This window comes from Streptomyces monashensis (genome assembly GCF_001866665.1).
Classification (GTDB): Bacteria; Actinomycetota; Actinomycetes; order Streptomycetales; family Streptomycetaceae; genus Streptomyces; species Streptomyces monashensis.
In genome coordinates this window covers 1-57360 of the sequence record NZ_MLYO01000020.1, presented here as the reverse complement: position 1 = coordinate 57360, position 57360 = coordinate 1, and the positions used below count along the sequence as shown (strand labels likewise).

Annotated in this window: 51 protein-coding genes (1 of these 51 only partly in view); 24 read left to right on the top strand and 27 right to left on the bottom strand. The window is 70.9% G+C overall.

Going from position 1 to position 57360, the window contains the following annotated elements:
* The 3 genes from BIV23_RS12415 to mce all read right to left on the bottom strand — a co-directional run.
* Positions 1 to 355 carry the start of a coiled-coil domain-containing protein gene (locus BIV23_RS12415; protein ID WP_071376412.1) on the bottom strand. 581 nt of this gene lie to the left of the window's left edge, so the window shows 355 of its 936 coding nt (coding positions 1–355); the start codon lies at positions 353 to 355; the stop codon falls past the left edge of the window.
* A gap of 183 nt (positions 356 to 538) precedes the next feature.
* Positions 539 to 4453 carry a polarized growth protein Scy gene (gene scy / locus BIV23_RS12410; protein ID WP_071380859.1) on the bottom strand — a complete coding sequence of 1305 codons (3915 nt, stop codon included), beginning with the start codon at positions 4451 to 4453 and terminating at the stop codon, positions 539 to 541.
* Positions 4454 to 4661: 208 nt separating this feature from the next.
* On the bottom strand, positions 4662 to 5102 hold the full coding sequence (gene mce, locus BIV23_RS12405) for a methylmalonyl-CoA epimerase (RefSeq protein WP_071376410.1): 441 nt from the start codon (positions 5100 to 5102) through the stop codon (positions 4662 to 4664).
* Positions 5103 to 5250: 148 nt separating this feature from the next.
* Between mce and BIV23_RS12400 the strand changes: the two genes are divergently transcribed.
* The 3 genes from BIV23_RS12400 (at position 5251) to BIV23_RS12390 (ending at position 8807) form a co-directional block, all read left to right on the top strand.
* On the top strand, positions 5251 to 6450 hold the full coding sequence (locus tag BIV23_RS12400) for an acetyl-CoA C-acetyltransferase (protein WP_071380858.1): 1200 nt from the start codon (positions 5251 to 5253) through the stop codon (positions 6448 to 6450).
* Between the two features lie 34 nt (positions 6451 to 6484).
* Positions 6485 to 7441 carry a methylmalonyl Co-A mutase-associated GTPase MeaB gene (gene meaB, locus BIV23_RS12395; protein WP_071380857.1) on the top strand — a complete coding sequence of 319 codons (957 nt, stop codon included), beginning with the start codon at positions 6485 to 6487 and terminating at the stop codon, positions 7439 to 7441.
* Positions 7442 to 7592: 151 nt separating this feature from the next.
* Entirely contained in the window at positions 7593 to 8807 is a 1215-nt protein-coding gene (locus tag BIV23_RS12390) for an MFS transporter (RefSeq protein WP_071380856.1), read from the top strand.
* Here BIV23_RS12390 and BIV23_RS12385 read toward each other — a convergent pair.
* From BIV23_RS12385 to BIV23_RS12370, 4 genes are all read right to left on the bottom strand, one after another.
* Positions 8782 to 9258, bottom strand: coding sequence for a MarR family winged helix-turn-helix transcriptional regulator (locus BIV23_RS12385; protein ID WP_071376406.1), 477 nt, complete (start codon positions 9256 to 9258; stop codon positions 8782 to 8784). The genes BIV23_RS12390 and BIV23_RS12385 overlap by 26 nt on opposite strands.
* Before the next feature lie 92 nt (positions 9259 to 9350).
* Positions 9351 to 10169, bottom strand: coding sequence for an AIM24 family protein (locus BIV23_RS12380; RefSeq protein ID WP_071380855.1), 819 nt, complete (start codon positions 10167 to 10169; stop codon positions 9351 to 9353).
* Positions 10166 to 10816 (bottom strand): AIM24 family protein, encoded by a 651-nt coding sequence (locus BIV23_RS12375; RefSeq protein ID WP_071380854.1) that lies wholly within the window; start codon positions 10814 to 10816, stop codon positions 10166 to 10168. The genes BIV23_RS12380 and BIV23_RS12375 overlap by 4 nt, the downstream gene beginning before the upstream one ends.
* Before the next feature lie 2 nt (positions 10817 to 10818).
* A complete protein-coding gene (locus BIV23_RS12370) occupies positions 10819 to 11451 on the bottom strand; it encodes an AIM24 family protein (protein WP_071380887.1) in 633 nt (210 codons plus the stop codon).
* A 159-nt stretch (positions 11452 to 11610) separates the two neighbouring features.
* On the opposite strand from BIV23_RS12370, the gene BIV23_RS12365 reads away from it, so the two are divergent.
* The 3 genes from BIV23_RS12365 to BIV23_RS12355 all read left to right on the top strand — a co-directional run bounded on the left by BIV23_RS12365 (position 11611) and on the right by BIV23_RS12355 (position 13099).
* The gene (locus BIV23_RS12365) at positions 11611 to 11955 is read left to right on the top strand and encodes a DUF3817 domain-containing protein (RefSeq protein WP_071380853.1); all 345 of its coding nucleotides are present in this window, start codon (positions 11611 to 11613) and stop codon (positions 11953 to 11955) included.
* Positions 11952 to 12245: an MTH1187 family thiamine-binding protein gene (locus BIV23_RS12360; protein WP_071380852.1), complete on the top strand. Its 294-nt coding sequence runs from the start codon at positions 11952 to 11954 to the stop codon at positions 12243 to 12245. Before BIV23_RS12365 ends, BIV23_RS12360 begins: the two co-directional genes overlap by 4 nt.
* Before the next feature lie 101 nt (positions 12246 to 12346).
* Complete coding sequence (locus BIV23_RS12355; RefSeq protein ID WP_071380851.1) at positions 12347 to 13099, top strand: SRPBCC family protein; 753 nt, start codon at positions 12347 to 12349, stop codon at positions 13097 to 13099.
* Between the two features lie 12 nt (positions 13100 to 13111).
* Here the strand turns inward: BIV23_RS12355 and BIV23_RS12350 are convergent, their stop codons facing one another.
* Positions 13112 to 14092 carry an ArsR/SmtB family transcription factor gene (locus tag BIV23_RS12350; protein WP_071380850.1) on the bottom strand — a complete coding sequence of 327 codons (981 nt, stop codon included), beginning with the start codon at positions 14090 to 14092 and terminating at the stop codon, positions 13112 to 13114.
* An 82-nt stretch (positions 14093 to 14174) separates the two neighbouring features.
* Between BIV23_RS12350 and BIV23_RS12345 the strand changes: the two genes are divergently transcribed.
* The 4 genes from BIV23_RS12345 to icmA all read left to right on the top strand — a co-directional run bounded on the left by BIV23_RS12345 (position 14175) and on the right by icmA (position 18132).
* Entirely contained in the window at positions 14175 to 15413 is a 1239-nt protein-coding gene (locus BIV23_RS12345; protein ID WP_071380849.1) for an MFS transporter, read from the top strand.
* A gap of 11 nt (positions 15414 to 15424) precedes the next feature.
* Positions 15425 to 15946, top strand: coding sequence for a MarR family winged helix-turn-helix transcriptional regulator (locus BIV23_RS12340; RefSeq protein ID WP_071380848.1), 522 nt, complete (start codon positions 15425 to 15427; stop codon positions 15944 to 15946).
* 55 nt (positions 15947 to 16001) lie between these two features.
* Positions 16002 to 16340, top strand: a complete 339-nt coding sequence (locus BIV23_RS12335; RefSeq protein WP_071380847.1) for a DUF3817 domain-containing protein — start codon at positions 16002 to 16004, stop codon at positions 16338 to 16340.
* 91 nt (positions 16341 to 16431) lie between these two features.
* Positions 16432 to 18132 (top strand): coenzyme B12-dependent isobutyryl-CoA mutase large subunit, encoded by a 1701-nt coding sequence (gene icmA / locus BIV23_RS12330; protein WP_071380846.1) that lies wholly within the window; start codon positions 16432 to 16434, stop codon positions 18130 to 18132.
* 22 nt (positions 18133 to 18154) lie between these two features.
* Here the strand turns inward: icmA and BIV23_RS12325 are convergent, their stop codons facing one another.
* Complete coding sequence (locus BIV23_RS12325) at positions 18155 to 18772, bottom strand: TetR/AcrR family transcriptional regulator (protein WP_071380845.1); 618 nt, start codon at positions 18770 to 18772, stop codon at positions 18155 to 18157.
* A gap of 223 nt (positions 18773 to 18995) precedes the next feature.
* Here BIV23_RS12325 and BIV23_RS12320 point away from each other — a divergent pair, with 223 nt between their 5' ends.
* The 4 genes from BIV23_RS12320 (at position 18996) to BIV23_RS12305 (ending at position 23270) form a co-directional block, all read left to right on the top strand.
* Positions 18996 to 19964 (top strand): tetratricopeptide repeat protein, encoded by a 969-nt coding sequence (locus BIV23_RS12320; protein WP_071380844.1) that lies wholly within the window; start codon positions 18996 to 18998, stop codon positions 19962 to 19964.
* A 619-nt stretch (positions 19965 to 20583) separates the two neighbouring features.
* On the top strand, positions 20584 to 21216 hold the full coding sequence (locus BIV23_RS12315; protein WP_071380843.1) for a DUF6230 family protein: 633 nt from the start codon (positions 20584 to 20586) through the stop codon (positions 21214 to 21216).
* 115 nt (positions 21217 to 21331) lie between these two features.
* Positions 21332 to 21895 carry a DUF6114 domain-containing protein gene (locus tag BIV23_RS12310; RefSeq protein WP_071380842.1) on the top strand — a complete coding sequence of 188 codons (564 nt, stop codon included), beginning with the start codon at positions 21332 to 21334 and terminating at the stop codon, positions 21893 to 21895.
* Positions 21885 to 23270: a hypothetical protein gene (locus tag BIV23_RS12305; RefSeq protein ID WP_177239870.1), complete on the top strand. Its 1386-nt coding sequence runs from the start codon at positions 21885 to 21887 to the stop codon at positions 23268 to 23270. Before BIV23_RS12310 ends, BIV23_RS12305 begins: the two co-directional genes overlap by 11 nt.
* A gap of 112 nt (positions 23271 to 23382) precedes the next feature.
* On the opposite strand, the gene pyk is transcribed toward BIV23_RS12305, so the two are convergent.
* The 3 genes from pyk to pta form a co-directional block, all read right to left on the bottom strand.
* Positions 23383 to 24810 (bottom strand): pyruvate kinase, encoded by a 1428-nt coding sequence (gene pyk / locus BIV23_RS12300; protein WP_071380841.1) that lies wholly within the window; start codon positions 24808 to 24810, stop codon positions 23383 to 23385.
* An 84-nt stretch (positions 24811 to 24894) separates the two neighbouring features.
* A complete protein-coding gene (locus BIV23_RS12295; protein ID WP_071380840.1) occupies positions 24895 to 26103 on the bottom strand; it encodes an acetate kinase in 1209 nt (402 codons plus the stop codon).
* A gap of 29 nt (positions 26104 to 26132) precedes the next feature.
* A complete protein-coding gene (gene pta / locus BIV23_RS12290) occupies positions 26133 to 28208 on the bottom strand; it encodes a phosphate acetyltransferase (protein ID WP_071380839.1) in 2076 nt (691 codons plus the stop codon).
* Positions 28209 to 28417: 209 nt separating this feature from the next.
* On the opposite strand from pta, the gene BIV23_RS12285 reads away from it, so the two are divergent.
* Positions 28418 to 29443, top strand: a complete 1026-nt coding sequence (locus BIV23_RS12285; protein ID WP_071380838.1) for an ATP-dependent 6-phosphofructokinase — start codon at positions 28418 to 28420, stop codon at positions 29441 to 29443.
* Positions 29444 to 29490: 47 nt separating this feature from the next.
* Here the strand turns inward: BIV23_RS12285 and BIV23_RS12280 are convergent, their stop codons facing one another.
* From BIV23_RS12280 to BIV23_RS12255, 6 genes are all read right to left on the bottom strand, one after another.
* Positions 29491 to 30177, bottom strand: a complete 687-nt coding sequence (locus BIV23_RS12280; protein ID WP_071380837.1) for a helix-turn-helix domain-containing protein — start codon at positions 30175 to 30177, stop codon at positions 29491 to 29493.
* Between the two features lie 129 nt (positions 30178 to 30306).
* Entirely contained in the window at positions 30307 to 31134 is an 828-nt protein-coding gene (locus BIV23_RS12275) for a carbohydrate ABC transporter permease (protein ID WP_071380836.1), read from the bottom strand.
* A gap of 6 nt (positions 31135 to 31140) precedes the next feature.
* Positions 31141 to 32034, bottom strand: coding sequence for a carbohydrate ABC transporter permease (locus tag BIV23_RS12270; RefSeq protein ID WP_071380835.1), 894 nt, complete (start codon positions 32032 to 32034; stop codon positions 31141 to 31143).
* Complete coding sequence (locus BIV23_RS12265; protein WP_107471143.1) at positions 32031 to 33404, bottom strand: extracellular solute-binding protein; 1374 nt, start codon at positions 33402 to 33404, stop codon at positions 32031 to 32033. Before BIV23_RS12265 ends, BIV23_RS12270 begins: the two co-directional genes overlap by 4 nt.
* Positions 33405 to 33499: 95 nt before the next feature.
* Positions 33500 to 33691: a hypothetical protein gene (locus BIV23_RS12260; protein WP_071380834.1), complete on the bottom strand. Its 192-nt coding sequence runs from the start codon at positions 33689 to 33691 to the stop codon at positions 33500 to 33502.
* Between the two features lie 10 nt (positions 33692 to 33701).
* Positions 33702 to 34475 (bottom strand): helix-turn-helix domain-containing protein, encoded by a 774-nt coding sequence (locus BIV23_RS12255; protein ID WP_342746362.1) that lies wholly within the window; start codon positions 34473 to 34475, stop codon positions 33702 to 33704.
* 358 nt (positions 34476 to 34833) lie between these two features.
* Between BIV23_RS12255 and BIV23_RS12250 the strand changes: the two genes are divergently transcribed.
* Entirely contained in the window at positions 34834 to 35319 is a 486-nt protein-coding gene (locus tag BIV23_RS12250) for a sensor histidine kinase (protein ID WP_079173108.1), read from the top strand.
* On the opposite strand, the gene BIV23_RS12245 is transcribed toward BIV23_RS12250, so the two are convergent.
* Positions 35316 to 37118, bottom strand: a complete 1803-nt coding sequence (locus BIV23_RS12245) for a tetratricopeptide repeat protein (RefSeq protein WP_071380883.1) — start codon at positions 37116 to 37118, stop codon at positions 35316 to 35318. The two genes, BIV23_RS12250 and BIV23_RS12245, sit on opposite strands and share 4 nt — an antisense overlap.
* Before the next feature lie 163 nt (positions 37119 to 37281).
* Complete coding sequence (locus BIV23_RS12240) at positions 37282 to 38124, bottom strand: 5'-methylthioadenosine/S-adenosylhomocysteine nucleosidase family protein (protein WP_079173107.1); 843 nt, start codon at positions 38122 to 38124, stop codon at positions 37282 to 37284.
* 33 nt (positions 38125 to 38157) lie between these two features.
* Here BIV23_RS12240 and BIV23_RS12235 point away from each other — a divergent pair, with 33 nt between their 5' ends.
* Both BIV23_RS12235 and BIV23_RS12230 read left to right on the top strand, forming a co-directional pair.
* Entirely contained in the window at positions 38158 to 38706 is a 549-nt protein-coding gene (locus BIV23_RS12235) for a hypothetical protein (protein ID WP_071380832.1), read from the top strand.
* Positions 38707 to 38753: 47 nt separating this feature from the next.
* Positions 38754 to 40910 carry a tetratricopeptide repeat protein gene (locus tag BIV23_RS12230; protein ID WP_071380881.1) on the top strand — a complete coding sequence of 719 codons (2157 nt, stop codon included), beginning with the start codon at positions 38754 to 38756 and terminating at the stop codon, positions 40908 to 40910.
* Between the two features lie 13 nt (positions 40911 to 40923).
* Here the strand turns inward: BIV23_RS12230 and BIV23_RS12225 are convergent, their stop codons facing one another.
* Both BIV23_RS12225 and BIV23_RS12220 read right to left on the bottom strand, forming a co-directional pair.
* Complete coding sequence (locus BIV23_RS12225) at positions 40924 to 41613, bottom strand: response regulator (protein ID WP_071380831.1); 690 nt, start codon at positions 41611 to 41613, stop codon at positions 40924 to 40926.
* Positions 41610 to 43259: a sensor histidine kinase gene (locus tag BIV23_RS12220; protein ID WP_071380830.1), complete on the bottom strand. Its 1650-nt coding sequence runs from the start codon at positions 43257 to 43259 to the stop codon at positions 41610 to 41612. The genes BIV23_RS12225 and BIV23_RS12220 overlap by 4 nt, the downstream gene beginning before the upstream one ends.
* A gap of 123 nt (positions 43260 to 43382) precedes the next feature.
* On the opposite strand from BIV23_RS12220, the gene BIV23_RS12215 reads away from it, so the two are divergent.
* Positions 43383 to 44792: a cation:dicarboxylate symporter family transporter gene (locus tag BIV23_RS12215; protein ID WP_071380880.1), complete on the top strand. Its 1410-nt coding sequence runs from the start codon at positions 43383 to 43385 to the stop codon at positions 44790 to 44792.
* An 82-nt stretch (positions 44793 to 44874) separates the two neighbouring features.
* On the opposite strand, the gene BIV23_RS12210 is transcribed toward BIV23_RS12215, so the two are convergent.
* On the bottom strand, positions 44875 to 45495 hold the full coding sequence (locus BIV23_RS12210) for a TetR/AcrR family transcriptional regulator (RefSeq protein ID WP_071380829.1): 621 nt from the start codon (positions 45493 to 45495) through the stop codon (positions 44875 to 44877).
* A gap of 134 nt (positions 45496 to 45629) precedes the next feature.
* On the opposite strand from BIV23_RS12210, the gene BIV23_RS12205 reads away from it, so the two are divergent.
* The 5 genes from BIV23_RS12205 (at position 45630) to BIV23_RS12185 (ending at position 51399) form a co-directional block, all read left to right on the top strand.
* Entirely contained in the window at positions 45630 to 47303 is a 1674-nt protein-coding gene (locus tag BIV23_RS12205) for an MFS transporter (RefSeq protein WP_071380828.1), read from the top strand.
* A 116-nt stretch (positions 47304 to 47419) separates the two neighbouring features.
* Positions 47420 to 48190 (top strand): DUF2127 domain-containing protein, encoded by a 771-nt coding sequence (locus BIV23_RS12200; protein WP_071380827.1) that lies wholly within the window; start codon positions 47420 to 47422, stop codon positions 48188 to 48190.
* Positions 48191 to 48219: 29 nt separating this feature from the next.
* Positions 48220 to 48648, top strand: a complete 429-nt coding sequence (locus tag BIV23_RS12195; RefSeq protein WP_071380826.1) for a MerR family transcriptional regulator — start codon at positions 48220 to 48222, stop codon at positions 48646 to 48648.
* Entirely contained in the window at positions 48645 to 48989 is a 345-nt protein-coding gene (locus tag BIV23_RS12190) for a thioredoxin family protein (protein ID WP_071380825.1), read from the top strand. Before BIV23_RS12195 ends, BIV23_RS12190 begins: the two co-directional genes overlap by 4 nt.
* Before the next feature lie 169 nt (positions 48990 to 49158).
* Entirely contained in the window at positions 49159 to 51399 is a 2241-nt protein-coding gene (locus tag BIV23_RS12185; protein ID WP_177239868.1) for a HelD family protein, read from the top strand.
* Here the strand turns inward: BIV23_RS12185 and glgB are convergent.
* The 4 genes from glgB to BIV23_RS12165 form a co-directional block, all read right to left on the bottom strand.
* Positions 51374 to 53563, bottom strand: a complete 2190-nt coding sequence (gene glgB / locus BIV23_RS12180; RefSeq protein WP_071380824.1) for a 1,4-alpha-glucan branching enzyme — start codon at positions 53561 to 53563, stop codon at positions 51374 to 51376. The genes BIV23_RS12185 and glgB overlap by 26 nt on opposite strands.
* The gene (locus BIV23_RS12175; RefSeq protein ID WP_071380823.1) at positions 53560 to 54933 is read right to left on the bottom strand and encodes a maltokinase N-terminal cap-like domain-containing protein; all 1374 of its coding nucleotides are present in this window, start codon (positions 54931 to 54933) and stop codon (positions 53560 to 53562) included. The genes glgB and BIV23_RS12175 overlap by 4 nt, the downstream gene beginning before the upstream one ends.
* A 111-nt stretch (positions 54934 to 55044) precedes the next feature.
* Positions 55045 to 56763: a maltose alpha-D-glucosyltransferase gene (gene treS, locus BIV23_RS12170; RefSeq protein ID WP_071380822.1), complete on the bottom strand. Its 1719-nt coding sequence runs from the start codon at positions 56761 to 56763 to the stop codon at positions 55045 to 55047.
* Positions 56760 to 57360, bottom strand: a 601-nt coding sequence (locus BIV23_RS12165; RefSeq protein WP_143079072.1) for an alpha-glucosidase C-terminal domain-containing protein, incomplete at its 5' end; no start/stop codon positions are given. The genes treS and BIV23_RS12165, both read right to left, overlap by 4 nt.

Sequence of the window (57360 nt, the reverse complement as noted above, 5' to 3'; positions counted from 1 at the left end):
CGGCGTAGGACTCGGCGTCGTTGCGGACCTGCTGGGCCGCCGACTCGGCGAGGTCACGGTGCTGTTCGGCCGCCCGCCGGGCCTCCTCACGCAGCTCCTTGGCCTCTTCCTCGGCCAGGCGCAGGATCTTCTCGACCCGCGCGCCGAGACCCGCGTACGACGGCTCGGCGTCGGTGACCTGGGCCTGGGCGTTCTGCGTTTCGAGGTGGAGCTCCTCGATGCGCTTCTCCAGGGCGGTGATCCGGGCGAGAGCGCTGTCACGGTCGGAGACGAGCTTGGAGATACGTTCGTCCACCTGAGCGCGGTCGTACCCACGCCGCACAAGCTCGAAGCCGTAGGGGGAAGTGTCGCTCATGGGGTTCCTGTCGAATGAGACCGGTGAGGTGATAGGTGGAATCCTAGGGGCCGAAGCGGTGTGTCATCACGCGGATACGTGTTTGATCTGGAGAATGAGACCCCTTTTGGGTGGCTGACGGCCGGAAAGCTTGCCAACGACCCGGGCAAAGCCCCCAGAAGACACCGGAACGTCCCCGACACGCTACCCGTCTGACGATTTGCCACCCGATCGTGGGGCACCGACCGAGGCGCCCGCCTTGACCCCGCCGTCCTTGCCGGCCGTCGGCGCCTCGAAGGACTCCAGCGCCTCCAGGACGTCCTGGACCCGGGAGATCTCGGCGTTGATGTCCTCGCGCCGGCGCACCAGGATCTCCAGCTCGCGCTTGCCCTCCTCGACCGTGCGCCGGGCCTCCCGGATCGCCTCGGCCTTCAGCTCCTCGGCCTCCTTGACGAGCCTGGCCTTCTTCTGCTCGGCCTCCTTGAGCAGCCCCTCCGCCTTCTTGACGGCGGCGATACGCACCTTGCCCGCCTCGGAGTTGGCATCGGACACCATCTCCTTGGCCTTCGCCTCCGCCTTGGCCAGCTGCTCCTCGGCGGCCTTGATGAGCGCGTCGCAGCGGTCGCCGGTGGACTTCATCGTCTCGGCGGCCTCGCGGCGGGCCCGCTCGTGCAGCTCCTCGATCTCGGTCGTGACGCGGTCGCGCAGCTCCTCCGCCCGCTCCCTTATGGCGGTCGCGTCGCGGCGGGCACCGACCAGCAGCTCGTCCGCGTCCGTACGGGCCTTCTCCACCAGGGAGTTGCCCTCGACGGTCGACTCGGCGACGATCCGCTCGGCCTCGCTGCGGGCCGCGCCCACCATCGTGTCGGCCTGCGACTCGGCGTCCGCGGTCGTCTTCAGCGCCTGCTGCTGCGCCTCCGTGAGCAGCTTGTCGGCCTCGGCCGTGGTCTCCGTGATGAGCGTGTCGACCTGCTCGGCGGCCTCCGAGCGCCGCTTGTTGGCCTCCTTGCGGGCCTCGTCCAGCGTCCGGTCGGCCTCCTCGCGCGCGGAGTTGACGAGCCGCTCCGCCTCCTCCGCCGCCTCCGCCCGGAGCCGCTCGGCGTCCGCCCGCAGCCGCTCGGCGTGCTGCTGGGCCGAGCCGACCGTCTCCGCCGCCTCGGCGCGCAGCCGCTCGGCGTCGCCGGTGGCCTCACCGATCAGCTGCTCGGCGCCCGCCAGCGCCTCCGCGCGCACCCGGTCCGCCTCGGCCACGGTCTCCGACTGGAGCCGCTCGGCCTCGGTCAGCGCCTCGGTGCGCACCCGGTCGGCCTCCGCGGCCGTCTCGGTCGTCAGCCGCTCGGCCTCGCTGCGCGCCTCGGTGATCAGGGTGTCGGCCTGGGTCGCCGCGTCCGAGCGGATGCGGTTGGCGTCCTCGCGGGCGTCCGCCCGGGTGCGGGCCGCGCTCTGGTCGGCCTCGGCGAGCGCGTCGGAGGCCTCGGTGCGCACGCGCTGGCTGTACTCGCCCGCGTCCGCGCGCAGCCGCTCGGCCTCCGCGATCGCCTCCGCGACCGTACGCTCCGCCAGCGCCTTGGCGGCCTCCGTCTCCTCGCCGACCTCGCGGCGGATCCGGGCGGCGTCCTCGCCCGCCCGCTCCCGCTCGGCGTAGGCGTCGGCGCGGACCCGGTCCGCCTCCTGTTCGGCCTCCTGCCTCGTACGCTCCGCCGCGTGCTCGGCGGCCGACCGCAGCCCGGTGATCTCCTCCTGCGCCTGCTCGTGCAGCCCGGCGACGGAGTCCCGCACCTGCTGGGCGTGCTGCTCGGCGGCGGAGACCATCTCGGTCGCGCGCCGCTCGGCCTCCTCGACCAGCCGGACCGCCTCGGCCTGCGCCTCCTCGACCCGCTTGCGGGCGGAGGCCAGCAGCTCCTCGCTCTGCTCACGGGCGCGCAGCCGCTCCTGGTCGGCCTCCTCGCGCGCCGAGCCGAGCGTCTCCTCGGCCTCGCGGCGGCGCCGGGCGGCCTCCTCCTGCGCGGCGGCCAGCGTCTCGGAGGCCTCGGTGCCGAGCCGCTCGGCGGCGGCCTGCGCCTCGGTGCGCACCCGGTCGGCGCTCTCCTGCGCCTCCGTCCTCAGCCGCTCGGCCTCGGCGGCGGCCTCGGAACGCAGTCGTACGGCGACGGACTCGCCCTCGGCGCGGGAGGCGGACGCGTCGGCCGCGGCCTCGTCGCGCAGCCGCTCGGCCTCGTCCTCGGCCTGCTGCCGCAGCGTGCGGATCCGCTCGGCGGCCTCCGTGCGCAGCCGCTCGGCCTCCTCGGCGGCCTCCCGGCGGATCCGGGTGGCCTCCTCGCGGGCCTCGCCGAGCGCCTGCTCGGCGGAGTCCAGGCGCTCCTGTGCCTCGGTCTGGAGCCGGGTCAGCTCCTCGGCGGCCTCGGCGCGGCGGGCCTCGATCGCGCGCTCGGTCTCCTCGCGCAGCTCGCGCGCCGCACTCTCGGCGTCCGTGCGGACCGTCTCGACCTGCTCCTCGGCCTCGGCGCGCAGCCGCTCGGCCTCCGCACGGCTGCGCTCCAGGGTCTCGTCGGCCTGCCGGCGCAGGGAGGTCGCCCGCTCGATGGCCTCGGTGCGGACCTTCTCGCTGTCCGCGGTCGCGCTCTTGCGCAGCTCGTCGGCGTCCACCCTGGCCTTGGCCAGCAGCTCCTCGGCGGACTTGGCGCCCTCCTCGATCTGCGTGACCGCCTCCCGGCGGGCCTCGGCGCGGATCGACTCGCCCTCGGCGACCGCGTCGGCGCGCAGCTGCTCGGCCTCGCCGCGCAGCCGGCGGGCCTCCTCCTGCAGCTCGACCGTCTTGGCGCGGTACTCCTTGGTGTCGTCCTTCGCCGCGCCCTTGAGCTGCTCGGCGATGTCGTGCGCCTCGGCGCGCAGCCGGTCCGCCTCGGCCTCGGCCTCGGTGCGGATCCGCTCGGCCTCCTCGGTGGCCGCCCTGGTGGTCCGCTTGGCCTCCTCGGAGGCCTTGTCGAGCACGTCCTCGGCGGTCTTGGCCGCCTTGGAGAGCTGGGTCGCGCTCTCCTCGGCGGTGATCGTCCGGGCCTTCTCGGCGGCCTCGGTGACGATCTTCTCGGCCTCGGCGCGGGCGTCCGCGACCAGCTGCTCGGCCTCGGAGCGGGTGGCCTCCGCCTCCTTGGTGGCCTCCTCGACCAGCCGGGCGACCTGCTCCTTCGCCGTGCGCGTGCGCGTCTCGTTCGCGGCCTCGGCGCTCGACAGGGTCTTCGCGGCGCTCTGCTCGGCCTCGGTGACCAGCTTCTCGGCCTCGGCCTGCGCCTTGCGCAGCGCCTCCTCGGCCGCCGCCATCCGCTCCTCGGCGGCCCGGCTCAGCTCGGCGGACTGCCGGCGGGCGGCGTCCGACTCGGTGGCCGTGGAGGAGCGCAGCTGCTCGGCGTGGTCGGTGGCCTCCTGGGCCTGCGTGGACGCGGCGTTCAGCAGCCGCTCGGCGTCCGTGCGGGCCCGGCGCAGGATCTGCTCGGCCTCCGCGCGGGCCGCCTCGGCGTCGTTCGTGAGCCGCTGGCGGGCCTCGTCGGTCAGCCGCTCGGCCTCCGCGCGGGCGGCGGCCAGCGCCTGGTCGGCCTCCGCGCGGGACTCGTCCAGCAGCCGGCGGGCCTGCTGCTCGGTGCGGGCGCGCAGCTGCTCCGCCCAGGCCACGTTCTCGTTGACGTGCGACTCGACGGTCGAGCGGCGCTCGGCCAGCTCCTGGTCGAGCTGCTGGCGCCGGGTCACCGCCTCCTGGTGCAGCTCGGCCTGGAGCCGGGCGGCCTGCTCGGCGTGCTCCTGGAGGATGCGCTGGGTCTGCGCGCGGGCCTCCGCGGCCATCCGCTCCGCCTCCTGGCGCAGCTGGTCGGCCTGCATCTGGGCATTGCGGAGCAACTGCTCGGCCTGGTAGCCGATGTCGCCGCCGTCGAAGGCGGGCCGGGTCATGAGGGTGCGGCGCGCCTCGTGCAGCTTGGCGCGCAGCACCTCGACCTGGTAGCCGAGGTCCTCGGCGTGCTGGATCGCCTTTTCCCGCTCGGTCCTCAGCCGCTTCATCTCGGCCTCGAACCGAGAGAGGTGGTCGACGTCAGCCGCCGGCTCTCGCTCCTGGCTCTCGTAGCCCCGCACTGCGCGGTCCCATCCGTCCCCTGGTCAGCTTCTGCAACGAGCTCCGTCCAACCGCCGAACGGGGCCCCCGGGGAATGGTGTCAGATCAACGGCGGAGCACGGGCTGCTGCCCCGACGCTCGTCCCCCGAAAACCCGGACCCCGGCATGCGGCCGCCCCCGCCTTCAGGGACGACCGCCCCCAACCCTACCGGCCCTTATGTACGGCAGTCAGTGCTCAGTGGACTCAACAGGGGCCGAAGTGACCAGTTCTGTCAGGACACCGTGGCAATCCTTTGGATGCAGGAAGGTGATCCGCGACCCCATGGAACCGATCCGGGGCTCCTGGTAGAGGACGCGGACGCCCTTGCCGCGGATCTCCTCGGAGTCGGCGTCGACGTCCGCCGTGCCGAAGGCGATGTGGTGGACGCCCTCCCCGTTCTTCGCCAGCCACTTGCCCACCGCGGAGTCCTCGCGGGTCGGTTCCAGCAGCTGGAGGTAGGAGGCGCCGCCGTCCGACGTCTCGTTGATCTTGAGCATGGCCTCGCGCACGCCCTGCTCCTCGTTGACCTCGGAGTGGAACACCTCGAAGCCGTACGTCGCCCGGTAGAACTCGACGGTGGCGTCGAGGTCGTGGCAGGCGATCCCGATGTGGTCGATTCGCGTCAGCATGGATTCAGTGCAGCGCCCTGCGGGTGGTTACGCAACGTGCGCGCGATCACACCGACGGGCCGATGACGGCACGGAGTGCCATCAGTACATTCGAAGTAAACCCTCGTTCACTCCTCGGCCGCGCAGGCCGGTAAGGGGATCGCAGCTCATGCCTTCTGGAACGACCAGCTCTGTGATCGTCGCGGGCGCGCGCACGCCCATGGGACGACTGCTGGGCTCCCTCAAGTCCTTCTCGGGCGCCGACCTCGGCGGCGTCGCGATCAAGGCCGCCCTCGACCGTGCGGGGATCGGTGGCGACCAGGTGCAGTACGTGATCATGGGCCAGGTGCTGCAGGCCGGTGCGGGCCAGATCCCCGCCCGCCAGGCGGCGGTCAAGGCCGGCATCCCGATGAGCGTCCCGGCGCTGACCGTCAACAAGGTGTGTCTGTCGGGCCTCGACGCCATCGCCCTCGCCGACCAGCTCATCCGCGCCGGCGAGTTCGACATCGTGGTCGCGGGCGGCCAGGAGTCCATGACCAACGCCCCGCACCTGCTGCCGAAGTCCCGTGAGGGCTTCAAGTACGGCGCGATCGAGATGCTCGACGCGATGGCCCACGACGGCCTGACCGACTCCTTCGAGGGCATCGCCATGGGCGAGTCGACCGAGAAGCACAACACGCGCCTCGGCATCAAGCGTCCCGAGCAGGACGAGATCGCCGCGCTGTCCCATCAGCGGGCCGCCGCCGCGCAGAAGAACGGCGTCTTCGAGGCCGAGATCACCCCGGTCGAGATCCCGCAGCGCAAGGGCGAGCCGGTCGTCTTCAGCAAGGACGAGGGCATCCGCGGCGACACCACGGTGGAGTCGCTGGGCAAGCTGCGCCCGGCCTTCGCCAAGGACGGCACGATCACGGCCGGTACCTCCTCGCAGATCTCGGACGGTGCGGCGGCCGTGGTCGTGATGAGCAAGGCCAAGGCCGAGGAGCTGGGCCTTCAGTGGCTCGCCGAGATCGGCGCGCACGGCAACGTGGCCGGACCGGACAACAGCCTGCAGTCGCAGCCGTCCAACGCCATCCTGCACGCCCTGAAGAAGGACGGCCTGGAGGTCGCCGACCTCGACCTGATCGAGATCAACGAGGCCTTCGCCGCGGTCGCCGTGCAGTCAATGAAGGACCTCGGCGTGTCCACGGAAAAGGTGAACGTCAACGGCGGCGCCATCGCCCTGGGCCACCCGATCGGCATGTCCGGTGCCCGTCTCGTGCTCCACCTGGCGCTGGAGCTCAAGCGCCGCGGCGGCGGTACCGGCGCGGCGGCGCTGTGCGGTGGCGGCGGCCAGGGCGACGCCCTGATCGTGCGGGTACCGAAGGCGTAAGCAGTACTCTCCCCCGAGTGAACGGAGCTGTTTGATGCAGGACGTCTCCTCTCTGGTGGCCCAGGCCAGGGACGGCCGGCCGCGTGCCGTGGCCCGGCTGATCTCCCTGGTGGAGGGGGCGTCCCCGCAGCTCAGGGAGGTCATGGCGGCACTGGCCCCGTTGACGGGCAACGCCTACGTGGTCGGCCTGACCGGCTCGCCCGGCGTCGGCAAGTCCACCTCGACCTCCGCACTCGTCACGGCGTACCGCAAACAGGGCAAGCGGGTCGGCGTCCTGGCCGTCGACCCGTCCTCCCCGTTCTCCGGCGGCGCCCTGCTCGGCGACCGGGTGCGGATGTCGGACCACGCCTCCGACCCCGGGGTCTACATCCGCTCCATGGCCACCCGCGGCCACCTGGGCGGCCTGGCCTGGGCGGCCCCGCAGGCCATCCGGGTCCTCGACGCGGCGGGCTGCGACGTGGTCCTCGTCGAGACGGTCGGCGTCGGCCAGTCCGAGGTCGAGATCGCCTCCCAGGCGGACACCTCGGTCGTGCTGCTGGCCCCGGGGATGGGTGACGGCATCCAGGCCGCGAAGGCGGGCATCCTGGAGATCGGCGACGTCTACGTCGTCAACAAGGCGGACCGGGACGGCGCCGACGCCACGGCCCGCGAGCTGAACCACATGCTCGGCCTCGGCGAGGCCCGCGCCCCCGGCGACTGGCGCCCGCCGATCGTGAAGACGGTGGCGGCACGCGCGCAGGGCGTCGACGAGGTCGTGGAGGCCCTGGAGAAGCACCACGCGTGGATGGAGGAGCACGGCGTCCTCGCCGAACGCCGCCGGGCCCGCGCCGCCCGCGAGGTGGAGACCATCGCGGTCACGGCCCTGCGCGAACGCATCGGCGACCTGCACGGCGACCGCCGCCTCAGCGCCCTGGCCGAGCGCATCGTCGCGGGCGAACTGGACCCCTACCGCGCGGCGGACGAACTGGTCGCGGGCCTGACCCAGGGCTGAGCGCTGGCCAACTCCCTTGAGGGGACGGTATCTTGACCCGCATGTCCCTCTTCCTGGCGTAGAGCGCGCACCGGACCGCGAGGCCGTACGAACGGCCGGCCGTCGCGTCCCTCGGTGTCCCCTCCTCCGCCTCGACCAGAGGAACATCCGCATGTCCACGCACGCCCCCGCGCGGCCCACGTACGCCGCCGTGCTGCGCCTTCCGCACGCCCGCCGCGCCTTCGCCTCCGCCCTGACCGGCCGCCTCTCCTACGGCACGGTCTCCCTGGCCGTCCTGCTGTCCGTCACGCGCTCCACCGGCTCCTACGCCGTCTCCGGCACCGTGCTGTCCCTGTTCGGCGCCACGACCGTCTTCCTGATGCCCCTGCGCGCATCCCTGATCGACCGGTACGGCGCACGCCGCGCCCTGCCACCCATGGCGGCCCTGTACGGCATCCTGCTGTGCGCCCTGGCCACCACCACCTGGCAACGGGGCGCACCCTCGGTGACCGTCGCCGCGCTCGCCGCCCTCGCGGGCGCGTGTGCGCCGCCGCTGGGGCCGACGATGCGCGCGGTGTGGGCCGAACTGGCCCCCGATCCGGGCATGCTGGCCCGCGCCTACAGCCTGGACGGTGTCGCCGAGGAACTGCTCTACGTCTCCGGCCCGGCCCTGGTCGGCGCGCTGACCGGTGTCGCCCCGCCGGCGTCCGGGATCCTGCTGAGCACGGTCCTGGTCGTGACGGGCACCGCCGCGTTCGTCACGTCCCCCGCACTCCCGGGCCCGCGCCCCGCGCCGGGCGGCCGGCGAGGCGGCACGGCCCGTGGTCTGCTGACCCCGGTCGCCGTGGCCGCCGGCGCGGGGCTCGCCCTGAGCGGCGTGGACCTGCTGGTGATGGCCTTCGCCTCGCGGCACTCCTGTGACACCGCCCTGGTCCCGTGGGTGCTGGGCGCGCTGTCGGCGGGCAGCGCGGTGGGCGGGCTGGTCAACGGGGCGGTGCGGTGGCGGGCCTCGGCGCGCGTGCGGCTGCGCGGGTTCGGTGCGGGCCTGGGCCTGGTGGTGGCGGTGGCCGGTCTCGCGCCGGACATGTGGACCCTGACCGGGGCCATGGTCCTGGCGGGCGCGTTCATCGCGCCGACCCTGACCACGGCCTATCTGCTGGCCGACGAACTGTCCGACGAGGGCACCCGCACCCGCTCCGGCGCGTGGGTCAACACGGCCGTGAACGCGGGGAGTTCAGGCGGGGCGCTGGCGACGGGCCTGCTGATCGGGCGGCTTCCGCTCCCGGTGTGCTTCGCCCTGGCGGGCGCCACGGCGCTGGCCGGCGCCGTCGGCACCCTCGGCCGGTCGGGCCGCGGCGGGCTCAGGGACGTCCCCGCTGTCCCCTGAGATGCTCGGCGATCGGCTTCAGGGCCTTGTCCAGTTCCGTCAGCGCCTCCGGCGACAGCAGATCGATGAAATGCCGTCGCACGGAGGCGACATGATGTGGCGCCACCTTCTTCATCGTCTCCATGCCGTGCTCGGTCAGCACCGCGTACAGCCCGCGCCGGTCGGACTCGCAGTTCTCACGGCGCACCAGGTTCGCGTTCTCCATCCGCGTGATCTGGTGCGAGAGCCGGCTCTTGGACTGAAGCGTGGCGGAGGCGAGGTCGCTCATCCGCATGCGTACGTCGTCGGACTCGGACAGGTTCACGAGGATCTCGTAGTCGTTCATCGTCAGGCCGAACGGCTGAAGATCCTTCTCCAACTGGTACGTCAACAGCCTGTTGACCTCCAGGTGGGTGCGCCAAGCGCACTGCTCCGCATCGGTCAGCCAGCGCGTGGCCGTCTCGGTCTCCATGAATGAAGTCTACCTAAGAAGTTGAATGCCGAACTACTTTGGATGATGTGACAGTGCGCACGCGTTCGATGTCACACTCCGCAGACTACCGCTCACAGCCCGAAGCGACGCTGGAGGTCTCCCAGCTGTCCGGGAAGGCGCGGTGCGCCCGGCGGTTGCTGACCGTGTCCGCCCGGACCCGGAACGCCACCTCCCGGCACGCCCGGTTCCGCCGGGACGGCCCCCGTCGCCGTCTCGTCCATCAGGCTCTCCGACGACTGCAGCAGGACCGTCCCGGCGCCCACGAACTCGAACTGGTGCTCCTCGCCGGACACCCCGCCGAGGCCCGTCATCGCACGTAGACCGCCCAGTACGCCCGTCAGGTACCCGTGGTCGTAGTGATGGCACGGGGACGGGCAGTCGGCCCACCCGACGAGCGCCTGCGGGTCGACCCGGATCGGAGGTTCCATGAACACCACCGGACCGTTAGATGCGGCCACAAACTTTCCGGTTCCGATAAGGGTCAGAAAACCCGGCACGATCGATTGCTTCAGCGCGAGACTTGGCTGAAAAGCGAGCAGGTTGCCCGCGCGAATGGTCAGGTTCCCGTCGTCGAGGTCGTAGGAATTGACGTCGAAGGCCCGGTCGGCGAGCAGCATCCTGCCCGAGCCCTCGGCCACGACCCAGTCGCTCGCGTGCAGTGGCGAATGGAACGAGGTACGGACAAGTCGGTCGAGTCGCCCGTGTCCGATCCCGTTGAACTCGATCGCCCCGTAGTAGGCGATCATCTTCCCCTTCTGCAGGAACCACTGCCCGCTCTTCAGCTCGACACAGAACGTGTACGCGTTCACGTTGTCGTCGGCGGGCAGCGTCATCGGGTCGTGCACGACCGGTCCGGTCGGTCCGGCACCCGGCGTTCCGTACGTGCTCACAGCTTTTCCTCCGACGCCTGGACGAACACCGTGCCACTGCCGCTCAGCTCCAGCTGGAACGCCTCGCCCGAGCCCCGGCCCACCATCTCGCGCCAGCCGAGCGCGGCCGACAGCTTGTTGCGCACCTCGCCGTGGTGGGCGACGTAGGCCTGCGGGTCGACATGGACCGGGTGCTGCGGGGTGATCGGGATCTCGAAGACGCCGCCGTGCGCCATCACGGCGACCGAGCCCTGCCCCTGGAGCGTCGTCGTGAACAGACCCTGGCCGGTCACCTGGCCCCGGACCAGGCCCATCACCCCGCCCTGCGAGCCCATGAACATCGTCCCCTGCCGCAGCGTGCCCTCGAAGGCGAGCAGCCGGTCCGCCTCGACGTACAGGGTGTCTCCCGTGAGGTGGATGACGTGGACGTGGTGGCCGCCGTGCCCGAAGAAGACGGTCCCGCTGCCCTCGACCGACATCAGCGGGGTCGCCTCGCCCGTCACCCGGCGCCCGAGCATGGACATCAGCCCGCCCTGACCGCCCTGGACGTTCGGCGTGAAGGACACGTCCCCCCGGTACGCGAGCATCGCCCCGCGCTGACTGAACAGCCGCTGCCCGGGCAGCACCGTCGCCTCGACCATCTTGGAGTTGATCTCCCGGAACGCCATCTCTACAGATCCCCCGCGATCGTGTTCCGCTCGCTCGGCTGCACGTAGACCAGCCCGTCGCCCTCGAACCGGATCTGGAACGCCTCGCCGCCGCCCTCCCCGAGGAACGTGCGGAACGTCACGCCGGACTGGAAGGACTGGCGCACGTTTCCCTGGTGGGCGATGTACGCGCCCGGGTCCACGGTCAGCGGGTACTGGGGGCTGACCCGGAGCACCACCGCCGGTCCGTCCGACAGCAGCGCCGCCTGCCCGTGCCCCTCGACCGTCGTCGTGAACAGGCCGTTGCCCTGCGAGGCGCCGCGCAGTCCCGTGAACGTCGTCCCCGTGCGCAGCGCGGCGTCCGTCACGAGCAGGTTGCTCGACTCGACGTACAGCTTGTCGCCCGTCAGGCTCACGAGGTTGATCTCCGAGGCGCGGTCCGCGAACCAGCACGTGCCCTGCCCCTTCACCTCCATCACCGTCATCTGCTCACCGGTCAGCCGGCGGGTCACCATCCCCCGCAGCCCCTCACCCCCGCCCGTCAGCTTCTTGAAGGACATCCTTCCGTCGTACGCCACCATCGAGCCGTTCTTCGCCTTCACGGCGTCCCCGGTCATCTCGACGGCGAGCACCTTGCTGCCTTGAAGTCGGAACATCGCCACGCAGTGAAACTAGCGGCGGTGCGGGTGGACGGACCAGGGCCTCTGGGTGGACACCGACCCTGAGCGGACCCCTAGGGCAGGCGTTTGCCACAATGGGGCAACGTTTGTGCACGCATTCACAAAGCGTCGACGACTCCCCACCGAAGGTGACCTGTGGACATCAAGACCGCCACCGCCCTCCGCCGTCTCCGTCTGGTCTCGGCCCCGGAGGCCGTGTCCTTCCTGATCCTGCTCGTCTGCTCGGTGCTGAAGCGGACCACGGACTTCAACGCGGTCCCCGTCATGGGCGGGGTCCACGGCGTCCTCTTCATCCTCTACGTGATCTTCTGGGCGGACGCCTGGAACCGCACCAAGTGGCCGCTGAGGACCGGCCTCCTCTACTTCGTGCTGTCCGTGCTGCCGACCGGCGGCTTCTTCGCCGAGCGCAAGCTGAAGCGTGCCGCCGAGGACGAGGTCATCGCCGCGCGTGCCCGTAAGGAAGGGGTCGTGGGCGCATGATCGTCGCCTTCTCCGTGACGCCCCTGGGCGTCGGCGAGGACGTGGGGGAGTACGTCGCCGACGCCGTCCGCGTGGTGCGGGAGTCGGGGCTGCCCAACCGCACCGACGCCATGTTCACCTCGATCGAGGGCGAATGGGACGAGGTGATGGACGTCGTCAGGCGCGCCGTCGCCGCCGTGGAGCAGCGCGCCCCGCGCGTGTCGCTCGTCCTCAAGGCCGACCTCCGGCCCGGCGTGACGGACGGTCTGACCTCCAAGGTCGAGACCGTCGAACGCCACCTGGCCGGCTGACCGGACCCCTCGTTTTGGGCGGCACGCCCACCGCGTTGTACGTTCCCCTGTCGATGTTCTGAGCGATCATTTCAGAGCACGTTCTGACCTGGGGGAACACCATGAGTCTCGGCATGGAGACACACATATGCGCGGACCTGGACACGGTGTGGGCGCGCACCCAGGATCCCGACGCCCACCGGCGCTGGGACCTCCGGTTCACCGCGATCGAGGAACTGCCGGGCGCGGCGGGTGAGCCCCGGCGGTTCTCCTGCACCGCGCGCGTGCTGCCGTTTCTCACCGTGTCCGGCACCGGTCACGCGGCGGACGAGACGGACCGCCCCGACGGCACCCGCACCTCCGCCGTGCGCTTCTTCGCTCCGCACCCGCTGTCCCTGATCGCCGAGGCACGCGGCTACTGGCGCTACGTGCCCGACGCCCACGGCGTCCGCCTCGTCACCGGCTTCGACTACCGCCCCCGCTGGGGCGCCTTCGGCGCGGTCGCCGACCGGGTGCTGTTCCGGCCGCTGACCGGCTGGGCCACGGCCTGGTCCCTGGACCGGCTGCGGCTCTGGCTGGAGCGGGGCATCACCCCCGAGCGGGCCCTGGCCAACTGGCTCGCCGAACTGACGGTCCGCGCGCTGGTCCTCACGGTGTGCCTGCCCGGGCTCGGACTGGAGTCACTGCTCACGCTCTTCGGGTCGTTCGCGGACACCGTGGCGTACCTGTGCCCGCTGCTGCTGGTCGTGGCCATCTCGCTGGCGCTGTTCACCGCGCCGCTCGGGTGCACGCCGGCGGCGCGCAGGTGCGAGCGGGAGACCGCGGGGGAGGCGCGGGCGCCTCGGGTGCTGCGCATGCTGGAGCAGTACGGCTGACGACCCGGGTTTTCAGCCCCCGGCCGCCAGCGCCACCCCCAACGGCGTCCTCTCGTACAGCACGTGATGGCCGTACCGCCGCGACGTCAGCAGACCTGCGTCCCGCAGCGCCGTCAGGTGCGACGACACCGACGACGGGGCCAGGCCCAGCCGGTGGGCCAGCGTGGTCGTGGCCGACGGTTCGTCCAGCGCGGTCAGGACGGCCGCCCGGTTCGCGCCCAGCAGCCGTACCAGCGCCGCGGGTGTCCGCTCGCCCGGATCCGTCCACAGCCCCGCCAGCCCCCGGGCCGGATACACCACCGTCGGCTGCCACGGCGGCTCGAAGCCGGTGACCACGTCGGGCCAGGAGAACACGCTCGGCATCAGCACCAGGCCCTGGCCGGCGAGGTCGCGGGCGTACTCCCCGTGCAGGGCCAGCGTGAGTGTGCGCCCGTCCCAGGACAGCCGCCGGTCGAGTTCCGGCAGCAGCGTGCCGAGGCCCACCTCGGCCAGCCTGCGCGAGTGGAAGGCGACGTCCGCCTCCAGCAGGGCCCGCAGCCGGGGCCAGTCCGGCTCGATCAGCACCCGCCAGGCCTCCTCGACGGCGTCCGCCAGCTCCGCGATCATGCGGGCCGGATCCGCCAGCCAGGCCCGGCCCCGCGGCGACCCGAGCGCGCCCGGGGTGCAGGCCAGGGCCAGGGCGGTGTCCTCCCGTGCCGCCACCGGGTCGCAGGCCCGTACGGCCGCGATCTCCTCCTCGAACGTCGCCGCCGGGCCGATCGGCGGCGGCCCCAGCCAGTCGGGGGAGTGGCCCCGGCGGGGCATCAGCAGCCACAGCGGGCCGAGGTCGAGCCCGGCCGCGGCCGCGCGGATCCGGCGCAGCCAGGGCGCGTGATAGCCGTGCCGGTCCGGGCGCTTGAGGGTGCGCACGGCCTCCTGCGTCTCCCACATCGGCGAGATGGCGAACCGGCAGCGCAGGAAGTCCGCGTCGCCGAAGTGCAGGCGTGAGGGCACGGGCCACCTCCTCAAGGGACACGAAGATTCGGCTGGAGCCGAAAATCTACGGCCTGAGGCCGTCCTCCGCCACGCTCCCCGCATGTCCGCACCACCGCAGACGGCCCCGGCGCCCGCCGGCTACGGCCGTGTCTTCGCCGTGCCCGAGTTCCGGGCCGTCTTCGCCGCGCACGTGCTGTCCATGCTCGGCGTCATCGTCAGCGAGATCGCGCTGTCCGTCCTCGTCTACGACCTCAGCCGCTCACCCCTGCTGAGCGCGCTCACCTTCGCCCTGGGCTTCCTGCCGTACGCCGTCGGCGGCACCCTGCTCGCACCGGTCGCCGACCGCTTCCCGGCCCGCCGGGTGCTGGTCGTCTGCGACCTGGTGTGCGCGGGCTGCGTGGCCCTGATGACGGTGCCGGGCACCGGGATCGGCGTCCTGCTCGCGCTGCGCTGCGCGCTCGCCGTCGTCTCCCCGGTGTTCGCCGGCACCCGCATGGCCACCCTCGCCGATGTCCTCGGCGGCGGCGACCTGTTCGTGCTCGGCCGCTCCCTGCTGCGGATCGTCGCCCAGAGCGCCCTGCTGGTCGGCTACGGTCTCGGCGGGCTCCTCCTCACGGTCCTCACGCCCCGCCACGCCCTGCTGATCACCGTCGCCACCTTCCTCGGCTCCGCCACCCTGCTGCGCTGCGGCACCCGGTGCAGGCCCGCCCGCACCCACGACGGCGCGCAGGCCCCGCCCGGCCTGCGCCGGCTCGCCGGGGACCGCCGGATCCGGGTCCTGCTGCTCGCCTGCTGGCTCCCGGCCGCGTTCGGGGTCGTCCCCGAGGCGCTGGCCGCGCCGTACGCCGACGTGCTCGGCAGCGGCTCCGCCGGGCTCGGGCTGCTGATGTGCGCGCTGCCCGTCGGCACGGTGGCCGGTGAGCTGTTCGCCGGAGCGCGCCTCGTGCCCGCGACCCGGGAACGCGTCGCGCTGCCCCTCCTGTGCCTGGCCCTGCTGCCCTATCTCGGCTTCGCCCTGCACCCCGGGCTCGTCGTGTCCCTGCTGCTCCTGCTGGTCTCCGGAGCCGGCGAGGCGTACACCCTGGGCCTCGACCAGAGGTTCGTGCGGGCCGTGCCCGACGAGCTGCGCGGGCGGGCCATGACCGTGCTCGGCGCCGGGCTGATGACCGTCCAGGGCGCGGGCATGGCGCTGGCCGGGGTGGCGGCGCAGGTGGTGGGGGTGCGGGCGGCGGTGACGGGGGCCGGCGTGCTCGGTGTGCTGTGCTGCTGCGGGCTGGCCCTGGCGGTCCGGGCGACCGAGGACCGAGACGGGGCTGCCCCGGATATGACCGGCCGGTAGGGTCTGGTGACGTGCCGAAGCCTCTCAGCCTCCCCTTCGACCCCATCGCCCGTGCCGACGAGCTCTGGAAGCAGCGCTGGGGAAACGTGCCGTCCATGGCCGCGATCACCTCGATCATGCGGGCGCAGCAGATCCTGCTCGCCGAGGTGGACGCGGTGGTCAAGCCGTACGGGCTGACCTTCGCGCGCTACGAGGCCCTGGTGCTGCTCACCTTCTCCAAGGCCGGCGAGCTGCCGATGTCCAAGATCGGTGAGCGGCTCATGGTGCATCCCACCTCCGTGACGAACACCGTGGACCGGCTGGTGAAGTCCGGTCTGGTGGCCCGGCGGCCCAACCCCAACGACGGCCGCGGCACCCTCGCCGTGATCACCGACAAGGGCCGCGAGGTGGTCGACGCGGCCACCCGTGACCTGATGGCCATGGACTTCGGGCTCGGCGTGTACGACGCGGAGGAGTGCGCGGAGATCTTCGCGATGTTCCGCCCGCTGCGGGTCGCGGCCCACGATTTCGACGACGACCGGGACGACGGCTGAGACGACGGCCGACCCCGGCCAAGATCTCCCGGAACGGGTGGTTACGCTCGTGGGCATGAAGAAGAGCGTGCTGACCCGCTACCGCGTCATGGCCTACACCACGGGTGTCCTGCTGGTGCTGCTGTGCCTGAGCATGATCGCGAAGTACGGGCTGGACATCAGCGGTGCCGCCGACGTCACGCGCGTCGTCGCCATCGCCCACGGCTGGCTGTACGTCGTCTACCTCGTCGTCGCCTTCGACCTGGGCTCCAAGACGAAGATGCCGGTCGGCAAGCAGCTGTGGGTGCTGCTCGCGGGCACGATCCCGACGGCCGCCTTCTTCGTCGAGCGGAAGATCAGCCGCGAGCTGGAGGCCAAGGTCGCCGACCCGGCCCCGGCCGTCGCCAAGGCGTAGGGGCGACGCGAGCGCCGTCACACCGCCGTACGGACACCGTACGGCGGTCAGCCATCGACATTTACTAGGACGTCCAAGTAAATTCGAGGGTATGGACGCTCACGCCATCGAGGAAGGCCGCCGGCGCTGGCAGGCCCGCTATGACGCCGCGCGCAAGCGCGACGCTGACTTCACCACGCTCTCCGGCGATCCCGTGGAGCCGGTGTACGGACCCCGGCCGGGAGACACGTACGAGGGATTCGAGCGGATCGGCTGGCCCGGGGAGTACCCCTTCACGCGCGGGCTCCATCCGACCGGATACCGGGGCCGCACCTGGACGATCCGCCAGTTCGCCGGGTTCGGCAACGCCGAGCAGACCAACGAGCGCTACAAGATGATCCTGGCCGCCGGCGGCGGCGGACTGTCCGTGGCCTTCGACATGCCGACGCTGATGGGCCGCGACTCCGACGACCCGCGCTCGCTCGGCGAGGTCGGGCACTGCGGCGTCGCCATCGACTCCGCGGCCGACATGGAGGTCCTGTTCAAGGACATCCCGCTCGGGGACGTCACGACCTCCATGACCATCAGCGGGCCCGCCGTGCCCGTCTTCTGCATGTACCTGGTCGCCGCCGAGCGCCAGGGCGTGGACCCGGCGGTCCTCAACGGCACGCTCCAGACCGACATCTTCAAGGAGTACATCGCGCAGAAGGAGTGGCTCTTCCAGCCCGAGCCGCATCTGCGCCTCATCGGCGACCTCATGGAGCACTGCGCGGCCGGCATACCCGCCTACAAGCCGCTGTCCGTCTCCGGCTACCACATCCGCGAGGCCGGGGCCACGGCCTCGCAGGAGCTGGCGTACACGCTCGCGGACGGCTTCGGGTACGTCGAACTCGGCCTCAGCCGCGGTCTGGACGTCGACGTCTTCGCGCCCGGCCTCTCCTTCTTCTTCGACGCGCACCTGGACTTCTTCGAGGAGATCGCCAAGTTCCGCGCCGCGCGCCGCATCTGGGCCCGCTGGATGCGCGACGTGTACGGCGCCACGAGCGAGAAGGCGCAGTGGCTGCGCTTCCACACGCAGACCGCCGGCGTCTCGCTGACCGCGCAGCAGCCGTACAACAACGTGGTCCGTACGGCCGTGGAGGCGCTGGCGGCGGTGCTCGGCGGCACCAACTCGCTGCACACCAACGCCCTGGACGAGACCCTCGCGCTGCCGAGCGAGCAGGCGGCCGAGATCGCGCTGCGCACGCAGCAGGTGCTGATGGAGGAGACCGGCGTCGCCAACGTGGCCGATCCGCTGGGCGGTTCGTGGTTCGTCGAGCAGCTCACCGACCGGATCGAGGCGGACGCGGAGAAGATCTTCGAGCAGATCAAGGAGCGGGGCCTGCGGGCGCACCCCGACGGGCGGCACCCGATCGGCCCGATCACCTCCGGGATCCTGCGCGGGATCGAGGACGGCTGGTTCACCGGCGAGATCGCCGAGTCCGCCTTCCGCTACCAGCAGTCGCTGGAGAAGGGCGACAAGCGGGTCGTGGGCGTCAACGTCCACACCGGGTCCGTCACCGGGGACCTGGAGATCCTGCGGGTGAGCCACGAGGTGGAGCGCGAGCAGGTGCGGGCGCTCGCCGCGCGCAAGGCCGCCCGGGACGAGAGCGCCGTACGGACCGCCCTCGACGCCATGCTGGCCGCGGCCCGCGACGGCTCCAACATGATCGAGCCGATGCTGGACGCCGTACGCGCCGAGGCGACGCTGGGCGAGATCTGCGGGGCGCTGCGCGACGAGTGGGGGGTGTACACGGAGCCGGCCGGCTTCTGAGGGCGCGCTGCGGACACAGGGGTCAGGCGGACGAGGCCAGTCCGCCGATCAGGACGCGCGTGAAGCTGCGCACCCACTCCTCGTCCGCCGCCTTGCCGCTGACCAGGGTGCGGTGCACCACCGCACCCGCCACCACGTCGAAGATGAGGTCCACCGTGCGGGCGGCCTCCCGCGGATCGGGTTCCGGCGGGAGTTCGCCGCGTTTCTGCGCCCGCGCGCGGCCCTGGAGGACCAGACGCATCTGCCGCTCCACGATGGAGCTGCGGATGCGTTCGCGCAGGGCGTCGTCGCGGGTGGCCTCGGCGACCACCGCCATCAGGCCGCTCTTGGCCTCCGGGCGCGCGAGGATCGCCGCGAACTGGAGCACCACGCCCTCGATGTCGTCGGCCAGGCTGCCGCGGTCGGGCAGCTCCAGTTCGTCGAAGAGTTCGGCGACCGCGTCGACCACCAGTTCGTTCTTGCCGGCCCAGCGGCGGTAGAGGGTCGTCTTCGCAACCCCGGCCCGTGTCGCCACGTCTCCCAGGGTGAGCTTGGACCAGCCCAGTTCCACCAGCGCCTGCCTGGTCGCGGCCAGGATCGCGGCGTCCGCGGCGGGGTCGCGCGGGCGCCCGGCACGGCTGGCGGGGGTGCGGCTCTGCATCCCTCGACCATAACCGGCGGGTCCTGTGGTGTCGTGAGGGAGATCACCGGGGCGTGGTGTCGCGCGGGGTCCTCATGGCATTACGCTACGAGTCGTAGCGAAAACGCGTGAGCGCGGCCCGTGACGGACGTACGCGGGCCTGATCATGAGGCGTGGGGTGGGGACCCGGCGCCCCGGCGCACGACTTTTTCATTCCGGCGCGGTGACGGGGGAGGATAGACGCATGCAGCCACGGAACATGTCCATGAGCGGCGTCGTCGACCTCGCCGCGGTGAAGGCGGCCCAGGAGGCCAAGGCCAAGGCCGAGCAGACGCGCGCCGAGGCCGCCCGGCAGGGCGGCACGGGGGCCGTCGCCCCGGCCGATCTCGTCATCGACGTCGATGAGGCGGGCTTCGAGCGCGATGTCCTGCAGCGCTCCGCCGAGGTCCCGGTCGTCATCGACTTCTGGGCCGAGTGGTGTCAGCCCTGCAAGCAGCTGAGCCCGGTCCTGGAGCGGCTCGCCGTCGAGTACAACGGGCGCTTCCTCCTCGCCAAGATCGACGTCGACGCCAACCAGATGCTGATGCAGCAGTTCGGGGTGCAGGGCATCCCGGCGGTGTTCGCCGTCGTCGCGGGCCAGGCGCTGCCCCTCTTCCAGGGTGCGGCAGGCGAGCAGCAGATCCGGGAGACGCTGGACCAGCTGGTGCAGGTCGCCGAGCAGCGCTTCGGGCTCACCGGCCTGACCGTCGACCCGGACGCCACGCCCGGCGAGGCGCCCGCGCAGGAGCAGGCGGGGCCGTACGACGCGGCGCTGAACGCGGCGGCCGACGCCCTGGACGCCGGCGACCTGGCCGGTGCCGTCCGGGCGTACCAGAACGTGCTGGCCGACGACCCGGGTCACCCGGAGGCCAAGCTCGGCCTGGCGCAGGCCGAACTGCTCCAGCGGGTGCAGGGCTTCGACCCGCAGAAGGTGCGTCAGGAGGCCGCCGAGCGGCCGAAGGATGCCGACGCGCAGATCGCCGCGGCCGACCTGGATCTGGTGGGCGGGCACGTCGAGGACGCCTTCGGGCGCCTGATCGAGACCGTGAGCCGCACCGCGGGCGACGACCGCGACAAGGTACGGCTGCGGCTGCTGGAACTGTTCGAGGTCGTGGGCCAGGAGGACCCGAGGGTGGTCGGGGCGCGCAGGGCGTTGGCCCGGGCGCTGTTCTGACCAGTCACTAAACGCCACGGCTTGTGATGCCGGGGTGAAAGATTTGCCGACGAGTCGTCAGGGCGGTCTTGCTTTACCAAATCTTGGTAATCGCGGCCGCTGTTACTCGGAGTAAATCAAAGCCGTTGATCTGTCTGGTTTCGTCCAGGGATCAACGGCTTTGCTCTGCCCAGAGTTGCAACCGTGTGTCGCGCTCCGAGATCGGCGGGTCGTCCTACGGTTATCCCCCCGTTACTACCGAGTAACGAAGCCCCTTGTGTCACGGGCGAGAATGCACCACGATCGGCGACGCTCGGTCCAATTCCGCACCCCGGCAACCGGTCGGGTCGCGGGAGACTCTGGGTCCCCACCGGGCAGAGCCGGCGGCAGTGGCGCCGGCTCTTGGGCAGGGGGGTCTTCGCCGGCCGGCGAAGCCTGTCCAGCAAGGTTGTGCGTGATGCGTGTCAGGCGCGACCAGTGGTTGTCGCTCGGGGGTGATCGCCGGTGATTGTGGCGCATGTCGCGCCACCGAGCGCAGGCGCTCCCCTTCCGAGGACGTAGCACTTCTCCCATCCCTGTCCGGCCGAGCCGTCCACCGCGGCTTCCGGGCCAGGAGATGTACGTCCGAGAAGGAGGAAATATGGAGTCCCAGGTGCGTGGCGGGACCAGATGGAAGCGGTTCGCTGTGGTCATGGTGCCCAGCGTCGCCGCCACGGCGTGCATAGGTGTCGCCCTCGCGCAGGGCGCTCTCGCCGCGTCGTTCAGCGTCTCCGGCCAGTCGTTCAAGGTGACGGCGGACCGGCTCGACGGCACGGGCTTCGAACAGTACGGAGCGATCGACTCGGGCTACACGCTCGACGGCCAGAAGACGGCTCACCCCGTCGCCGTCTCGGCGTTCAAGTCCGCGAAGATCAAGAACATGTGCCAGTCCGTCGTCACGCCGAACATCCCGGTGTTCGGCTCGGTCAGCCTCACGCTGAAGGCCGGCGCGGACGCTCCGGTCGAGGCGTCGAACCTCTACATCGACCTCGATGACCTGAGCGCCGACGCGACGTTCAACAACATCGACATCGGTGTGGCCGCCAAGGACGCCGGCAAGGGTCCGGGCATGAAGGGCGGCAGCGAGCAGTCCAACCCCTACGGGTTCGCCCAGCAGGCCGACTCGGCCACGCTGACGAACGTGAAGCAGACGGCGTGGGCGACCACCGCCGGAACCTTCAAGCTCAGCGGTCTGCACATGTCGGTGTCCACGGGAACGCACGAGTGCTACTGAGCACTCGATGACGGGCGGGGGGCCGGTGGCGCCCCCGCCCGTCCACTCCCCGGACGTCCTTCGCGTCCGGGGTACATCACCACCACAGCAACACCGCAACAGGGAGCTGTTTTCCATGAGCGCCGAGACCCCTGCCGCCCACCCCGGCCAGTTCACCTACCGGAGGCAGCAGTTCCGCGCCTGGCGTGGTGCGCGTCCGTTCTGGGCCGGTCTGTTCGTCCTGCTCGGCGGCTTTCCGATCATGTACTTCCCGTACGCGCATCTCCAGATCGGCCATCTCACGCTGGCGATGGCGACCACCGCCGGTGCCGGGTCCCTGATCATCGGTGTGCTGCTCGTCGTCCTGGGCGTCAGCCTCTGGTTCCAGAAGCACGTACGGACCTTCGCGGGAGTCGCCGCGATCCTGCTGGCGCTCGTGTCCCTCCCCGTGTCCAACTTCGGCGGCTTCGTCATGGGCTTCCTGCTCGCCCTGATCGGCGGAGCGATGGCCGTGTCCTGGGCGCCGGGGGTTCCCCCGCAGCCGCAGCCGGGGCAGGACACTCCCCCGGCCGGGGGAGAGGCGCCGGGAGAGGCCCCCTACGGCTTCGACCAGGGCACGGCCGCGGACGGCGCGGGCCAGAACGACCTGTCAGGAACGAGCCCGGCCAACGGGGCGAACGGGAGGCACAGTGCCGGCTGACGAGGCGACCCGCGAGACCGAGGTGGACGGGTCCCGTGAGAGAACCGGGCCCCGCCACGCGGCACCCAGAAAGCCGCTGTTCACCAGGTTCCACATGCCCGCGGGCAAGGCGATAGCCTCCGTGGCGATGCCGACCGCGGTGCTGATGGGCATGGGCTTCACGTCCACGCTCGCCCTCGCCGACAGCGGCAGCAGCCCGTCCCCGTCGACGACCTCCAAGAGCCTGACGGCGGACGAGTACAAGAACTGCGTCAAGCAGCTGGCCGGCAAGGACAGCTCGGCCTCGCCGACGCCGTCCGCCTCCGCGAGCGCGTCCGACTCGGCCACGCCGTCGCCCTCGGCGAGCGCCGGCGCGAAGGACGGCAAGGCGGCCGACGGCACGAAGGGCTCGGGCACGTCCTCGTCGTCTTCGTCGTCCTCTTCGTCGGATTCAGGTTCCGGCGACAAGGCCACGCCGACGCCGAGCGCGACCTCGGGCTCCTCCGGTTCGGGCTCCTCGGGTTCGGGCAGCGACTCGGCCTCGCCGACGCCGTCCGCGTCCAAGAGCAGCGGCGGCCTGCTGGGCACCATCGGCGACACGCTCGGCGGCCTGCTCGGCGGCGGCACGGACTCGGGCTCGTCCGCGAGCCCCTCGCCGTCGGCGACCCCGTCGGCCAGTGCGTCCCCGAAGGCGTCGGCCACTCAGGACGCGTCGGCGGGTTCCTCGGGGTCCACCGGCTCCAAGCTCACCGACACGGTCAAGGGCACCGTCTCCAAGGCGGGCCAGAACGTCACGGACACGGTGAAGAACGCCACCGGCACGGTGTCCAAGACGGTCGCCGACACGACCAAGGCGGCGAAGGACGCGGCCGCGTCGGCGACCCCGAGCCCGTCGGCGAGCGCCGGCACCCCGGCGGGGGACTGCCCGGCGGCCACGACCGGCCAGAGCGGCGTCGACAACCAGGTGCCGGTGGCGGACGACCCCTGGTACCTGAGCGCCAGCTCGCTGCTGCTCAAGAGCGCCGACTACCAGGGCATCGTCGAGGTGAAGACGGCGTCCGGCACCACCAAGAAGGTGCTGAAGTACGTCATCTCGGGCGGCACGGACATCGGTGACCTGCACCAGACGGTGAACGACAGGCTGTCCGGCAAGGTCTACCACGTGCAGGCGTCCAAGGGATCGACGTCCACCATCACCGGCGGCTCCACGACGATGTACACGGAGAGCATCTCGGGCAATCTGTTCGGCCTGATCCCGATCACCTTCAGCCCGGACAGCCCGCCGCCGCTGAACATCCCGCTGATCTACTTCACCAACGTGAAGGTCGTCCAGGCCGCGCAGTTCGGCGGCAACCTGCACGTGCCCGGGATGCACGTCTACACGACCGACAACTGACCGGTCGCACAAGCCCGTTCGGGAGCCGCACAAAAGCCGAGGGCGCCCCCTGGATCCCAGGGGGCGCCCTCGGTGCCGTACGGGGCCCGCGCGGGCCCCGTACGGCCGGTGCTCAGTTGCCCTGCGTGCCCAGGTGGTGGACGCGGAGCATGTTGGTGGTGCCGGGGACGCCGGGGGGCGAGCCGGCCGTGATGATCACGATGTCGCCCGCGTCGAAGCGGCCCAGCTTGGCGACCTCCTGGTCCACCAGGTCGACCATCTCGTCGGTGGTGTTGACGAACGGCACGATGTGCGACTCCACGCCCCAGCTGAGGGTGAGCTGGTTGCGGGTGCCCTCGTCCGTGGTGAAGGCGACGATCGGCTGGACCGCGCGGTAGCGGGACAGCCGGCGCGCGGTGTCACCGGACTGGGTGAAGGCGATCAGGCCCTTGCCGCCGAGGAAGTCCGCGATCTCGCACGCGGCACGCGCGACCGAACCGCCCTGCGTACGCGGCTTCTTGCCCGGCACGAGCGGCTGCAGGCCCTTGCTCAGCAGCTCCTCCTCGGCCGCCTGGACGATCTTCGACATCGTCCTGACCGTCTCGACCGGGTAGGCGCCCACACTGGACTCGGCGGACAGCATGACCGCGTCCGCGCCGTCCAGGATCGCGTTGGCCACGTCGGAGGCCTCGGCGCGGGTCGGGCGGGAGTTGGTGATCATCGACTCCATCATCTGGGTCGCCACGATCACCGGCTTGGCGTTGCGCCGGCACAGCTCGATCAGGCGCTTCTGCACCATGGGGACCTTTTCGAGCGGGTACTCGACGGCGAGGTCACCGCGGGCGACCATCACGGCGTCGAACGCCGCGACGACGTCCGCCATGTTCTGCACCGCCTGCGGCTTCTCCACCTTGGCGATGACCGGGACCCGGCGGCCCTCCTCGTCCATGACGCGGTGCACGTCCTGGACGTCCTTGGCGTCCCGGACGAAGGACAGCGCGACCATGTCGCAGCCCATGCGGAGGGCGAAGCGCAGGTCCTCGACGTCCTTCCCGCTCAGCGCGGGCACGTTGACGGCCGCGCCGGGCAGGTTGATGCCCTTGTGGTCGGAGACGACACCGCCCTCGATGACGATCGTCTTCACCCGCGGGCCCTCGACGTCCAGGACCTTCAGCTCGACGTTGCCGTCGTTGATCAGGACCTGGTCGCCGCGCGAGACGTCGCCCGGCAGCCCCTTGTACGTCGTACCGCAGACGTGCTTGTCGCCCGGGACGTCCTCGGTCGTGATGACGAACTCGTCACCGCGCTCGAGCTCGACCGGACCCTCGGCGAAGGTCTCCAGACGGATCTTCGGCCCCTGGAGGTCGGCGAGGACACCGATGGCCCGGCCGGTCTCCTTGGCCGCGGCACGGACGCGGTCGTACCGCGCCTGGTGTTCTGCGTGGGTGCCGTGGCTGAAGTTGAACCGGGCCACATTCATGCCCGCCTCGATCATGGCGACGAGCATCTCGTGGGAGTCGACCGCGGGGCCGAGCGTACAGACGATTTTGGAACGGCGCATGGGGCGATCCTATCGGTTTGTTTCGCTACGGAATATTCCGTCTGGCGGAAGATACAAATGAGTGGTGCACCGCTCAGGTGCTATTCAGTTGTGCTTTCCGACCAGTGCGTAGGTCTGGGTCGCGATCTCCAGTTCCTCATCCGTCGGCACCACGGCGACCGCGACACGCGCATCCTTCGGAGAGATCAGCCTGGCCTCGTCCGCTCGCACCGCGTTCAGTTCCGGGGAGAGGGCGAGGCCCAGCCCGGCAAGGCCCGCGATGGCGGCCTCGCGCACCGGCGCGGCGTTCTCGCCGACCCCGGCCGTGAACGCGACCGCGTCCACCGTGCCCAGTACGGCGAAATACGCGCCGATGTACTTCTTGAGCCGGTGAATGTAAATGTCGAAGGCGAGTGCGGCTTCTTCGTCGCCCTCGTCGATCCGGCGGCGGATCTCCCGCATGTCGTTGTCCCCGCACAGGCCGAACAGACCGCTCCTCTTGTTGAGAAGAGTGTCGATCTCGTCCATGGACATATCCCCAACCCGGGCCAAATGGAAGATGACGGCCGGATCCAGATCACCGGAGCGCGTGCCCATCACGAGCCCCTCCAGCGGCGTCATCCCCATCGAGGTGTCCACGCACCGGCCCCTCTCGACCGCCGAGGCCGAGGCGCCGTTGCCCAGGTGCAGCACGATCACGTTGACCTCGGACGGGTCCTTGCCCAGCAGCCGCGCGGTCTCGCGGGAGACGTACGCGTGCGAGGTGCCGTGGAAGCCGTAGCGGCGGATGCGGTGGCGGTCGGCGATCTTCGGGTCGATCGCGTAGCGCGCCGCGGACTCCGGCATCGTCGTGTGGAACGCGGTGTCGAAGACGGCGACCTGGGGCAGGTCCGGGCGCAGCGCCCGAGCGGTGCGGATGCCGGTGAGGTTGGCCGGGTTGTGCAGCGGGGCGACCGGGATCAGCCGCTCGATCTCGGCGATCACCTCGTCGTCGATGACGGTCGGCTCGGTGAAGAACATCCCGCCGTGCACCACCCGGTGCCCGATCGCGGCCAGTTCGGGCGAGTCCAGGCCGAGGCCGTCCCGGCCGAGCTCGGCGGCGACGGCCTTGAGCGCCGCGTCGTGGTCGGCGATGGGCCCGGTGTGCTCGCGGGTCTCGCCGGTGGTGAGGCGGGTGTGCCTGAGCCGGGACGTCTGCTCGCCGATGCGTTCCACCAGGCCGGCGGCCAGGCGGGCGGCGTCGCGCATGTCGAGCAGCTGGTACTTCAGCGACGAGGAGCCGGAGTTGAGGACGAGGACGCGGGTTGCAGCCACGGTTTTCGAGAACTCTCTGTACGGGAAGGTCAGTTGGCGGGCGTCTGGGCCTGGATGGCGGTGATGGCCACGGTGTTGACGATGTCCTGGACGAGTGCGCCCCGGGACAGGTCGTTGACCGGCTTGCGGAGCCCCTGCAGGACCGGGCCGACGGCGATCGCGCCGGCCGAGCGCTGCACGGCCTTGTAGGTGTTGTTGCCGGTGTTGAGGTCCGGGAAGATCAGGACCGTCGCCTGCCCGGCGACATCGGAGTCCGGCAGCTTGGTCGCGGCGACCGTGGGCTCGACGGCCGCGTCGTACTGGATCGGCCCCTCGATCTTCAGGTCGGGCCGGCGCGAGCGCGCCAGTTCGGTCGCCTCGCGCACCTTGTCGACGTCGGCGCCCGAGCCGGACGTGCCGGTGGAGTACGACAGCATCGCGATCCTCGGCTCCACGCCGAACCGCGCGGCCGTCGTCGCCGACTGGACGGCGATGTCCGCGAGCGCCTGCGCGTCCGGGTCCGGGTTGACCGCGCAGTCGCCGTAGACCAGCACCTTGTCGGCCAGGCACATGAAGAAGACGGACGAGACGATCGACGACTCGGGCGTGGTCTTGATGATCTCGAAGGCGGGCCGGATGGTGGCGGCCGTGGAGTGCACGGAGCCCGAGACCATGCCGTCGGCCAGGCCCTCCTGGACCATCAGGGTGCCGAAGTAGTTGACGTCCGTCACGACGTCGTAGGCCAGCTCGACGGTGACGCCCTTGTGGGCCCGGAGCAGGGCGTACTGCTCGGCGAAGGCGTCGCGCAGCTCGCTGGTGGCCGGGTCGATCAGCTGGCTGTCGCCGAGGTCGATGCCGAGGTCGGCGGCCTTCTTGCGGATCTGGTCCTCGGGGCCGAGCAGGGTCAGGTCGCACACGCCCCGGCGCAGCAGCACCTCGGCCGCGTGCAGCACGCGCGTCTCGGTGCCCTCGGGGAGCACGACCCGGCGCTTGTCGGAGCGGGCCTGCTCCAGCAGCTTGTGCTCGAACATCATGGGGGTGACCCGGTCGGTGCTGGGTGCGCTCACCCGCGCGGCCAGCTCGGCGGTGTCGGCGTGGCGCTCGAACAGGCCGAGCGCGGTCTCCGCCTTGCGCGGGGTGGCCGCGTTCAGCTTGCCCTCCAGCGAGAACAGCTGCTCGGCGGTGGGGAAGCTGTTGCCGGTCACGGACAGCACCGGGGTGCCGGGGGCGAGGCGGGCGGCGAGGGTGAGGATCTCCTCGCGCGGCACCTCGTTCAGGGTCAGCAGCACACCGGCTATCGGCGGGGTGCCGGCGCTGTGCGCGGCCAGCGAGCCGATGACCAGGTCGGCGCGGTCGCCCGGGGTGACGACCAGGCAGCCCGGGGTCAGGGCGCCGAGCAGGTTCGGCAGCATCGCGCCGCCGAAGACGAAGTCCAGCGCGTCCCGGGCGAGCCCCGAGTCGTCGCCGAGCAGGACCCTCGCGTCGAGGGCGTGGACGATCTGGGAGACGGTCGGCGCGGCCAGCGCGGGCTCGTCGGGGACGACGTAGCAGGGCACGGGCAGCCGGTCGCGCAGCCGCTCGGCGATCTCGTCGCGGTCCTCGCGGGCCACCCGGTTGGTGACCATCGCGAGCACGTCGCAGCCGAGGCCGTCGTAGGCGCGGTAGGCGTTGCGGGTCTCGGCGAGCACGGACTCGGCCGACTGCCTGCGGCCGCCGACCACCGGGATCACGGAGGCGCCGAACTCGTTGGCCAGGCGGGCGTTCAGGGACAGCTCGTCGGGCAGCTGGGTGTCGGCGAAGTCGGTGCCGAGGACGAGGACGACGTCGTAGTCGCGGGCCACCAGGTGGAAGCGGTCGACCAGCGTGGAGACCAGTTCGTCGGTGCCCTGCTCGGCCTGGAGCGCGGACGCCTCGTGGTAGTCCATGCCGTAGACGGTCGCCGGGTCCTGGGAGAGCCGGTAGCGCGAGCGCAGCAGCTCGAACATCCGGTCGGGCCGGTCGTGGACGAGCGGACGGAAGACCCCCACCCGGTCGACCTGGCGGGTCAGGAGCTCCATGACTCCCAGCTCCACGACCTGGCGGCCGTCACCGCGGTCGATCCCGGTCACGTACACGCTGCGCGTCACGCGTCCACTCCGTTCCTCAGTCTCGTATATCGCAATGTCTCGTATGTCGCATCACTGGCATAAAAATCGCCCACCAAGGTGAGCGGAACCCTCTTGACAATACCTCCGTCTCCGGATAGGGCGCCCGTCAAGTAGGTCGGTGCTCCGGCGGACGTGGAACAATCGGCACTGGCTCACCCGCACCGACAGCGAGCAGGAGACACAGCACGATGCGCATCGGAGTTCTCACCGCAGGCGGCGACTGCCCCGGCCTGAACGCCGTGATCCGGTCGGTCGTGCACCGGGCGGTGACGCAGTACGGCGACGAGGTCATCGGCTTCGAGGACGGCTACCGGGGTCTGCTCGACCGCCACTACCGCACCCTCGACCTGGACGCCGTCAGCGGCATCCTGGCCCGCGGCGGCACGATCCTCGGCTCCTCCCGGCTGGAGCGCGACCGGCTGCGCGAGGCCTGCGACAAGGCGACCGACATGGTCGAGGAGTTCGGCATCGACGCGCTGATCCCGATCGGCGGCGAGGGCACGCTGACCGCGGCCCGCATGCTCTCCGACGCCGGACTGCCCGTCGTGGGCGTCCCGAAGACCATCGACAACGACATCTCCTCCACCGACCGCACCTTCGGCTTCGACACGGCCGTGGGTGTCGCGACCGAGGCGATGGACCGGCTCAAGACCACCGCCGAGTCCCACCAGCGCGTGATGGTCGTCGAGGTCATGGGCCGGCACGCCGGCTGGATCGCCCTGGAGTCCGGCATGGCCGCCGGCGCCCACGGCATCTGCCTGCCCGAGCGGCCCTTCGACCCGGCCGACCTGGTCAAGATGGTCGAGGAGCGCTTCGCCCGCGGCAAGAAGTTCGCCGTCATCTGCGTCGCCGAGGGCGCCCATCCCGCCGAGGGCAGCATGGACTACGGCAAGGGCGAGATCGACCAGTACGGCCACGAGCGCTTCCAGGGCATCGGCACCGCGCTCGCCTACGAGCTGGAGCGGCGCCTGGGCAAGGAGGCCAAGCCGGTCATCCTCGGCCACGTCCAGCGCGGCGGCGTCCCCACCGCCTACGACCGTGTCCTCGCCACCCGCTTCGGCTGGCACGCCGTCGAGGCCGCCCACCGCGGCGAGTTCGGCCGGATGACCGCGCTGCGCGGCACCGACATCCAGATGGTGCCGCTCGCCGAGGCGGTCACCGAACTGAAGACCGTCCCGAAGGACCGGATGGACGAGGCGGAGTCGGTCTTCTAGGCGTTCCGGATCTTCCAGGTCTTCCAGGCCTTCTGGACCGCCGGGACCTAGGGAACGGCGAGCGCCCAGAAGCGCTCGACGATCCCGTCGAGGAACTCGCGGCCCGCGTCACCTGCGGCGTCGGCCGCGCTGTTCCCGCCCCAGCTCAGGCTGGCCACCATCTGCCCCTGGTAGTCCGTGTGCAGCTGCTGGAGAGCGCTCTCCAGCAGTTTCCGGTCCAGGGGCACCAGCTTCGCGACCGGCCGTACGTAGGCCTGCCAGCGTGTGGTGACCGCGCTGCGCAGCAGTTCGGTGAGCTTCCCCTCCCGCTTCGTCACGGCGACGAAGTCCGGCAGGGACAGCTGGAGGGCCTCGGCGAGCGCGGCGGACTGGCGTTCGTTGCCGCGCCAGTCGTCGCTCTCCTCCATGCGCAGATAGGCGCGGTGCTCCAGGCCGGTCGCACGGGCGACGTCCTCACCGGCGAGGCCGCGCGCGACGCGGTGCTCCCGCAGGGTGCGGGGCCGTCCGATCAGCTCGCCGGCGGAGCACCACAACACCCCGGCGAGAGCGGTGACTTCGGGGCCCGACGGCACCGCCGTACCCCGCTCCCAGGCGATGACGAGATCGGGTGTGACGTAGGGCATGCCGTACGAGACCCGCATGCCGTAGGCGACATGCTCGGGGCCCATGCCGAGCGCCGCGCGCAGTCTGCGGGCGGCCTGGGCGTTGAACGGTGGAGCTGACGGTTGGCGCACCTCGCACAACCTAAGGGTGTCGGTGCGGGGATGGCTACGGTCTGTTCGGCCAGGACCACGGATTGTGGGAACGTACAGTTCCGACTGTTCGGTATGCAAGGAATGTAACGGACGGAACACCTCTGCCGGCTACCCCTTGACCGCCCCGCCCAGCGCGAACCCGCCGCCCAGTCTGCGCGCCACCAGGACGTACAGCAGGATCACCGGCGTCGAGTAGAGCACGGAGAACGCGGCGAGCTGGCCGTACGCCACCATGCCGCGGTTGCCGAAGAAGTCGTTGATGCTGACCGAGGCCGGCATCCGGTCCGGGGTGAGCAGCAGCATGAACGGGACGAAGAAGTTGCCCCACATCGTCACGAACGAGAACACCGTGACGACGGCGACACCCGGGCCCATCAGCGGCAGCACGATGCGCAGCAGCGACTGGAGCGCGGAGGCGCCGTCCGTCCAGGCCGCCTCCTCCAGCTCCCTCGGCACCCCGTCCATGAAGTTCTTCATCAGCCAGATGGCGAAGGGGAGTTGGGAGGCGGCGAAGAACAGGATCGTGCCCTGCATGGTGTCGATCAGGTTCACGCGGACGAACAGCGCGTACACCGGCACCATGATCGCGGTGATCGGCAGGCTCGTCGCGAACAGGATCGTCAGCAGGAACGGCCGGTTCAGTCGGGAGCGGAAGCGGGAGAGCGGGTACGCGGCGAGGGCGGCGCAGACGACCGTCAGCGCGGTCGCGCAGCCGCACAGGACCAGGCTGTTGAGCAGCGGGGTGTAGGTGATGTCGGGGGTGAGGACGGCCCGGAAGTTGGCGAGTGTGAAGCCGTCCGGGACGCGGACCCTGAGGTCGGCGTGCGGGTCCACGGCGGACAGCACCACCCAGGCGAGGGGCAGGGCGAAGGCGGCGGCCACCAGCAGCAGGGCGGCGTCCGCCGTGAGCCGGCGGGAGGTGCGCTTGCGGGGCACGGCCGGTCACACCTCCGTTCGCAGCAGGCGCAGGTACACGACGGAGAACAGGGAGCCGACGAGCAGCAGGAGCAGGGCGACCGCGGTGCCGTAGCCGATCATGCTGTTCTGGAAGGCCTGTTCGTACATGAACAGCGGCAGGGTCTGGCTCTTGTTGCCGGGGCCGCCCCGGGTCATCACCCAGATCAGCCCGAAGACGGACAGCGTCTGGAGAGTGTTGAGCATGAGGTTGGTGGCGATGGACCGGCGGATCATCGGCAGCGTGATGTGCCACGTCCGCCGCCAGCCGCCGGCCCCGTCGACCTCCGCGGCCTCCGTGATCTCGGCGGGGATCTCGTCCAGCGCGGCCGAGTAGACGAGCATCGAGAACGCCGTCCCGCGCCAGACGTTGGCGAAGGACACCGCGAGGACGGGCAAAGTGAACAGCCAGTTCTGACGCGGCAGATGAAGCCACTCCAGGATGGCGTTGAGCGTCCCCTCCCGCCGGAAGAAGGCGTACAGCAGGAACCCGGCGACGACCTCCGGCAGCACCCAGGCCGTGACCACCACCCCGCCGGTGAGGGTCCGCACCGGCTTGCTCGCCCGCTTCATCAGCGCGGCCAGCGCGAGCCCCAGGGTGTTCTGCCCGACGAGCGAGGACAGCACGGTGAACACCAGCGTCAGCCATACGGCGTTCAGGAACTCGCTGTCCCGAAAGGCCCTGCGGAAGTTGTCGAACCCGACGAACGACGCGTGCGCCTGCCCGGTCAACTGCAGGTCGGTGAAGGCGATGTAGACGCAGTAGGCGATCGGGCCGGCGAGGAAGAGCAGGATGAGGACGACGGCGGGGGTGAGCGGGAGCACCCGCACGAGCCGGCGGCGGGCCTGGCCGGGACGGGCCCGGCCGGGACGGCGCCTCACTTGTGGACCACTTGGCCGCCGGTGACGTCCTTCAGTGTCGAGTCGTACGTGCTCGCCGCCTTCTCGGCCGACGCGTCACCGGTGGTCACGCTCTCCATCGCCTCCTGGATCGCCGTGGACACCTTCGGATACGCCGGATACGCGGGCCGGTAGTGCGTGCTGGACACGAGGTCGGTGAAGAACCTGATGCCGGGCTGGGCGGTGGCGTACGCCGGGTCGGCGGCGACGTCCTTGCGCAGCGCGATACCGGAGTTGGCGATGTACCACTTCCTGGCGTTGGCCTCCGTCTGCATCGTCCTGATGAAGTCGAAGGCCAGGTCCGGGTGGGCCGCCTTGGCCGGAATCGCCCACGTCCACCCGCCCGACATGCTCACCTTCCCGGGCGCCTGCCCGGCTTGCGTCGGCATGTACGCGAGACCGAGCTGCCTGGACCAGTCCGGCCAGTCACGGCCGCTGCCCGGCAGCCAGTTCTGCGGCAGCCAGGAGCCGTCGAGGTCGATGCCCAGCTTGCCCTGGGGGAGCAGTTCGCCCGCGACGGTGGTGGCGTAGTTCGGGTCGAGGGCGTCGGAGACGTCGGGCCCGAGCTTCTCCTTGTAGACGCTCTCGATGAACTTCAGCGAGTCCGTGAACCCCCGGCTGCCCGCGATCCACTTCTTGCCGGCGCTGTCGTACAGCGGATCGGACGTCCCGTTCCCCGTGCCGTACAGCAGCATCTCCATGCCCTGCATGGTGGCCCGCTCACCGGCCGGCTTGCCGGTGTAGACGTTGAGGGGGACGACGCCGGGGACCTTCTGCCTGATGGTGCGGGCGGCGGCGAGGACGTCGTCCCAGGTCTTCGGCTGCCAGTTCAGCGGCAGCCCGGCCTTCCGGAACACCCGCTTGTCGAACCACAGCCCCCGGGTGTCGGTCCCGTCCGGCACGCCGTACGTCTTCCCGTCCTCACCCCGCGCCGACGCCTTGGCGTTGTCGAGGAACTGCTTCCAGTCCGGCCAGCCGGCGAGATAAGGGTCGAGAGGCTTCAAATACCCGCTCGTGATGTCGGAGTTGATGAGGAAGGTGTCCTCGTAGACCAGGTCCGGCGCGGTCCTCGGCGAACGCATCATCTGCTGGACCTTGGTGTAGTACTCCGAGTCCGGAGCCTTCACGGGAACGAACTCGACCTTCTTCCCCGGGTACTTCTTCTCGAACTCCTTCTTGATCCCGGCGAGATAGGTGTCCATCACCTTGATGGAGTTGTCGGTCGACTGCTTGTACGACACCTTCAGCGTGTTCGGACCGCTCCCGGAACCGCTGCCGCACGCGGTGAGCGCGGTGGCGGCGAGAGCGGCGGTGAGGAGGGCGGAGAGGGCGGCGGTGGGGCGCACGGGCATGACCTCCTGAGCGCACGTGGGGATGGCGCGGAGATGACTGCCGTGCGAAGGTAAGAGGAGTGGTCTAGTCAGGTCAATGGATGTGCGCGGGATGACTACAGGAGATGGTCTGCCTCGCCGGCTTTGATGGCGCGGATGAGGGCGCGGAGCGCTTCGCGGGAGTCGGTGAGGGGGCGGTCCTCTTGTCCGGCTACGGCGATGTAGGCGTTGCCTGTTGGGTCGGTGCCTATGCGGAAGCAGTTGGCACCCTCTCCGCAGAAGGGTTCTTCCCAGTTGATGCCGGTCATGGCAGCGCTCCTAGAGGTCGTCGGCCAGGGCCTGGACGAAGGTGCGCGAGGCGTCGGGCGGGAGCGCGACGGCGCGCGCGGCATCCAGTTGGGCTCGGTACTTTTCGAGTTGGGCTTCAGAGTCGATGAACTCAGGGCCGTGTGTGCTGTCCAGTTCCACTGTGTCGAGGCGGGGGACGGCTGCCTCGGCGTAGACCACGGACTGGCCGGCACCCGGGAAGCCGCCCGCCTTGAACGGGATGACCCGCAGGGCCACGGTGTCACGCTCGGACACACGTACCAGGTGCTCCAGTTGACGACGCGCGACCGCGGGTCCGCCGAACTCCATGCGGAGCGCCGCCTCGTGGAGGATGACGTCGAGTTCCGGAGGGTTTGGGCGGTCGAGCACCTGTTGTCGCTCGAGCCGGTGGGCGACGCGGATGCCCACATCATCCGGAGACAGACGCGGGATCACCGCTTCGAAGACGGCACGGGCGTGGTCCTCGGTCTGCAGCAACCCCGGCAGGTGCACGGTGAGGGCGATGCGCAGGCGGGTGGCGTGCCACTCCATCTCGGCGATGTCGTTGAAGCCGTCCCGGAGTTGGCCCCGGTATCCCTCCCACCAGCCCTTGTCCCGGCCGGCGGCCATGGCGGCCAGCGCCTCTACCAGAGCCTGGTCCGTGCAGTCGTAGTTGCTCGCGAGGGTGCGCACCCGTTCCGCGCTGATGCCGGAGCGCCCTGACTCCATGTTGGGCACGTTCGTACGCGGCACGCCCAGCAGCTCGGCTGCGCGCTCCGTGGTCATTCCGGCCGCGACGCGCAACCTGCGCAACTCGGCACCGAGTCGTCGCTGACGCTCCGTCGGAGCGCTCCTCGGCGGCATTCGCCCTCCCGTTCGGCCGTGTGACGAGGGACAGTCTGCCGCCGGTGCGACTGATCGGTCCACCTGGGACTTGAGCGAAGAGTAGTACGTGTACTCCGCTCATCCTCTACAGTCAGTGCTGAGCCGCTTACGGAACGACGCCGCCGGAAGCGCATCGCGCGAGCCTGCCCGCACTCTCCCGCCCTGGGAGGGGTGGGCCCGTGCCAGGGAGACAGGCCACCGGCCGAGCCGTCGGCTCATTCGGATTCACGCGCACCATCAGCATGCGAAGGAGTCTTCCGTGTCCGCACTGCTCGCCGTCTCGGCCTGCCCTCTCTCCACCGATGCACCGCTGACGCCACCGCCGTCCCCCGACACGCTCGCCTACAGCTTCACGCTGCCCGCCGGACCGACCAGTCCGCGCATCGCCCGCGCGGCCACCAGGGTTGTCCTCCAGACGCATGGGCTGGCCGACATGACCGACGTGGTGGTGCAGGTCGTGTCCGAACTGGTCGGGTCTGCCTGCCAGTTCACTCCCGGCAGCGAGCTGTACGTGTCCCTCCGGTACCGGGACGGGGACGTACGCGTGATCGTCTACGACGGACACGCCCGGCACTGCCATCCGAGGCTGGCGGCGGCCTGCGACGCGCGGCGGCGGGCGGCGCTGCGGGTGCTCGGGTGCGTCGTGCGGGCGTGTGCGGGGGAGTGGGGGTTCGGGGAGGCGCGGGAGCCGGGGGGTGGGACACGGATGTGGGCGGTGCTGCCATGTATGAGGGCCGGGAGTTAGTCCGGTTCCTCGGGCAGCTTGGCGGCGCGGGCGCGGGCCTGGGCGGCTTTTGCGGGGGCGTCGGCGCGGGTGTAGGCGTCGGCGGACTGGAAGTAGAAGGTGCGGGCCTCGGCGGGGCGTTGGGCGGCTTCGTGGGCGATGGCCAGGTTGTAGAGGGTCTGCCCCTCTCCGTACCGGTCCTCGAACTTCCGACGCATCTCAAGTGACGTGCGGTACGCCCCGATCGCTTCCTCCGGTCGGCCCGCTCGTTGCAGGGCGAGGCCGAGGTTGTTCCATGCGCTGGCCTCGCGGTGGCGGTCTCCGACCGTCTGGTGCAGGTCGCGGGCGCGGGTGTGGGCGTCGATTGCTTCCTCCGCGCGGCCCGCCTCTCGCAGGGCGAGTCCAAGGTAGTTCCACGCGATGGCCTCGCCGTGGCGGTCTCCGACGGCCTGAGACAGGTCGCGGGCGCGGGTGTGGGCGTCGATGGCCTCCTGCGCCCGCCCCGCCTCCTGCAGGGCGAAGCCGAGGTTGTTCAAATCCATCGCCACGTCCAGGCGGTTTCCGGTACGGCGGGCATCGTCGTGCGGGGTTTCCATGACGGCGATCCAGTCGTCGAAATACCGACGCCAAGACAGGTACTCGGACAGGGACCATGCCAGCCGCACCGCCGCGTCCGTGAACCGCCCCTCCTGCGCCCATGCCGCCGCAGCCGCCAGTCCCGCCCGCTCCCCGTCCAGCCACGCCAGTGCCTGCCTCCGGTCCCCGAACCTCTCCGGCTCCTCCTGCCCCGGCAGCCACCGCAACCTGCTGTCGGCCGCCTCCGCCCACCGGACGTAGAACTCCAGAACACGCTCCCGCGCCGCGTCCGCTTCCTCCCGCAACGCGGCATCTGCCGCCACCACACCCGCCCCGAACCCCCGTACCAAGTCATGCACTCGCCATCGCACGGCTGAAGCCGCTCCGCCGACGGGGCGCACCGGCGTCACGAGGTACGCGGCAGCCAGGTCCTCCAGCAGTGACAGCGCGGTTCCTGGACCGAGGCCGGCCAAGGCGGCGATCGTCTCCGTACCCGTCTCCGCGTCCGGAGCCAGACACATCAGCCTCAGCAACCGGGCCTGGCCCGAGGGCAGTCGGCCATACGACGTCTCCAGCACAGGACGCAGGACCAGCGACCGCCCGTACAGATCCGTGCCCGGACTGCCCTGGTCCAGCACAGCGATCGCGTCCCCGGTGTCGCGGATCTTGGCCACCAACGAGGCGATGTCCCGATGCCGGCGCCTCCGCAGCATTCCCGCAGCGATCTGCAGCGCCAACGGCAAGTGGCCGCACAAGTCCGCCAGTTTGTGGAGCGCGTCCGGCTCGCACCGCGCGCGTTCGTCACGCTCGTCGGTGTCCAGCAACGCGTGTGTCAACAGAGCGACCGAGTCGTCCGGAGCAAGCGTCTCCAGGTCGATGAGCCGTACCGGGAGGGAATCAGGCCGGTCCCGCGAGGTGATGAGGACCCGGTGACGATCCGTCCCGGGCAGCAGCGGCAGGTACTGCGACGGATCCGACGCGTTGTCCAGGATCAGCAGCATCCGGTCCCGGCGCTCGGCGAGAAGCGCCCGGTACGTGTCGTACTGCCTCCCCGCCGTCGGGGGCAGATCCCGGTCCCGCACCCCGAGCGCGTCGAGCAGCGCCAGCACCGCCTGGTCAGCCGTGACCGGATCATCGTCGTACCCCCGCAGATCCACGAACAGCGTCCCGCCCGGGAACCAGCCCTCCGTCCGCGCCCGATGTGCCGCCTCCACCGCCAGCGCGGTCTTTCCGATGCCTCCCATGCCGGTGACGGCGAAAATGAGGAGCGGGAGATCGGTCGTAGCGTCCCCGGCGGGGCCGAGGTGCGGGAGCAGGCGGTCCAGCTCTGCCGAGCGGCCGGTGAAACCAGGCGGGCGGGGCGGCAGGGTGGCACTCGCGCGCGGGACAGGGTCGTGGACGGTGCCTCTACCGGCCACAGCCCTGCTTTCCCGTGACGGGGCCGTAGAAGGTCGCGCCTCGGAAGTCGATGTGGTCATCCGTGTGGCGTTCTTGAGGACCCTCCTCGGAGTCGGCGGAACCCCTGCCGCGAGGCAAGTGCTTCCGCAGCACCGCCACCGTCACCGAGGCCGCCTGCGCCGCCGCCAGCTTCTGCGAGCCGCCGGCGTCGGCCCCATCCTTCGCGGCGTTCGCGTGGTCGCTGACGCCCCGGATGACGAGTGCGTCCAACTGGCCACTGAAATGCGCCGCGTTGGCCGCCCCAGACCCCTCCATCTCGATCGCCCCGGCGTCGTTGTAGTTCGACTCGATGAAGCGCGCGATCTCGGACTCGGAGTCGGCCAGCACCACGTCACCGGTGGCGATCGGTGCGAAGTGCACCTCCACGTCGTCCAGGTCCCGTGCCGCTGACCGAGCCGCCTGTTCCAGTGCGTGTGAGCCGGGCAGGGCTTTGGGCCGTACCTTGAAGCCCTCGCTCGTCTGCTTGCCGCCGTGGATCTCGTACACCTGGGTGCCGACCACGACGTCACCGATGCCGATGTCGTTCTTCAGGCTGCCGGCGACCCCCACGAAGAACACGGCCTGCGGCCTCAGCCACTCGATCAGCTGCGCGGCGAGCGTCGCGGTCCGTTCGGCGCCCACGCCCAACTCGCTGATCGCGACCTGCCAGGGGCTGTCGGGCAGCCTGCCGATCTCGACACGGGTCCCGTTGTGATGGACACGTTCCTCGCGATCCTCGATGTATGGGCGTATGGCCGCGTATTCCAAGGCGAGTGCGGTGAGGATCAGAATGGTGGGTCGAGTCTTCGGCACACTCTCAAAGTACTGCCGGGGGAAGGGGCTGGAGTGCCGGAACGCGATGTCACCGTGGGGCAGTTGCTGCTCACCGAGTACCAGACGCTCAAGGACGAACAGAAGGCACGGATCGGGTTCCGGGACAATCTGCTGTACGTCACCCTCACCGTGGTGGCCGCCGTCATCGCCGCCGCCGCTCAGGCCAAGCAGTCGTCGATGCTGCTGGCGTTGCCGCCGGTGTGCGTCGTACTCGGGTGGACGTATCTCGTGAACGATCAGAAGATCTCGGCGATCGGGGCGTACGTACGTGAGGACCTGGGGCCGCGACTGACCCGACTCGCGGGCACCCCCGACGCCCCTTGTGCCTTTCGCTGGGAAACGGATCACCGCACTGACGCACGCCGCAGGTCGCGCAAGGCCATTCAGTGCATGGTGGACCTGACGGCCTTCTGCGTCGTGCCGTTGGCGGCCCTCGTGCTGTTCTGGGCGGCGGGGGACGGCGGTGGGCTGCTCGTCGCGGTCTCCGTGCTGGAGGCGCTGGCGGTGGGCGGCCTGGGGGTACAGGTCGTGTCGTATGCGGGATTCGCCGCGTCGGAGTGAAATGCGGCGTACCGTGCGAGTGTTGACGATCTCGGGTGGGCGACGCAATGCAAGGCGAATCCAATGACCGCAACTCCGGCCACGATCACGTCGATTTCCGGGACGGCGTGTTCATCGGTCCCGTGACCGGAAAGGCCGAGCACCACCACAGCCATCATCACTACGGTGCCGCCCCTACCGCCCTCGAATCCCTCCCCGCCATGCCGTCCGGTTTCACGGGGCGCGAGCTGGAACTGCGCGCGCTCCTCGACGCCCTGGATCCCCATGCATCGGATGCGTCAGCTGCCGTTCTCGTCACGGCTGTCTCGGGCCTCGGCGGTGTCGGCAAGACCGCGCTCGCGTTGGCGGCAGCGCACGAGGCTTGCGGCAGGGGATGGTTCCCCGGCGGTTCCCTCTTCGTCGACCTGCACGGCTATGAGGAAACTCCCGTCACGGCGGACCTCGCCCTTCAGGCGCTGCTCCGGGCGCTGGGCGTAGCGCCCGATGACCTTCCCAGGGGCGCCGAGGAACGCGGCGCCCTGTACCGCATGAAGCTCGCGGGCATTGCCCGGGACCGAGGTCCGCTTCTCCTACTCACCGACAATGCCTCCTCCGCGGGGCAGGTCTGGCCCCTGCTGCCGGGGCGCTCCGAACACCGGGTCCTGGCCACCTCACGGCACCGACTCGCCGCGCTGGGCGCGCGTCGGCTGCCTCTCGGTGAACTGCCGGTGGACGCCGCTGTCGGTCTCCTCGAGCGTGCGCTGCGGGCAGCGGACCCCGCCGACACGCGGATCACGGACGACCCCCAGTCGGCCGGCCTGTTGGCGGAACTGTGCGGTCGGCTACCGCTGGCGCTGCACATCGCTGCCGCGTTGCTGTCCACCGACCCGGGCGCTCCCGTGTACGAACTCGTCACCGAACTGACGGAGGCGCAGAGCCGTATCGACTGCCTGAACGACGGTGAGCGCAGCGTGCGTGCCACTTTTGATCTCTCCTACCGAAGGCTGCCCGCTGCGGAGGCCCGTCTACTGCGTCTCTTCGCACTGCTGCCCGGTACGGAGTCAGGGTTGGCCGTGGTCGAGTCACTCCAAGGGAAGCGGGATCGTGCGGCGCGTGGCCTGCTGGCCGCCCTCGAACGGGCGCATCTGGTGGCGAGGGGGAGCCATCGGGAGCGGTGGAGGTTGCACGATCTCGTCCGGGAGTACGCCGTGGGCAAGGCGACGACGAAAGAGCGCACTGCAGTCCGGGGACTGGCGATCTGCTTCTATCTGGAACGGGCCAGTGCGGCGGACACACATGTGCGTACAGGCCCTGATGCCCCCTCACCCCGGAGCATCCGATTCCAGCCGTTCCGCGACCGCGGGGAAGCCTTTGCCTGGTTCGACAAGGAGCGTCAAAACCTCGTGGCGGCCACTCAGTGGGCGGCCGATTCACAGCTCTCAGGGGGTGTCTTCCTGCTGGCCCATCATGTGCACGAATATCTGCAGTTCCGCCGGTACTTCGACGACGGAGTCGCCGTCGGCCGTGCTGCCCAGGTTGCCGCTCGGCGAACTGGTGACACGGACTGCGAGGCCGAGGCCTGCAACAGGACGGGAATCTCGCTGCGGGACACAGGGCGGGTAGGACAGGCGATCGAGGCATTTCGGCAGGCCTTCGACCTCTACCAGGCCAGCGGGCAGGAGAGCCACGCGGCTCAGGCGGCGTGCAACCTGGGTATCTCGTTCGTGGATATTGGGCGTTTCGATGACGCGATCAGTGCCTTCGACCACGCTCTCGGCTGCTTCCGGAGCGCCGGGGACCGGCACCACGAGGCCGCCGTGCGCACCAACCTGGCTGTGGTACTCCGCAAGTCCGGCAGGGCGAGGGAGGCGGCCGAGACCGTGAGGCGGGCCATCGACCTCTACCGCGAGACCGGTGACCGGCTCCGCGAGAGCCGCGCCCGGCACGGCTACGGACTCGCGCTCGACGCGTGCGGGAAATCGGACGAGGCGATGGCTGCCTGTCGTGAAGCCCTGGTTGTGGCAGAGGAGTTCGGAGACCGGCACGGTGCCGCAAAAACCCTCTACGCTCTTGGCCTGATCCATGACGGCGCCGGTGAATCGGAGCGGGCACGCTCGTACTGGCTGCGGGCCGCCGAGGCCTACGACCGTGCGGGCGACGCCCGGAACGCAGATCATGCCCGCCGTGCGGTCCGTATTGCGGACGGCATGGCGCCACGATGCTGAGACTTTCCGGCCCTCACCGCCCCTGTGCCACCCACCGGTACACCAGCTCCGGCCTTCCCACCTGCCCGTACAGCGGGCTGCGTCCGGCTCGGCCTGAGTCCACCAGATGCTCCAGGTAGCGTCGGGCGGTGATGCGGGAGATGCCCACCGACTCCGCCAGGCCCGCTGCCGTGAGGCCCTCCGAGGCCTCCCGCAGTGCCGCCGTCACGCGTTCCAGCGTCGGGGCGCTCAGCCCCTTGGGCAGGGCCGCGGGCGACGGTGCCCGGAGGGTGGCCAGGGCGCGGTCGACCTCGTCCTGGCCGCTCGCCTCGCCGGCCGCGGCGTGGAACTCGGCGTAGCGGACCAGGCGGTCGCGGAGGGTCGCGAAGGTGAAGGGCTTCAGGACGTACTGGACGACGCCCAGGGAGACGCCCTCGCGGACCACCGTGAGGTCGCGGGCCGAGGTCACCGCTATGACGTCCGCGTGATGGCCGGCCGCGCGCAGGGAGCGGGCGAACTGGAGGCCGTGCACGTCGGGGAGGTGGAGGTCCAGCAGGAGGAGGTCCACGGGCGTGCGGTCCAGGACGCGGCGTGCCTCCGCGCCCGTGTGGGCCTTGCCGACCGCGACGAACCCCGGCACCCGGCCGACGTACAGCACGTGCGCGTCCGCGGCCACCGGGTCGTCCTCGACCACCAGCACCCTGATCGCCGGTTCATCCGTCATGTCGTGTCGCCTCCCGGCAGCGGGGAAGCCGTACGCGTCGGCAACCGCACCTCGAACACCGCTCCGCCCTCGCCGTCCGCGCCGTCGTCGTCGGACTCCGCCACCGTCAGCGTGCCCTCGTGGCGGGCCACCGCCTGCCGGACCAGGGCCAGCCCGAGCCCCCGCCCGCCGGGCCCGGCCGGCTTGGTGGAGAACCCCCGCTGGAATACCAGGTCGGCATGGGCCGGGTCGACACCGGGGCCGGTGTCGGTCACCCGCAGGACCACGTCGCTGTCCGAGGCGTACGCCGTGACCGTCACCCGCGCCCCGGCGCTGCCCTGCGCCGCGTCCACCGCGTTGTCGATCAGGTTGCCGAGGATCGTGACCAGGTCGCGGGAGGACAGCTCCGCCGGCAGCAGGCCGTCGTCCAGGCGGCTGTCGGGGGAGACGACCAGCTCCACGCCCCGCTCGTTGGCCTGGGCCGTCTTGCCGAGCAGCAGCGCGGCCAGCACCGGCTCGCGCACCGCCGCCACCACCTGGTCGGTCAGGGCCTGCGCCAGCTCCAGCTCCGCCGTGGCGAACGCCACCGCCTCCTCGGCCCGGCCCAGCTCGATCAGCGAGACGACCGTGTGGAGGCGGTTGGCGGCTTCGTGCGCCTGGGAACGCAGGGCCTGGGTGAAGCCGCGTTCCGAGTCCAACTCGCCCGTCAGCGCCTGGAGTTCGGTCACGTCGCGCAAGGTGACGACCGTGCCGCGCCGCTCGCCTCCCGACACCGGGGAGGTGTTCACCACCAGGACCCGGGACGCCGTCAGGTACACCTCGTCCACCCTCGGCTCCGACGACAGCAGTGCACCCGTCAGCGGGCCCGGCAGGCCGAGGTCCGCCACCGAGTGCCCGATCACCTCCTCCTCGCGCCCCACCCCCAGCAGCTCCCGCCCGCCGTCGTTGATCAACGCCACCCTGTACTGCCCGTCCAGCATCAGCAGCCCCTCGCGGACCGCGTGCAGCGCCGCCTGGTGGTAGTCGTGCATCCGGCTCAGCTCGGTGGCGTTCATGCCGTGGGTGTGGCGGCGCAGGCGCGCGTTGACGACGTACGTGCCGACCGCGCCCAGCAGCAGGGTGCCGCCGGCCACCCCGAGCAGGGCCGTGACCTGGCCCTGGACCCGTTCGCTGATCGCCTCGACCTTGATGCCGGCGCTGACCAGGCCGATGACGCGGCCGCCGTCCTCGACCGGGGTCACCGCGCGGACGGACGGGCCGAGGGTGCCGGTGTAGGTCTCGGTGAAGGTGTGGCCGTGCAGGGCGGGGTCGATACGGCCGAGGAACCGCTTGCCGATCTGCGACGGGTCGGGGTGCGTCCAGCGGATGCCGTCCGTGTTCATGATCGTCACGAAGTCGACGTCCGCGTCCCGGGTGACCTGGAGGGCGTAGGGCTGGAGCACGGCCGAGGGGTTCGCGGTGCGGACGGCCGAGCGGACCGAGGGGGCGTCCGCGATGGACCGGGCCACCGCGACGACCTGGCGCTGCGCCGCGTCCTGGGCCTGCTGCCGGTCGCTGACGTAGGTGAACAGCGCGTACCCGGCCACGACCAGCGCGATCAGCACGGCCTGCACGGCGAACAGCTGGCCCGCCAGGCTGCGAGGTCGGGGGAGGGAGGGAACGCGCATGTCAGCAGTGTGCCCCCTCGGTTAAGTGTGAACTAAATGAACGGAAGGGTGACCGCCCTCACAGGCCGGGAGATAGTCACGGCATCCCCCACAACACCCCCGGACGTGAGCCGCACGCCGGTGATGCCGACGAAGACGTCAAGGAGGGCAGCCGTGGCCGCCAGCACCCCCGATACGGCACCAGCCGTACCCCGCGTGAAGCGGGACCGGACTCATTACCTGTACATCGCCGTGATCGCGGCGGTCGTGCTCGGCATCGCCGTGGGGCTCATCTGGCCCGATGCGGCCGTCCAGCTGAAGCCGCTCGGAACCGGTTTCGTCAACCTGATCAAGATGATGATCTCGCCGATCATCTTCTGCACGATCGTGCTCGGCATCGGGTCCGTCCGCAAGGCCGCCAAGGTCGGCGCCGTCGGCGGTATCGCCCTCGGCTACTTCCTGGTGATGTCGCTGGTCGCGCTCGCCATCGGTCTCGTCGTCGGCAACGTGCTCCACCCGGGTGACGGGCTGCACCTGACCGAGGCGCTCAAGCACACCGGGCACGCCCAGGTGGACAGCAAGGCGCTGGGGCCCGTCGACTTCGTGCTGTCGATCATCCCGACCACGTTCGTCTCCGCCTTCACCCAGGGCGAGGTGCTCCAGACGCTGCTGATCGCCCTGCTCGCCGGGTTCGCGCTCCAGGCCATGGGCTCGGCCGGACAGCCGGTGCTGCGCGGCGTCGAGCACATCCAGCGGCTCGTCTTCCGCATCCTGGCGATGATCATGTGGCTGGCGCCCGTCGGTGCCTTCGGCGCCATCGCGGCCGTGACCGGCTCGGCCGGCGTCGACGCGCTCAAGAGCCTCGCCGTGCTGATGCTCGGCTTCTACATCACCTGTGTCCTGTTCGTCTTCGTGGTGCTCGGCGCGGTCCTGCGGATCGTCGCGGGGCTGAACGTCTTCTCGCTGTGCAAGTACCTCGCCCGTGAGTTCCTGCTGATCCTGTCCACCTCCTCCTCCGAGTCCGCGCTGCCGCGGCTCATCGCGAAGATGGAGCACCTGGGCGTCAGCAAGCCGGTCGTCGGCATCACCGTGCCGACCGGGTACTCGTTCAACCTCGACGGCACGATGATCTACATGACCATGGCGTCGCTCTACATCGCGGACGCCCTCGGCACACCGATGTCGATCGGCGAGCAGATCCCGCTGCTGCTCTTCCTGCTGCTGGCGTCCAAGGGCGCGGCGGGCGTCAGCGGCGCCGGTCTCGCGACCCTGGCCGGCGGCCTCCAGTCGCACAAGCCCGCGCTGGTCGACGGCGTCGGTCTGATCGTCGGCATCGACCGCTTCATGAGCGAGGCCCGCGCGCTGACCAACTTCGCGGGCAACGCCGTGGCGACGGTGCTCGTCGGCACCTGGACCAAGGAGATCGACAAGGAGCGGGTGCGGCGGGTGCTCGCCGGTGAGCTGCCCTTCGACGAGACGACACTCATGGACGAGGGCCACGGGACGGCGGCCGAGGTGCCCGAGCGGCGCGAGGAGGAGCTGGCCAAGGCCTGACCGCGAAAGAAGCTCCGGATGTCCGGCCCCGCCTGAACCGGGGCCGGGCATCCGGCATGTCCACGGCACCGCTACGGCGCCGCTACGACTCCTCACTCACCTCGGCCACCAGCTCGGTGGCCGTCGAGGCGGGCACGCCCGCCGCGGTCAGGACCGTGACCGTGGCCGAGCGGCCCGCCTCCGCCGCGGTCAGGAGGCCGTCGTTCACCGCCTCCATCACGGCGAACAGCAGCTGCTCGTGCACGTACGCCAGCGCCGGGGCCGGCAGCGGTGAGCTGAACACGCCCTTCTCCAGCCCGCGTTCCAGCAGCCGGACCTTGTTCGCGCGCAGCGGGGCGAGGCGTTCGCGGATGCCCTGGACGGTGACCGTGCGCTGGGCGAGCGCGACCAGCAGCCGGTAGCGGTCGGCGATCTCCCAGATCGCGAGCACCGACCGGGCCACCGCCTCCGCCGGGTCGGCGACCTCCCTGCGGGCGCCCGCGTCCGCGTCGGCCAGCGCCGCCACGGCCTCGTCGACCAGCGTGCTGATCAGCGCCTCGCGGCTGGGGAAATGGCCGTACACCGTCCGCCGTACGACCCCCGCGGCGCGCGCGATCTGGTCCATGGAGGCGTCGGGGTCGCGCAGCAGTTCCGCGAGGGCGACGTCGAGGATGCGACGCCGGTTGGCGTCGGCGCGGCTGTTACCCGTGGTCATGGCAGTCATTCTGCACGCCCTCCACGATTTGCACACCACTGTGCAGCGGCGTACATTACACATGGTTGTGCAATTGCACGTCACTGTGCAAGTTCGCACGGCTCCGCACCAACCGTCGCGATCCGAGGAAGGCGACCCCTGCCATGCGACTCGTCATGACCGAACCGGTCGAGAAGATGGAGCGCCCGTACGCCCGGCGCTGGTGGGCACTGCTCGTGCTCTGCCTGAGCCTGCTGATCATCGTCATGGCGAACACCGCCCTCACGGTCGCCGCACCCGACATGACGAAGGACCTCGGGCTCTCCAGCGCCGACCTCCAGTGGGTGATCGACGGCTACACCGTGCCGTACGCCGCGCTGATGCTGCTGCTCGGCGCGATCGGCGACAAGTACAGTCGACGCGGCGCGCTCGTCCTCGGCCTCGCCGTGTTCGGCGGCGGTGCCGTCTTCGGCTACCTCGCGGACAGCTCCACGACCGTCATCGCGGCCCGCGCCGTGATGGGCGTCGGCGCGGCGCTGATCATGCCCGCCACGCTCTCCCTGCTCGCCGCGACCTTCCCGCGCGCCGAGCGCGCCAAGGCGATCGTGCTGTGGACCGCCACCGCCGGTCTCGCCATCGCCGCCGGACCGGTCGTCGCGGGCGCGCTGCTGCGCGACCACGGCTGGTCCTCGACCTTCCTGATCAACGTGCCGATCGCGGCCGTCGCGATCGTCCTCGCCTTCGTGCTCATCCCGCCGTCCAGGGCCGGTCACCACGACCGCATCGACTACGTCGGCGGCCTGCTCTCCGTCCTGTGGACCGGCTCCCTCGTCTACATGATCATCGAGGGCCCGCACTTCGGCTGGCACGCCAAGGCCATCGCGGCCGCGGTCGCGGCCGGCGCCGGCCTGGTGGCGTTCGTCCTCTGGGAGCTGCGCCACCCCCGCCCCATCCTGGACGTCCGCCGCTTCGCGCACCGCCGCTTCGCGGGCTCCAACCTCGCCGTCGCCCTGTTCTTCCTCGCCGTCTTCGGCGCCTTCTACTACCTCACCCAGCACCTCCAGTTCGTCCTCGGCTACGACGCCCTGCAGACCGGCGTCCGGATGCTCCCGCTGGCCGGCGCGGTCTTCGTCGGCTCGGCCCTGACGGGCTTCCTGACCCCGCGCGTCGGCATGAAGTGGACGGTCAGCGCGGGCATGGTCGGCGGCACCACCGCCCTCGCCCTGCTGACCCGGGTCGACGCGGGCTCGACGTACGGCGACTTCCTCGCCCCCCTGATCATCCTGGGCCTCGCCATCGGCCTCGCGCTCTCGCCCTGCACCGACGCGATCATGGGCGCCTTCCCCGAGTCCGAACTGGGCGTCGGCGGCGCGGTCAACGACACCTCGCTGGAGCTGGGCGGCTCCCTCGGCATCGCCATCCTCGGCTCGCTGCTCGCGACGTCGTACGGCCACCACCTGAGCGACGCCACGGCCGGCAGCAAGCTCCCGGCGAGCGCCCTGGACACGGCTCGGGACTCGGTCGGCGCCGGGTACGCGGTCGCGCAGGGCATCGGCGACAAGGCGCACGCGCTGGCCGCACAGGCCGCGAAGGCGACCGACCCGCAGCAGGCGGCGCAGCTCAAGCAGCAGGCCGCCGAACTCGCCGGCGGCGCCCGGCAGATGGCCGACGCGGTCGGCTCCTCCTTCTCCGCCGCCGTCGCGCACACCAGCCTGGTCGGCGCGGTCATCCTCGGCATCGGCACCGTCCTGGTGGCCGTTCTGCTCCCGCGCCGTGAAAGCCCCGCGCCACAGGTGAAGGAGCGGGAGAGGGAACCGGCGGACAGCGCCGCCGTCTGAGCACTCCTTCCCCGCGTCCGCTAACGTGCCGCTCCGGATCGTTCGGAACGGCACGTTCGCGTGTGGCGTCCGTACAGGCGACACATCAGGTACAGGCAAGTGGAGGCTCGGGGGACATGAAGATCGACTGGGACCGGCGGACCTGCGCGCGCAAGGGGCATACGACCTACGCGCCCGACGAACCCACGCTGCGGCCGCGGCTGCACGCCGAGACCGCGCTCGGGGACGCCTGGCGCTGCCTGCGCTGCGGCGACTTCGTGCTCGGCGAGCCGCACGGCTCGGGACCGGCGGCGAACGCCCCGCTGGTGCCGCGCGGCAAGGTGCTGCGGGACCTGTTCATCCTGCGCTTCCTCGCGATCGAGCGGCTGGTGCGCGGCGTGTTCATCGTGCTGGTCGCCATAGCGGTCTGGAAGTTCAGCAACAGCCAGGACGCGGTGCGCCGCCTCTTCAACGAATACCTGGACGTCCTGCGCCCGGTCTTCCGGCACTTCCACTACGACCTCGACCACTCGCCCGTGGTCGGCTCGGTACAGAAGGCGTTCGGCTACAAGCACTCCACGCTCATGATCGTCGCCGGGCTGGCGCTGGCCTACGCCCTGATCGAGCTGATCGAGGCGGTCGGCCTCTGGTACGCCAGGCGCTGGGCGGAGTACCTGACGGTCGTCGCGACGGCCGCGTTCCTCCCCCTGGAGATCTACGAACTCACCGAGAAGGTCAGCTATCTGAAGATCGCCACCCTCGTCCTCAACATCCTGGCCGTCCTCTACATCGCCGTCGCCAAACGCCTCTTCGGCCTCCGGGGCGGAGCCAGGGCCTTCGAGGAGGAGCGCCGGAGCGCGTCGCTGATGGAGGTCGAGGAGTCGGCGGGGGTGCCCGTCTTGCCTTGACCCCGGCGTCAACGCCTACCGTCGTGGGCATGCGAATCGGCGAGCTGGCCGCGCGGGCCGGGACCACGACCCGCGCGCTGCGGTACTACGAGTCGCGCGGGCTGCTGCCGGCCCGGCGGGACGGCAACGGGCACCGCACGTACGACGAGGGGGATCTGCGGCTGTTGGCGCAGATCCGCACGCTCCAGGACTTCGGGTTCGAGCTGGAGGAGACGCGGCCCTTCGTCGAGTGCCTGCGGGCCGGGCACCCGGAGGGTGACTCCTGCCCGGCCTCGCTGCAGGTCTACCGGCGCAAGCTGGCCGAGCTGGACGCGCTCGTCGGACAGCTGCGGTCGGTGCGGGAGACGGTCGCGGGGCAGCTGGCGCGGGCCGAGGAGGCACGGGACGCGCTGGCCGCCGATGCGCTGGTTCCGGGGGGTCCGGAGCCCGGGTGCGAACTGGGAGGGCAGCAGCGGTGATCAACGCGGCGGGTGTGGCCGAGGTGCGGGACACGGATTTCGAGGCGGAGGTGCTGCGGTCGGAACTGCCGGTGCTCGTCGAGTTCACGGCCGACTGGTGTCCGCCGTGCCGGCAGATGGGCCCGGTGCTCAGCGCACTCGCGGCCGAGGAGGCGGGCCGGCTGAAGGTCGTACAGCTGGATGTGGACACCAGTCCGGAGATCACGAACGCGTACCAGGTGCTGTCGATGCCGACGTTCATGCTGTTCCGGGCGGGCGAGCCGGTGAAGGCGATGGTGGGGGCGCGGCCCGGGCGGCGCCTGCGCGAGGAGCTGGCCGACGCGCTGCACGGCATACGGTAAAGAACGGCCGGGCACCAAAAAATCCCCTGAGCAATTGCACTCGGGGGATTTCTCTGCGTATATTCGGTGGTTCGCGACTTCAATCCTGCGATGCCGCGAAGAAGTTCACTGAGCAGAGTATATCCGGGCGGGAGTGGAATTGTCAAACAGCGAATATCCAGGCGATGAATTGCGCAACGAGCAGGAATTCATCGACGGACTGTACGCGTGCGTGGACGTACTGCGCGGAGAGACCGAGACCTCGGTCACGGACGCGCTCGCCCAGGGCGACAAGCCCATGCAGGCCCGGCTGGAGCGGGACATCCTCGTCGCCGAGCGCTCGGGGCTGCTCGCCGCGCTGAACGCCGTGGACGGCTCGCTCTGCTTCGGCCGGATCGACCTGGCCGACGGCACCGCCCACCACATCGGCCGGATCGGGCTGCGCGAGGACGACGCCGAGCACACCCCGGTGCTGATCGACTGGCGGGCCGACGTCGCCCGGCCCTTCTACCTCGCCACCGGACACACCCCGATGGGCCTGCGCCGACGCCGGCACATCACCACCGAGGACCGGACCGTGACCTCGCTGCACGACGAGATCCTGGACCTCGGCGACACCACCCGCACCGGGCACGAGGACCCGAGCGGGGACGCCGTGCTGCTGGCCGCGCTGAACTCGGCGCGCACGGGCCGGATGAGCGACATCGTGCAGACCATCCAGGCCGCACAGGACGAGATCATCCGGGCGCCGTACCGCGGGGTGCTGGTGGTCGAGGGCGGCCCGGGGACCGGGAAGACGGCGGTCGCGCTGCACCGCGCCGCCTACCTGCTCTACGAGTACCGCGAGCTGCTGGCCCGCCGCGCCGTGCTGATCGTCGGCCCCAACCCGGCCTTCCTCGGCTACATCGGCGAGGTGCTGCCCTCGCTCGGCGAGACCGGCGTGCTGCTGGCCACCGTCGGCGAGCTGTTCCCCGGCGTGAAGGCCACCGCGGCCGACACCCCGCAGGCGGCCGCCGTGAAGGGCCGCGCCGACATGGCCGAGGCGCTGGCCGCCGCCGTCCGCGACCGGCAGGCCCTGCCCGACCCGGTGATCACCGTCCAGCACGACCGCGAGGTGCTGATGCTCGACGACGGCCTCGTCGGCGTCGCCCGCGAACGCACCCGCGCCGCCAGGCTCCCGCACAACGCGGCCCGCGAGTACTTCGAGGGCCACATCCTCAACACCCTCACCGAGCTGTACGCCGAGCGCGTCGGCACCGACCCCTACGACGGAACCAGCCTGCTCGACGCCTCCGACCTCACCCAGATCCGCGACGAACTCGCCGAGAACCCCGAAGTCTGGTCCGCCGTCGACCTGTTGTGGCCCCGGATCACCCCGCAGCGCCTCGTCGCCGACTTCCTCACCGAGCCGCACGACTACCTGCCCGAGGCGGACGCGGACGCGATCCGCAGACCCGTGACCCGCGCCTGGACCGTCGCCGACGTCCCGCTCCTCGACGAGGCGGCCGAACTCCTCGGCGAGGACGACCGCTTCGCCCGCGCCCGGGCCGAGCGGGAACGCGAGACGCAGGTCGCCTACGCCCAGGGCGTGCTGGACGTCTCCTACGCGTCCCGGACCTACGAGTTCGAGGACAAGGAGGACAGTGACCCGGACGCGTCCGAGGTGCTGTCCGCGCACGACATCATCGACGCCGAGCGGTTCGCCGAGCGGCAGGAGGAGGCGGACCACCGCAGCGCCGCCGAGCGGGCCGCGGCCGACCGCACCTGGGCGTTCGGGCACATCATCGTGGACGAGGCGCAGGAGCTGTCGCCGATGGCCTGGCGGCTGCTGATGCGGCGCAGCCCGACCCGCTCGATGACCCTGGTCGGCGACCCGGCCCAGACGGCCGAGGCGGCCGGGGTCGGCTCCTGGTCGGACATCCTCACGCCGTACGTCGAGGACCGCTGGGAGCACACCCGGCTCGGCGTCAACTACCGCACCCCGGCCGAGATCATGGAGCTGGCCGCGGCCGTCGTACGTGCCGAGCACCCGGACTTCGAGCCGCCCAGCTCGGTCCGCTCGACGGGCGAACGGCCGTGGGTGCGCCGGGCGGCGGACGACCTGCCCGGCGCGGTCGCCGAGGCGGTCGCCGAACTCGCCCCCGCCGAGGGCCGCCTCGCGGTCATCGCCCCGCGTGACCTGCACCGGCGACTGGCCGCCCGCCTCGACGGCGTCACGGCCGGCGCCGAACCCGACCTCACCCGCGGCGTCGTCCTCCTCGACCCCCGCCAGTCCAAGGGCCTGGAGTTCGACGCGGTCCTGGTGGTGGAACCGGCCCGCTACGGCACCAGCGACCTCTACGTGGCCCTGACCCGGGCCACACAGCGGCTCGGGGTGCTCTACACGGACACCCTGCCCGAGGCGCTCACGCCGGCCGCAGCCACACCGTAGCCAGCGGGGGCAGGGTCAGCCGGATGCTCGCGGGGCGGCCATGGGTGCCCCGTGGCTCCGGCTTGACCACGTCCGGGTGGACGACGCCGCTGCCGCCGTAGCGCCCGGCGTCGGTGTTGAGCACCTCCACCCATGCCGGTACGTCCTCCGGGACGCCGAGGCGGTAGTCCTCGCGCACCACCGGTGAGAAGTGGCAGACGGCGAGGAGCGGGGTGCCGTCGGCGGACCGGCGCAGGAACGCGAGGACGTTGTCGTCGGCCGCGTCCCCGGTGAGCCACTCGAAGCCCGCCGGATCGGTGTCCCGCTCCCAGAGGGCCGGGGCCGCGCGGTAGAGGGTGTTCAGGTCGCGGACCAGCTCCCGTACGCCCCGGTGGTCGGCCTCGGCGCCGTACGCCGGGTCGAGCAGCCACCAGTCGGGGCCGTGCGCCTCGGACCACTCGGCGCCCTGTGCGAACTCCTGGCCCATGAAGAGGAGTTGCTTGCCGGGGTGGGCCCACATGAAGCCCAGGTAGGCCCGGTGGTTCGCGCGCTGCTGCCACCAGTCGCCGGGCATCTTCGAGACCAGGGACCGCTTGCCGTGCACGACCTCGTCGTGGGAGATCGGCAGGACGTAGTTCTCGCTGTAGGCGTACACCATCGAGAAGGTCATCCCGTGGTGGTGGTACCTGCGGTGCACCGGCTCCTTCTGCATGTACTCCAGCGAGTCGTGCATCCAGCCCATGTTCCACTTCAGCCCGAAGCCGAGCCCGCCGCCGTCCGTCGGCCGCGTCACCCCGTCCCAGGCCGTGGACTCCTCGGCGATGGTGACGACCCCCGGGCAGCGCCGGTAGACGGTCGCGTTCATCTCCTGCAGGAAGGCCACCGCGTCCAGGTTCTCCCGGCCGCCGTGCTCGTTCGGCGTCCACTGGCCCGGCTCGCGCGAGTAGTCCAGGTACAGCATCGAGGCCACGGCGTCCACACGCAGCCCGTCGATGTGGAACTCCTCGCACCAGTACACGGCGTTCGCCACCAGGAAGTTGCGCACCTCCCGGCGGCCGAAGTCGAACTCCAGCGTCCCCCAGTCCGGATGCGCGGCCCGCAGCGGATCGTGGTGCTCGTACAGCGGCCGCCCGTCGAACTCGGCCAGCGCCCAGTCGTCGCGCGGGAAGTGCGCCGGCACCCAGTCCATCAGCACACCGATCCCGGCCTGGTGCAGCCTGTCCACCAGGTACCGGAAGTCGTCCGGCGTGCCGAGCCGGGCCGTGGGGGCGTAGAAGCCGGTCACCTGGTAGCCCCAGGAGCCGCCGAAGGGATGCTCGGCGACCGGCATCAGCTCCACATGGGTGAAACCCAACTCCGATACATAGGCCGGTAGTTGGTCGGCCAGCTCGCGGTACGACAGTCCCGGCCGCCAGGACGGCAGGTGCACCTCGTACACCGACAGCGGCGCCTCGTGCACGGGCCGGTCCCCGCGGTGCGCCATCCACCGCGTGTCGCCCCACTCGTGGTGCGAGGCGGTCACGATCGACGAGGTGGCGGGCGGGGCCTCCGTGCGGCGGGCCAGCGGATCGGCGCGCAGGGTGTGCGAGCCGTCGGGACGGATGATCTCGAACTTGTACAGCTCGCCCTCGCCGAGGCCCGGCACGAACAGCTCCCACACCCCACAGGAGCCCAGCGAGCGCATCGGATGCCCGGTGCCGTCCCAGAGGTCGAAACCGCCCGCGAGCCGCACCCCGCGCGCGTCCGGCGCCCACACCGCGAACCGGGTGCCGGACACCCCCTGGTGGACGGTGACATGCGCGCCGAGCGCCCGCCACAGCTGCTCGTGCCGGCCCTCGCCGATCAGATGCAGGTCCAGCTCGCCGAGCGTGGGCAGGAACCGGTAGGCGTCCTCGGTCTCCAGGACCGTGCCCTCGTACGCCACGAGCAGCCGGTAGGCGGGGACCTCGGTGAGCGGGAGCAGCCCGGAGAAGAAACCGTCCCCGTCGTCGTGCAGTTCCGCCTCGAACGCGTCGGCGGCGACGGTGACGGACAGCGCGTACGGCCGGAAGGCCCGGAACACCACACCGCCCGGCACCGGATGGGCGCCGAGGACCGCGTGCGGGTCGTGGTGGACGCCATGCAGCAGCCGCTCGCGGTCGGCGGCGGGGGCCACGGCGGCGGGGACGGTGTGCCGGTCGGTCACGGACGGGCCTCCTGGTCGGACGCGGCGAGCCGGCGGATCGCCGAGAGCGGTACGGGGAGCCAGTCGGGCCGGTGCCGGGCCTCGTAGAGGACCTCGTACACCGCCTTGTCGGTCTCGAAGGCCCGTAGCAGCACCGCGTCGGTGCGTGGATCGCGGCCCGCCACCTGCGCGTACCCCGCGCAGTAGGCGGCCCGGCACCCGCGCGCCCAGTCCGGTGCGGGCGGCCGCACCGAGTGGGCCGCGTAGTCGAAGGAGCGCAGCATCCCGGCGATGTCCCGCACCGGCGGCTGCGGCAGGCGCCGTTCGGCGAGCGGCCGGGCCGGCTCGCCCTCGAAGTCGATCAGCGACCAGGTCCCGTCCGCCGCGCGCAGACACTGCCCGAGGTGCAGATCGCCGTGGATGCGCTGCGCGGTCCAGGCGTGACCCCCGGCGGCCGGCCGGTCCAGGTCCGCGTAGGCCTGCCGCAGCCCCTCCTCGTACGGCCGCAGCGCCGGTACGGCCTGTACCGCCGCCCCCAGCCGCTGACGCATCCCCTCGGACAGCGCGCGGAGTTGGGCATGCCCGAGGGTGACCGTCGGCAGGGCGCGGGCGAGCGCGGTGTGCACCTCGGCCGTGGCCCGGCCCAGCGCGCACGCCTCGGCGACGAAGTCCTCGCCCTTGGCCAGCTCCCGCAGCGCCAGCTCCCAGCCGTCGGCCGCACCGCGCACGAAGGGCTGCAGCACGGCGAGGACGTACGGCTCCTCGTGCTCGACCTCCGCGCGCGCCCACGCCGTCGGCGCGGGCACCCGGGGGCAGCCCTCGCGGGCCAGCGCGAGCGGTATCTCCAGGTCGGGATTGACGCCGGGCACCACCCGGCGCAGCAGCTTCAGTATGAACGTGTCGCCGTACACCACCGAGGAGTTGGACTGTTCGGCGGTGATCAGCCGGGCCACCAGACCCGTGCGGATGTCGTGCCCCGGGTCCCGGTCGAAGCGCAGTGAGCCGATGCGGGCCCGGGTGCGCAGGGCCTCCAGGAGCACCTCGGCGGGCCGGGGGTCGTACAGGGCCTCGTACACCGTGCGTCCGGCGAGCGGCCCCTCGTCCACGTGCCCGATCAGCGCGGGCGCCAGCCGGGGCGGCAGCGCCTCGCGCACGCCTATCAGGAACTGGTAGACGTCGCCGGGGCCGCGCACGTCCGGCTGGTGGACGCGGAGCAGCAGGTGGTAGAGGCCGAGGCGGCCGTGGGGCGGGAGCAGTTCGGTGACGGCCACGGGGGAGAACCCGGTGACCGGGCGTCCCTTGCCCGAGAACCAGCGCTGTCTCGGCAGCCAGGTGCGCAACAGGGGAGCGAGGGAATCCAGGAGCGAGGGGGTGGTGACCGGATCCGCCATGGGCGTCACGTCCTTTCCCCGGGGTCGTCGGGGGGTGTTCCTTGTGCGTGCCCCGGGCGGGCCGGTGGAAACGCGCCACCGCCCCGCCCGGCCGGAAACCACGCAGGTCCGCTACACGGACTCGCGGCGCAGCCTGAACCAGTAGAAGCCGTGCCCCGCGAGGGTGAGCAGGTACGGCAGTTCACCGATCGCCGGGAAGCGGACCCCGCCGAACAGCTCGACGGGATGCCGCCCGCCGAACCGGCTCAGGTCCAGCTCGGTCGGCTGGGCGAAACGCGAGAAGTTGTGCACGCACAGCACCACGTCGTCCCCGCCGTCCCGCGACAGGGGGGTCTCGCGCAGGAAGGCGAGCACCGCCGGGTTGGAGGACTGGAGTTCGTTGTACGACCCCAGTCCGAAGGCGGGGTTCTGCTTGCGGATCTCGATCATGCGCCGGGTCCAGTGCAGCAGCGACGACGGCGAGGACATCGCGGCTTCCACGTTGGTGACCTGGTAGCCGTAGACCGGGTCCATGATCGTCGGCAGGAACAGCCGCCCGGGGTCGCTGGACGAGAAGCCGGCGTTGCGGTCGGGGGTCCACTGCATGGGGGTGCGGACGGCGTCGCGGTCGCCGAGCCAGATGTTGTCGCCCATGCCGATCTCGTCGCCGTAGTAGAGGATCGGCGAGCCGGGCAGGGAGAGCAGCAGGGCGGTGAACAGTTCGATCTGGTTGCGGTCGTTGTCGAGGAGGGGGGCGAGGCGGCGGCGGATGCCGATGTTGGCGCGCATCCGTGGGTCCTTGGCGTATTCGGCCCACATGTAGTCGCGTTCCTCGTCGGTGACCATCTCGAGGGTGAGCTCGTCGTGGTTGCGCAGGAAGATGCCCCACTGGCATTTCGAGGGGATGGCGGGGGTCTTGGCGAGGATCTCCGAGACCGGGTAGCGCGATTCGCGGCGTACGGCCATGAAGATGCGCGGCATGACGGGGAAGTGGAAGGCCATGTGGCACTCGTCGCCGCCGGTGCCGTAGTCGCCGAAGTAGTCGACCACGTCCTCGGGCCACTGGTTGGCCTCCGCCAGCAGCACGGTGTCCGGGTACTGGGTGTCGATCTCCTTGCGGACCCGCTTCAGGAACTCATGGGTCGCCGGCAGGTTCTCGCAGTTGGTGCCCTCCTGCTGGTACAGGTACGGCACGGCGTCCAGCCGGAACCCGTCGATGCCGAGATCCAGCCAGAACTTCAGCGCGGAGATCATCTCCTCCTGCACCGCCGGGTTCTCGTAGTTCAGATCCGGCTGGTGCGAGAAGAAGCGGTGCCAGTAGTACTGCTTGCGTACGGGGTCGTACGTCCAGTTGGAGGCCTCGGTGTCGACGAAGATGATCCGGGCGTCCTGGAACTGCTTGTCGTCGTCGGCCCATACGTAGTAGTCGCCGTACGGCCCGTCCGGATCGCGCCTCGACTCCTGGAACCAGGGGTGCTGGTCGCTGGTGTGGTTCATGACGAAGTCGATGATGACGCGCATGCCGCGCTGGTGGGCGGCGTCCACGAACTCCACGAAGTCGGCGAGGTCGCCGAACTCGGGCAGGACGGCCGTGTAGTCGGAGACGTCGTAACCGCCGTCCCGCAGCGGGGACTTGAAGAACGGCGGCAGCCACAGGCAGTCCACGCCGAGCCACTGCAGATAGTCCAGCTTGGCGGTCAGACCTTTCAGGTCGCCGATGCCGTCGCCGTTGCTGTCCTGGAAGGAGCGGACCAGGACCTCGTAGAAGACGGCGCGTTTGAACCAATCCGGGTCACGGTCCTTGGCGGGCGTGTCCTCGAAGGTGTCCGGAACGGGCTCGTTGACGATCATGTGGTGGGTGACCCTCCGATCTGCGGGGTGGACGGTCGCAGGACGCGGAAGACGTGCGCGGGCCTGATACCCGGTTCGAGGCGCACATAGTTGGCCCTGCCCCAGTGATAGGTCTCGCCGGTGAGCTCGTCGCGCACCGGCACGGACTCGTGCCAGTCCAGGCCGAGTTGCGGCATGTCCAACGAGACCGTGGCCTCCTGGGTGTGGCGGGGATCGAGGTTCGCGACCACCAGTACCGTGTTCGACCCGCTCCGCTTCGAGTAGGCGATCACCGCGTCCTTGTCCGCGTGGTGGAAGCGCAGATCGCGCAGTTGGCGCAGCGCCGGGTTCTGCCGCCGGACGGTGTTGAGCCGGGTGATGAGGGGGGCGATGCTGCGGCCCTCCCGTTCGGCGGATTCCCAGTCGCGGGGGCGGAGTTGGTACTTCTCGGAGTCGAGGTACTCCTCGCTGCCGTCCTTGAGCGGGGTGTTCTCGCACAGTTCGTAGCCGCTGTAGACGCCCCAGGCGGGGGAGAGGGTGGCGGCGAGGACGGCGCGGACCTCGAAGGCGGGGCGGCCGCCGTGCTGGAGATAGGCGTGCAGGATGTCCGGGGTGTTG

Coding starts and splice junctions, on each gene's coding strand:
- BIV23_RS12315 (WP_071380843.1), top strand. CDS start 20,584: ATGGAGTCCCAGGTGCGTGGCGGGACCAGATGGAAGCGGTTCGCTGTG.
- BIV23_RS12335 (WP_071380847.1), top strand. CDS start 16,002: ATGAAGAAGAGCGTGCTGACCCGCTACCGCGTCATGGCCTACACCACG.
- mce (WP_071376410.1), bottom strand. CDS start 5,102: ATGCTGACGCGAATCGACCACATCGGGATCGCCTGCCACGACCTCGAC.
- BIV23_RS12255 (WP_342746362.1), bottom strand. CDS start 34,475: ATGACCACGGAGCGCGCAGCCGAGCTGCTGGGCGTGCCGCGTACGAAC.
- BIV23_RS12345 (WP_071380849.1), top strand. CDS start 14,175: ATGTCCGCACCACCGCAGACGGCCCCGGCGCCCGCCGGCTACGGCCGT.
- BIV23_RS12225 (WP_071380831.1), bottom strand. CDS start 41,613: ATGACGGATGAACCGGCGATCAGGGTGCTGGTGGTCGAGGACGACCCG.
- BIV23_RS12375 (WP_071380854.1), bottom strand. CDS start 10,816: ATGGCGTTCCGGGAGATCAACTCCAAGATGGTCGAGGCGACGGTGCTG.
- BIV23_RS12210 (WP_071380829.1), bottom strand. CDS start 45,495: ATGACTGCCATGACCACGGGTAACAGCCGCGCCGACGCCAACCGGCGT.
- BIV23_RS12220 (WP_071380830.1), bottom strand. CDS start 43,259: ATGCGCGTTCCCTCCCTCCCCCGACCTCGCAGCCTGGCGGGCCAGCTG.
- BIV23_RS12265 (WP_107471143.1), bottom strand. CDS start 33,404: ATGCCCGTGCGCCCCACCGCCGCCCTCTCCGCCCTCCTCACCGCCGCT.
- BIV23_RS12175 (WP_071380823.1), bottom strand. CDS start 54,933: ATGGCGGATCCGGTCACCACCCCCTCGCTCCTGGATTCCCTCGCTCCC.
- BIV23_RS12200 (WP_071380827.1), top strand. CDS start 47,420: ATGAAGATCGACTGGGACCGGCGGACCTGCGCGCGCAAGGGGCATACG.
- BIV23_RS12385 (WP_071376406.1), bottom strand. CDS start 9,258: ATGGAGACCGAGACGGCCACGCGCTGGCTGACCGATGCGGAGCAGTGC.
- BIV23_RS12285 (WP_071380838.1), top strand. CDS start 28,418: ATGCGCATCGGAGTTCTCACCGCAGGCGGCGACTGCCCCGGCCTGAAC.
- BIV23_RS12390 (WP_071380856.1), top strand. CDS start 7,593: ATGTCCACGCACGCCCCCGCGCGGCCCACGTACGCCGCCGTGCTGCGC.
- pyk (WP_071380841.1), bottom strand. CDS start 24,810: ATGCGCCGTTCCAAAATCGTCTGTACGCTCGGCCCCGCGGTCGACTCC.
- treS (WP_071380822.1), bottom strand. CDS start 56,763: ATGATCGTCAACGAGCCCGTTCCGGACACCTTCGAGGACACGCCCGCC.
- BIV23_RS12320 (WP_071380844.1), top strand. CDS start 18,996: ATGCAGCCACGGAACATGTCCATGAGCGGCGTCGTCGACCTCGCCGCG.
- BIV23_RS12370 (WP_071380887.1), bottom strand. CDS start 11,451: ATGTTCCGACTTCAAGGCAGCAAGGTGCTCGCCGTCGAGATGACCGGG.
- BIV23_RS12195 (WP_071380826.1), top strand. CDS start 48,220: ATGCGAATCGGCGAGCTGGCCGCGCGGGCCGGGACCACGACCCGCGCG.
- meaB (WP_071380857.1), top strand. CDS start 6,485: ATGCAGGACGTCTCCTCTCTGGTGGCCCAGGCCAGGGACGGCCGGCCG.
- BIV23_RS12230 (WP_071380881.1), top strand. CDS start 38,754: ATGCAAGGCGAATCCAATGACCGCAACTCCGGCCACGATCACGTCGAT.
- BIV23_RS12355 (WP_071380851.1), top strand. CDS start 12,347: ATGAGTCTCGGCATGGAGACACACATATGCGCGGACCTGGACACGGTG.
- BIV23_RS12310 (WP_071380842.1), top strand. CDS start 21,332: ATGAGCGCCGAGACCCCTGCCGCCCACCCCGGCCAGTTCACCTACCGG.
- BIV23_RS12205 (WP_071380828.1), top strand. CDS start 45,630: ATGCGACTCGTCATGACCGAACCGGTCGAGAAGATGGAGCGCCCGTAC.
- BIV23_RS12400 (WP_071380858.1), top strand. CDS start 5,251: ATGCCTTCTGGAACGACCAGCTCTGTGATCGTCGCGGGCGCGCGCACG.
- BIV23_RS12360 (WP_071380852.1), top strand. CDS start 11,952: ATGATCGTCGCCTTCTCCGTGACGCCCCTGGGCGTCGGCGAGGACGTG.
- icmA (WP_071380846.1), top strand. CDS start 16,432: ATGGACGCTCACGCCATCGAGGAAGGCCGCCGGCGCTGGCAGGCCCGC.
- BIV23_RS12325 (WP_071380845.1), bottom strand. CDS start 18,772: ATGCAGAGCCGCACCCCCGCCAGCCGTGCCGGGCGCCCGCGCGACCCC.
- BIV23_RS12215 (WP_071380880.1), top strand. CDS start 43,383: ATGCCGACGAAGACGTCAAGGAGGGCAGCCGTGGCCGCCAGCACCCCC.
- BIV23_RS12245 (WP_071380883.1), bottom strand. CDS start 37,118: ATGGGAGGCATCGGAAAGACCGCGCTGGCGGTGGAGGCGGCACATCGG.
- BIV23_RS12260 (WP_071380834.1), bottom strand. CDS start 33,691: ATGACCGGCATCAACTGGGAAGAACCCTTCTGCGGAGAGGGTGCCAAC.